Consider the following 54,574-nt stretch of genomic DNA (forward strand, 5'->3'; position numbering starts at 1 on the left):
CGGTCCCGATGGCTATTTTTTCCTCTACGACATGCAGGGCCGCAACCTGATGCACCCACGCCAGCCCGAGCTGGTGGGGCAGGATTTGTGGAGCATGCGTGACCCGCAGGGCGCTCTCACCATCCAGAAGCTGATCGCGGCGGCCCGGGCGGGCGGCGGGTCGGTGCGTTACCAGTGGAAGAAGCCCTCCTCGCAGCAACTGGCCCCCAAGCTTGGCTATGTGGTCGCCGTGCCGGAATGGAACTGGATGTTGGGCACGGGCATTTACCTCGACGACGTCGAGCGCACGCTGCGCCAGCTGGATGCGCGGGCGGAGACCGACATCCGGGAAACCATGGCGTGGATCGGCGTGATCGCCGCCATCAGCATCCTGCTGGTCGCCGCCAGCGGGCTCGCCCTCAACGTCAGCGAGCACCGCGAGGCCGACGCCAAGCTCCGGCAACTGGCGCAGCGCGTGGTGCAGTCGCAGGAGGAGGAACGCGCGCGCCTGTCTCGCGAACTGCATGACGGCATCAGCCAACTGCTGGTGTCGGTCAAGTTGCTGCTGGAGACCGCCGCCAACCGCCTGCGCATGGCGCCGGCAGAGGGCACCTCGGTTGCGCCCGTGCTTGGCACGGCGCTGGTCCGTCTGGACACCGTGTTCAATGAAGTGCGCAGGGTGGCTCGCAACCTGCGCCCCGCCCTGCTGGACGACCTCGGCCTGTTCGCCGCGCTTGAGCATCTCGCTCGCGAGATGCAGGAGGGCAGCGGGCTGCAGATCACGGTATCGCGTACCGGCAAGCCGCGCGAACTGGCCGACGAGCAGGCCACCGCGCTGTTCCGCATCGCCCAGGAGGCGCTTACCAATGTGGAGCGTCACGCGCATGCGCGCCATGTCACCCTGGTGCTGGCGTTCGACGCCAACGCTACCCGGCTGACGGTGCAGGATGACGGCGCCGGCTTCGACGTGGCGCGCATGCAGCATGATCCCAAGCGCGGCATTGGCCTGCGCAATCTGCGCGAACGCATTGCCGCGCTGGGCGGCGAGTTCGATATCGTCTCCGCGCCGGGCACGACCCGGCTGCACGCCGCGGTGCCGGTCGTGCCCGCCCCATCGCGGCAGGCCCCCCAAGACTTACCTGGAACTACACACTCATGAGCCATGCACCCGCCCGTGTCCTGCTGATCGACGACCATGCGCTGGTGCGCGACGGCATGCGCATGCGCCTGGGCCTGCAGCCCGAACTCGCGGTAGTGGGCGAAGCCGACGACGGCGAAGCCGCGCTGGCCTGGCTGGCGCACGCCGGCGCCGAGCGCATGCCGGACCTGGTCATCACCGATATCGGCATGCGGGGCATGGGCGGCATCGCGCTGGCTGCCGCTCTGCACGAGGACTATCCCGAACTGGCCGTGCTGATCGTGTCGATGCATGACAACCTCGAATACGTGCGCCAGGCGATCCGTGCCGGCGCGCGCGGCTATGTGCTCAAGGATGCGCCGGCCGACGAGCTGATGGCCGCCATTGCCGCGGTGCTGGCCGGACGCGTCTTCTACAGCGCGCGCATCGCCCGCAGCATGGCCGAGCAGACGCCTGCCGCCGGCCCGCTCGACGCGCTCACTCCGCGCGAGCGGGATATCTTCAACTGCATCGGCCAGGGGCAGGCCAACAAGGACATCGCCGCGGCGCTCGGCGTGTCGGTGCGCACCATCGAGACGCACCGGCTCAACCTGCGGCGCAAGCTCGGCATCGAAGGCCGCGCGGAACTGGTGAAATATGCCGTGGAGCATGGCGATGCGCAGGGCGGCAGCCCGGGCTGACGCTGCCGGCGGCGCCACAATGGAAAAAGCCCACCCCGTTGCCGGGGTGGGCTTCCTTTTGCCGGTGCCCGGGACGGACCCGGGTTGCCAGCCAGGTTGCCTGCTATTTAGGCAGACAGGCGCTTGGCCAGCGCGGCCTTGGCATCCACCAGGGCTTGCGGCAGGTTGTGCTTGAGTTGCGTGAACAGTTCCTCGTGCAGCGCCAGTTCCTGTTGCCAGGCGGCGTGATCGATGGAGGTGACCTGGTCGAACTGCTGCTTGGTGAAATCCAGGCCTTGCCAGTTCAGGTCCTCGTAGCGCGGCGAGGTACCGAACACGTGGTCACTGCCCTGGCCACGGCCTTCGACGCGGTCGATCATCCACGACAGCACGCGCATGTTCTCGCCGAAGCCCGGCCACACGAAGTTGCCGTCCGCGTCCTTGCGGAACCAGTTGACGCAGTAGATGCCCGGCAGCTTGGCGCCGCTGGCTTCCAGCTTCTTGCCCAGCGCCAGCCAGTGGCCGAAGTAGTCGCTCATGTTGTAGCCGCAGAACGGCAGCATGGCGAACGGGTCGCGGCGCACCACGCCTTGTTGGCCGGCAGCGGCGGCGGTGGTTTCCGAGCCCATGGTGGCGGCCATGTAGACGCCTTCGGTCCAGTTGCGGGCTTCGGTCACCAGCGGCACCGTGGTGGAGCGGCGGCCGCCGAAGATGAACGCGTCGATGGCGACGCCAGCCGGGTTGTCCCAGTTCTCGTCGATCGACGGGCACTGCACGGCCGGCGCGGTGAAACGGGCGTTCGGGTGCGCGGCCTTGGCGCCGGTTTCCTTGGCGATGGCCGGCGTCCAGTCCTTGCCCTGCCAGTCGATCAGGTGGGCCGGAGCTTCCTTGCTCATGCCTTCCCACCACACGTCGCCGTCGTCGGTCAGCGCGACATTGGTAAAGATGACGTTTTCCTTCAGGGTGGCCATCGCGTTGAAGTTGGTCTTCTCGCTGGTGCCCGGCGCCACGCCGAAATAGCCGGCTTCCGGGTTGATGGCGTACAGGCGGCCGTCCTGGCCCGGCTTGATCCAGGCGATATCGTCGCCGATGGTGGTGACCTTCCAGCCCTCGAAGCCCTTGGGCGGGATCAGCATGGCGAAGTTGGTCTTGCCGCAGGCCGACGGGAACGCCGCGGCCACATGGTATTTCTTGCCCTCGGGCGAGGTCACGCCGAGGATCAGCATATGCTCGGCCAGCCAGCCTTCATCGCGGCCCATGGTCGAAGCGATACGCAGTGCGAAACATTTCTTGCCCAGCAGCGCGTTGCCGCCGTAACCCGAGCCGTAGGACCAGATCTCGCGCGTTTCCGGGAAATGCACGATGTACTTGGTGGCGTTGCACGGCCACGCCACGTCCTTCTCGCCGGCAGCCAGCGGCTTGCCCACGGTATGCACGCACGGTACGAACTCGCCATCGGTGTCCAGCACGTCGAACACGGCGCGGCCCATGCGCGTCATGATGCGCATATTGACCGCAACATATGGCGAATCCGACAGTTCCACGCCGATGTGGGCGATCGGCGAGCCCAGCGGGCCCATCGAGAACGGCACCACATACAGGGTCCGGCCGCGCATGCAGCCATCGAACAGGCCGGCCAGCGTCTGGCGCATTTCCGCCGGGGCGGTCCAGTTGTTGGTGGCGCCGGCATCTTCCTTCTTCTGCGAGCAGATGAAGGTGCGGTCTTCCACACGCGCCACATCGGACGGATCGGACAGCGCCAGGAACGAGTTCTTGCGCTTGGCCGGGTTGAGGCGCTTCATGGTGCCGGCGGCGACCATCTGCTCGCACAGGCGGTCGTACTCTTCCTGCGAGCCGTCGCACCAGTGGATATTGTCGGGTTTGGCGAGGGCCGCGAACTCGGCAACCCAGGCAATCAGCTTCTGGTGCTTGACCCAGGCTGGAACGTTGAGTGCGGGCGTGCCCTGCATTGTGGGGTGGTTCATACTGCAACTCCAAAGCGTAGAGAGAATTCTTGCAAAGCCTGGCCCGCACTGCCACCGCCGGAAACGGCTGGCGGCGAGCCTCCTTGCCAGAGCAGACCGCGGCGGCTCGCCGCTGGTTCCGCGCCGGGCCGGTGGATCGTCACATCCCGTTACAACTCCACAGCGACCGGAACTGCGCAAAAGGTCGCGGCTGGCCCTGCGGCTGCGCTACAGTGGCGCTTCGCCCATGACAGGGGCCGGCAAGCATTGTCCGACGCGGTCCGGGTGGCGGGAGCGAGGCTCGACCGACAATCCGTTCCCGAATCGGAACCGGCAAGGATACCACTGCCGCACGCCGCTGTTTTTTGCTCCGCAGCAATGTTCGTGCGCGATTCCGGCCTTGTCGTTTTGTCCCGTTTCCCTGTCTGGCGGCGCACTTCCGTTGTTGTGCCGAATTGTTCTCGCCGTTCCCGCTGCGCCCCGCATCCACCGCGGTGTCGCGCGACAGGTGGTAAAAACTATAACGTTGATGGGTGCCCTGTTCTGTGGGTGGGCGCACCTTGCGATTGCCAAACCAGAGTTTCCGATGAAGATTGCCGTACTCGACGATTATCAGGATTCCGTGCGCAAGCTGTCTTGCTTCAGCCTGCTTGACGGCCATGACGTCAAGGTGTTCAACAACACCGTCAAGGGCGTCGGCCAGCTGGCCGCGCGCCTTTCGGACGTGGAGGCCGTGGTGCTGATTCGCGAACGTTCGCGCATCACCCGCCAACTGCTGGAAAAACTACCCAAACTCAAGATCATCAGCCAGACCGGCCGCATTGGCAGCCATGTGGATGTCGAAGCCTGTACCGAGCGCGGCGTGGCCGTGCTCGAAGGCGCGGGCTCGCCGGTGGCCCCGGCCGAACTCACCTGGGCCCTGATCATGGCGGCCCAGCGCCGCATTCCGCAGTACGTGGCCAGCCTCAAGCATGGCGCCTGGCAGCAGTCCGGGCTCAAGTCCACCACCATGCCGCCCAACTTCGGCCTGGGACAGGTGCTGCGCGGGCAGACGCTCGGGATCTGGGGCTACGGCAAGATTGGCAAGTTGCTGGCGGGCTATGGCCGCGCCTTCGGCATGAACGTACTGGTCTGGGGACGCGAGAACTCGCAGAAAAGCGCCCGCGAGGATGGCCTGGCCGTGGCGGAGTCGCAAGAGCAATTGTTTACCGAAAGCGATGTGTTGTCGCTGCATCTGCGCCTTAATGACGAGACGCGCGGACTGGTCAAGCTGGCAGACTTCTCCCGCATGAAGCCGACCGCGCTGTTCGTCAACACCAGCCGGGCCGAACTGGTGGAGGAAAACGCCCTGCTGACCGGTCTCAACCGCGGCCGCCCCGGCATGGCGGCGGTCGACGTGTTCGAGTCCGAACCCATCCTGCAGGGCCATGCCCTGCTGCGCATGGAAAACTGCATCTGCACGCCGCACCTGGGCTATGTCGAGCGCGAAAGCTACGAGATGTACTTCCGCATCGCGTTCCAGAACATCCTCGATGTGCTGTCCGGCAAGCACGACAGCATCGCCAACCCCAAGGCGCTGACGCCGGCGTTGTCGCGCTAGGCGCTAGGCGCCAGGTGCGGCTGAACCGCCTGCCGGATGGCCCAGCTTTACCGGGCACAACTGGTAAGGCCGCGCGTCCGCGCCGATGAAGGCATCATAGGTGCGGCAGCCTCCGGCCTGGAGCACCAGACCATAGCGCAGCAGGCCGGGGCTTTGCAGCGCCACTTCCGCCCGATCTTCGGCGGCAAGGTCGCTCAGGTCCTGCGGCAGCGGGGCCAGGGTGCAGGTGGCGCCTTCGCCGCCCGGCTGTGGCGCGGCCAGTTGTGCATGGACGCGCAGCCGGCCAAGTGCCGAACCCAGCATCTTGCAGAGGCTGCCATTGGCCGACACCCCGATTCCCGCCAGCGAATCGTTCATCCGCGCCACGCTCTGCGCACGCCAGTTCACATTTGCGGGCAGCAGCGCGTAGGCCTGGCCCGGCCGCTGGGCCAGCATGGCTTGCACGCGCCCGACATAGGCTGGCCCTTCCGGAAAGTTGGAGTTGAGCGCTGCAAATGTCACTGCAGCCGGAAATTGCGTTGCCAGCCATCCTTGGGCCACAGCCCCGCCAGTCAGGAAGACGGTGGTATTTGTGTCAAGCGGCACATCCGGGAGCGTGAGTCTGAAGGCCTGCCGTGCCCAGGATTCGTGGCCCCAGGTTTTCATGCCAGTCAGTGCGGCAAGCGCCACCATGGCGAGCGCAATGGCACCCGTGCGCCCGGCCGCACGGGCTGGCAGCAGGCGTTGCACCACCAGCCAGACGGCGAGGGGCGCCAGCAGCTCCATGGCGACGCAATAGCGGTAGATGCTGAACAAAGCCAGCCAGGTCAGGAATGCCGCTGCCACGAACGCCAGCACCAGGCGCGCTTGCGGCGCGAGCGGCGGCAAGTCAGCGCTGGCGGCGCCTGACGGCTTGCCGCGCCACGCCCGCCAGCCGGCGCGCACAGTCCAGCAGCAGACCAGCGCATACAACAGCGGCCACACGAACGGCCGCGTCGGCACCTCGCCCACGCGCTTGGCATCGGCGACGATGACGAAGGGAAACATCACGGCTTCCATCGCGCTGCGTGGCAGCCACCGCGTGTCCGCCACCGAGATCGGCGCCGCCAGCGTGTTGTGGAAAAACGCATTGAACTGCGGAAAGAGCGGATTGGCGAAATTCGACCACATCAGGGCGAACCAGTATCCCGCGGTCAGGGCGATCCCCGCCAGCACGCCCAGCCCGAACACCCAGGCCAGCCAGAGCCGGCGCGGCCAGCGCAGCGGCAGGCTCAGCATGGCAGCGCAAAGCGCTACCGCGTAGATGGCATTGGTCAGCTTCAGCCCGGTGGCTGCGCCCACCAGCACACCGGCTGCCGCGGCCAGAGCCCAGGCGGCATGGGCGCTCCCCAGGCGCTCCCAGCCGTGCAGCAGCACGGACAAGCCGGCCAATACGAGCAGTGCCGTGGCATTGTCGCCCATGGTGTTGCCCAATTCCGACAGGTAGCCCGGTCCCAGGCAGCCCGCCAACGCAAGCAACAAGGCCACTGCGCTGCCATGCCGCGTCTGTTCCTGGCCTGCCCCGGCCGGCACCAGTACCCGCCGGGCAATGCCAAACACCAGCACGAAGGCGAGCCCGTGCAGCACCCCCATCGCAAACCCCGCCAGGGGCGCGGGCCAGTACTGCGTCATCAGCCAGTACGGGATATCCAGCAGCGGGTTGAAGTAGCTCTGCATTTGCGCTGGCGCCAGGTCGGTGCCGATGCGGCCCTTCAGCAATGCGTACGGGTTGTACAGGTGATAGTTGAGCAAGTCCCAGTTGCGGTCCTGGCCCAGCGCGAGAGAAAACAGGCCGAAGGCGAGCGGTACCAGGATGCACGCCAGCAACGGGGCGCGCGGCTGCTGCAGCCGCATGAAGGTCCGGGACACAAGCGCGGCGAGGCGGGGGAAGACGGGCATGGTTGACGGGGTGGGCTGCCGCGCCAAGGGCGGCAGGGATTCAGGACTTCTTGCGGAATACCCAGTATTTGGCGGACAAGAAGTTGAAGACCAGGCCGCAACCCGTGCCGAAGGCAACCGCCAGCAACGGCGCCCAGGCGGCGGCGGGCAGGCGTGCGATCACGACACTGTAGGCGGCCAGGTTGATGACGCCGCCGGCGGACATCGCCACCAGATAGCGCCACCACTCGTGCCAGGCCGATTCTCCTGGCCGCGTCGGGAACGTAAGGCGGCGATTGATGCGCCAGGTGACGAAGACCGCGACCAGGAAGGACAGCAGGCGCCCCAGGTAGTGGCCGGCGCCCAGTGCCAGGGCGCCATATAGCACGCCGCTATCGACGACGAACCCGGTTGCCCCCGCCAGGGCGAACGTGAGCAGTTGCTTGCGAATCACGGTGCGGCAACTGGCTCGGCGGGCGGCGTGACCGGTGCCTGCGCGGTGACCGCCGGGGGGGCAAGCGGCGCGGGTAGGCTCAAGTAGGCGAGCCGTTTCATCTCCAGGCGGCCACGCGTAACCGTGTCGAGCACGATGCCGCAAGTGAGCAGGATGATGCCCAGCAGGACCAGGGCCACGCACACCAGCGCCGTTGGCAGGCGTGGCACCAGGCCCGTGCGTAGGTAGGTTTCGAACAGCGGCACAGCCAGGATCACTGACAGCAGTGAGCAACCCATGAAGCCGGTGGAGAAGAAAGCCAGCGGCTTCTCCGACTTGAACAGACGCAGGATGGTCATCAGGATGCGCCAGCCGTCCCGGTATGTATTGAGCTTGCTCTCCGAACCGGTCGGGCGCGAATAGTAGATGGTTTCCTGTTCCGCCACGGGCATGCGCTGCTCCAGCGCGTGCACCGCCAGTTCGGTCTCGATCTCGAAGCCGGACGAATGCGCCGGAAACGACTTCGCATAGCGGCGCGAGAAGATGCGGTAGCCCGACAGCATGTCCGTGAAGGTGCGGCCAAACAAGGTAGCGGCAAAACTGGTCAGCAGCACGTTGCCAAAGCGGTGGCCGAAGCGATAGGCCGCTTGCTCTTCGCTGACGCGCGCGCCGACCACCATGTCCAGGCCCTCGGCGCACAGGCGGTGGACCAGTTCCGGGGCGACGCTGGCGTCGTAGGTGCCATCGCCGTCCACCATGACATAGACGTCGGCATCGACATCGGCAAACATCCGGCGTACGACGTTGCCCTTGCCCTGCAGGGGTACCGAGCGTACCACTGCGCCAGCGGCGCGCGCCTGGGCGATCGTGTCGTCGCTGGAATTGTTGTCAAAGACGTACAACCCGGCATCCGGCAGGTATTGGCGGAACGATTGCACAACGCCGGCAATGGTCGCCGCTTCGTTGTAGCAGGGGATGATGACCGCCACGCGGGGCGGATTGAGTTCGGGCATACAGGGTGGGGAATTACAGCAGAAAGTGCCGGAGCGGCCGACGGCCAGGCGCTCGGGAAAGCCGATACGCTACCGACTGGCGCGGGATTAATCAAGTCGGATACCCGGCACCCGGTCGTTCCCCCTGCCGCGCCTGAGTGCGCTGCGCTCAACGCGAACGAAACAAAACCGCTACACTCGGGAGATTCCGCGCGGCCTCTGGCCGCGCTTTTCGTCCTTCCACCGTCTCCTACCTGCCCCGGTCGCCATGGATCCCAGGCTCTTGATGCTGTGCCTTGGCAATTTTGTCATCGGTACGGGCGCGATGATCGTCACCGGCATGCTGAATCACATCGCCGGCGACTTCCAGCTTGGCGCCGGCACCGCCGGGCAGCTGATCTCCGTGTTCGCGCTGGCCACCTGCGTGGGCGCGCCGCTGTTCGCCACGCTCGGCTCGCGCATCGACCGCCGCTTGCTGCTGGCGGGCTCGCTGCTGGTGTATGCCGTGATGCATGTGGCGGCGGCCTTTGCCCCAAGCTTCGCCAGCCTGATGGCGATCCGTTTCCTGACCGCGATCGGGGCTGCCATCTACACGCCGCAAACCGCCGCGACCCTGCCGCTATTGGTCAATGCGCAGACGCGCGGGCGTGCCATCAGCTTTGTATTCCTGGGGTGGAGCGTCGCCAGCGTGGTCGGCGTGCCACTGGGTACCTGGATCGCCAGCACGCTGGGATGGCGCTTCAGCATGGGGCTGGTGGGCCTGCTGGCGCTGGGCGCGGCGGTGGGCGTATGGCGTGCGCTGCCGCCCCGGCTCTACGTCGAACCGGTGGGGCGGGCAGCCTGGGGCGCGGTGCTGCGCCACACGCCGATGGTGCTGGTAGTGACCACTACCATGATCCAGTCGGCCGGCATGTTCACCCTGTTTACCTATATCGCGCCGCTGCTGCGCGACGTGCATGGCATCAGCGGCGGCGCGCTCAGCCTGATGTTCCTGGCCTACGGTGCCTGCGGTGTCAGCGGCAATGTGCTGGCGGCTTCGCGCATGGACCGGGTAACGCCCGCCCGCATTGTCCTGTTTGCCATGCTGACTTCGCTGGCGGCCATGCTGCTGTGGCCGCTGGCGACGCTGGGGCCGGTGGCGCTGGTGCTGATCTTCATGCTGTGGGGCGTGGGCGGCTTTGCCACCAACAGCGCGCAACAGGCGCGGCTGGTGGCTTTGGCGCCAGAGCGCGCTTCGGTATCGATCTCGCTCAACTCCTCCTCCATCTATCTCGGCCAGGCCCTGGGCGCCATGGGCGGCGCGGCGATCTACGCCACCGCCGGCGCCAATGCCCTGCACTGGGGCGCGGCGGCGCTGATGCTGCTGGCGGTGGTGGTTTCGCAACGGGCGAGTGCCTTGGGCTGCCTGTGGCGCAGCCGAAAAGCGGTGCAGCCGCAGGCCTGACGCAACCCGGCGCCTCCCGGCCGCCTGGCCGTGCGGCGCCGCACACGGGGCATCCGCCTGGCGCCGCCCTCCCCAGACTCGCCGCGCTAAGATGGGAGAAAAACGACCAGGGGAGACGTCATGAGCACACCCAACGGCATGCGCCTGCTCGCCATCAATGTCGGCAGGGCCCTGCCGCTCTTCGTGGCGGCGGCGGGTACCGAGGCGGTCGTGATGTCGGGCATCCGCAAGCACCCGCTCAGTACCCTGCTCCATCCGCTCGCGGTCGCGGTGCGCCCGCTCGGGCTGGCGGGTGACGAACAGGCCGACCTGAGCGTGCATGGCGGGCTGGATAAAGCGGTCTATGCCTACCCCGCCGAGCACTTCGCCTGGTGGAACGAGCGGCGCCGGGAAGCTCACCTCCCCGACGCCGCCAGGCCGCTCGCCTACGGTGCCATGGGCGAGAACCTGACCCTGGAAGGCGTGCTGGAGACCGATTTGTGGGTGGGGGACCACCTGCGGATCGGCGATGTGCTGCTCGAAGTGGAGTCCCCGCGCCGGCCCTGCTACAAATTGAATGCGGTGATGGGCTACCGGCACGCGGTCCAGCACATGGTGCAAAGCGGCTATTCGGGCATCTATCTCAGCGTGGTGACGCCGGGCCAGCTCCGGGCGGGCGAAGCGGTACGCATCGAGCCGGGACCGCGCGAAGTATCGATTGCCAGCATCAATGCCAGGCAACGCAATGGCCGCCAGAGCCAGCTTTTCTGATAATGTTTGACTCTCGATACAAGCAGGCATCCATCCCTGTAATACTTTGTAATGGCATGGATGGCAGGGGCACTAGCGGTCGAAGCCCCTGATCCTGTACTAGTAGCAGTTTTGTCGCGGCGCGGCACCGGACCCCAGAAGCCGGGCCGCCGGGGAGCGGGCGCATTCGTGCGCGCACTGTAAGAGAGTCCACACATGAAAACGAACGGGATCGACCAGGCCAAGGGCTTTGTCGACGGCAAGTGGAGTCCGGCCATGGGTACCGGGAAAGGACGTGTTTCACCATGGATGACCGGCGCGGTCCTGATCGCGCTGACCATAGGTGGATGGTTCGGCTGGCGCGCCTGGATGGCGCCCAAGCCGGCGGCCAAGGCGCCCCCCGTGGTGGTGGTCAGCACCGCCCTGGTGCAGCAGGGCGACGTGCCGCTGCGGGTCACGGCCAACGGCACGGTGAGCGCGCTCGCCACGGTGGAAATCCGCCCGCAGGTGTCGAGCACGGTGCGCACTGTCCATATCAAGGAAGGCCAGACCGTCAAGCCTGGCGACCTGCTCTTCACGCTGGATACCCGCATGGACGAGGCCAACCTCGCCAAGGCGCAGGCCCAGCTGATGCGTGACCAGGCCGACTTGTCCGATGCGCGCCGCACGCTGGCGCGCAGCAAGGAACTGCTGGAGCGCAACTTCATCTCCAAGAGCGCGGTGGATACCGCACAGGCCAAGGTCGACGGCTTCGAGGCCACCATCCGCGCCGACCAGGCCGCCATCGAGGCCAGTCGCGTGGCGGTCAGCTACGGCGCCATCCGCGCCACCATCGGCGGGCGCACCGGCGTGATCAACATGTTCCCCGGCTCGCTGGTGATGCCCAACAGCGCTCTGCCGATGGTCACCATCGCCCAGGTACAGCCTATTGCCGTCACCTTTACCTTGCCCGAGCGCCAGCTCGCCGCGCTGCGCGAGGCGCTGCACGCCGGCCCCGTCGCTGTCACCGCCCTGCCCAACGACGGCAGCAAGGTCCCGGTGACCGGCAAGATCAGCTTTGTCGACAACACGGTGGACCCGCAGTACGGCAGCATCCGCATCAAGGCGCAGTTCGATAATGAATTGCAGCGCTTGTGGCCGGGCACCTACGCCAACGTGGAGGCGGTGGTGCAGACGCTGAAGGATGCGCTCTCCGTGCCGCCGCAGGCGGTGGTGACCGGACCCGAGGGGCGCTTCGTCTACGCCGTGCAGCCAGACAGCCGCGTCAAGCCGATGCCGGTCAAGGTGCAGGTCTCGACCGCCAGCGCCGCCGTGATCGAAGGCGTGGCGCCAGGCACGCGCGTGGTGGTCGAAGGCGCGCAGAACCTGCGTGCCGGCAGCCTGGTGCGGGAAGCCACGCCAGCCGCCAAGGCAGGTGCCGCCAGCGCGGCGGCCGCCGACGCCAGGCATTGAGCCCGGGGCGCTGACATCATGACCCTGTCCGAGCTCTGTATCCGCCGTCCGGTGATGACGATCCTGCTATGCCTGGCAGTGATCGTCACCGGTATCGCGCTCTATCCCACCATCCCGATCGCGGCGCTGCCGTCATTCAATTCGCCGGTGATCCAGGTCACCGCCACGCTGCCAGGGGCCAGCCCCGAGACCATGGCGGCCTCGGTGGCGACCCAGTTGGAAAAGCAGTTCGCCACCATCCCCGGCGTGTCGGTGATCAGTTCGTCCAACACGCTCGGCAACTCCAGCATCACCATCGAGTTCAACAACGACCGCGACATCGATGCCGCGGCCGTGGACGTGCAGGCGGCGCTGTTCCGCGCGCAGCGCGCGCTGCCCATCGAGATGACGGTGCCGCCGTCGTACCGCAAGGTCAACCCTGCCGATGCGCCGGTGCTGCTGCTGGCGATCAACTCGCCGGCCATGAGCCTGGCCGAGCTGAATGCCTTCGGCGACAACCTGATCTCGCCCAGCCTGGCTACCCTGCCGGGTGTGGCGCAGGTGCAGGTGTTTGGCCAGAAGCGCTTTGCGGTGCGCGTGCGTGCCCACCCGGATGCCCTCGCCGCGCGCGGCCTCACGCTGGACGAACTGGCCACGGCGCTGAACCGCGCCAACGCCAACACGCCAGTCGGCACGCTGGACGGCGCGCGCCAGACGCTGACCATCCAGGCCAACCGCCAGCTCGCCAGCGCCGATGCCTTCCGCAACATCATCGTGGCCAGCCAGCCCAGCGGGGCGCTGGTGCGGCTGTCCGACGTGGCGGACGTGGAAGACAGCGTCGAAACCATCAAGACCGGCAGCTGGCTCAACAACGAACGCTCGATCGTGCTGGCCGTGCTGCGCCAGCCCGACGCCAATACGGTGGCGGTGGTGGACGCCATCAAGAACGCGCTGCCGCGCCTGATCCAGCAGATGCCGGACTCGGTCAACGTGAGCGTGGTCAACGACCGCTCGCAATCGATCCGCGAGTCCATCCACGATGTGCAGTTCACGCTGGCCCTCACCGTGGGGCTGGTGGTGATGGTGATCTTCCTGTTCCTGCGGCGCGCCGCCGCCACGCTGATCCCCACCGTGTCGCTGCCGATCTCGCTGATCGGCACGGTGGCGCTGATGAAGGCCTTCGGCTACAGCCTGGACAACGTCTCGCTGTTGGCCATCACGCTCGCCGTGGGCCTGGTGGTGGACGATGCCATCGTGATGCTGGAAAACATCGTGCGGCACATCGAGGAAGGCGTGCCTCCGCTCAAGGCCGCGCTGGTCGGCTCGCGCGAGATGGGCTTCACCATCCTGTCGATCTCGATCTCGCTGGTCGCGGTGTTCATCCCCATCTTCTTCATGCCGGGCGTGATCGGCTTGTTGTTCCATGAATTCGCCGCCGTGGTGTCGCTGTCGATCCTGGTCTCGGCGCTGGTGTCGCTGACGCTGATCCCGATGCTGTGCGCGCGCTTCCTGTCGGCCGAGAACGTGCCGATCGACGAGTCCCAGCACGCCTATGGCGACCATGCCGGCGCGGCCCATGCGCCAGCCATCAAGCAGAAGCAGACCATCGGCCTGCGCTCCACCCAGTGGTTCGAAAACCTGTTCGAATTCACGCTGCACCGCTACGCGCGCGGGCTCGACTGGTGCCTGGCGCACCGCAAGTCGGTGCTGGCGGTGGCCGGCCTGACCTTCGTGCTGACGGCCGTGCTGTTCGCGACCATTCCGAAGGGCTTTTTCCCGGAAGAAGACATCGGCCAGATCCAGGTCAACGCCGAAGGCCCGCAGGACATCTCCTTCGACGCCATGGCCGACCGCCTGCGCGATGCCGCGGAGCGCATGCGCAAGAACCCCGCGGTGCGCAGCATCGTGGTGTCGATCGGCGGCGGGCCCTCCCCCGCCATCAACACCGGCCGCATGTTCGTCGAGCTCAAGCCGCTCGGCGAGCGGCCCAAGATGGCAAAGGTAGTGGAGTCGCTGCGCAAGGATGTCTCCGGGATCGCCGGGCTGGCGGTTTACTTCTCGCCGGTGCAGAACCTGCGCCTGGGCGGGCGCCAGAGCAAGAGCCGCTACCAGTACACGCTGCAGAGCGTGAAGGCCGGCCAGCTGCAGGAGTACTCCGACAAGCTGATGGGCAAGATGCGCGCCGACCCGCTGTTCCGCGACGTCACCAGCGATTCGCAGCAGTCGGGCCTGGAAGCGCAGCTCTCCATCGACCGCGACAAGGCCAACGCGCTGGGCGTGCAGATCCAGGACGTGCGCCAGGCGCTGTATTCCGCCTTTGGCGAGCGCCAGGTTTCCACCATCTACACGCCGATCGACAACTACTACGTGATCCTGCAGGCGGCCGATATCGACCGTGCCGACGAGACCGCCTTCTCCAAGATCTACGTGCGCAGCAAGACCGGGCAGATGGTGCCGATCTCGGCCTTCGCCACCACCGAGCGCCGGGTCGGGCCGATCGCCGTGAACCACCAGGGCCAGTTGCCCTCCGTGACGGTGTCGTTCAACCTTGCGCCGGGCGCGGCGCTGGGCAATGCCTCGTCCAGGATCGATGCCTACAAGCAGGAGATCGCCATGCCCACCGCGATCTTCACGAGCTGGGGCGGCGACGCTGCGGTGTTCCAGTCCTCGCAGGCGACCCAGGTGCTGCTGCTGGTGGCGGCCATCGCGGTGATCTACACGTTGCTGGGCGTGCTGTATGAAAGCTACATCCATCCGCTGACCATCCTGGCAGGCCTGCCGTCGGCGGCGGTGGGCGCGCTGCTCACGCTGTTCATCTTCAACGTGGAGTTGTCGCTGATCGCCACCATCGGCGTGCTGATGCTGATCGGCATCGTCAAGAAGAACGCCATCATGATGATCGACTTCGCGCTGGCGGCGCAGCGCGAACAGGGCATGGCCCCGGCGCGCGCGATCCGGCAGGCCTGCCTGCTGCGCTTCCGCCCGATCATGATGACCACCCTGGCGGCCATCATGGGCGCCCTGCCGCTGGCTCTGGGCCTGGGCGCCGGCGCCGAACTGCGCCAGCCGCTGGGTTTGGCGGTGGTGGGCGGCCTGCTGTTCTCGCAGGTGATCACGCTGTTCATCACGCCGGTGATCTACCTCGCGCTGGATCGCTTCTCGGGCACCGGCCCGCTGCAGATCGATGCGGAGGGTAATCGGTTGCCGGCCCTGGTGGGCGGGGAAGTGGCGCCGCAGCGCTGAGCCTTCCTTTCTCCTTGGCCCCGCCGTCGCGGGGCCAAGGGATTTCGTGCGCATCCGCCGCCCAGCGGCGGTGCGGTATGCAAGATCGACCACGAACCCGAGAGAGAGAGTAAAGCTCGGCGTCCGCCGCGAAGCTTTGCTTCACCAAGACAGTGACCTTCGGCTGTGTTAAGGGCCACTAGTCAGTGGCGATGGCGGTCGATTCCAGCCGCGTGATATCAATAACTCGCTCGGCCATGGCAATCGTTTCTGGGCGATGTGCAATGGTGATGCGCGTTACCGGCAAGTTGCAAATCGCGTCATTGACTTGCCGTTCTCGCGCCACGTCCAAATGACTAGTGGCCTCGTCCAGGACAAGGACGCGTGGCTGGCGATACAGCGCGCGTGCCAAAAGGAGTCGCTGCCGCTGGCCGCCAGATAGGGTATTGCCCATGTCGCCGTTGAGCGTATGGTATCCCATTGGCATCGCAAGAATTTCATCATGTATGGCCGCAGATTCAGCTGCAGCTTGGACGCGATCCATGTCGATCTCGTCGTCAAACCCCGCGATGTTTTCCTTCAAGCTCGCTGAGAACAGCTGATCGTCCTGCATCACCGCACCTACGTGGCGCCGCCAGTTTGCAAGCCCGACGTGAGAAAGTGGATGGCCTCCCACGCGCACGGTGCCCTCCGTCGGCTCCAGAAGGCCAAGAATGATTTTGGCCAGCGTCGTCTTCCCGCATCCAGTCGGGCCAATGATCACCACGTGCTCACCAGATCGAATGGTGAGAGTGATATTCCTTAGAACCCAATCGGCACCCTCGGCGTAGCGAAAGCTCACACTATCGAGATAAATATCGGGGACCAGCCAGCCATCAGTATCGAATCGCTCAGGCATTGCACCAGTCGTCTTCTCGGGTTCGGCCATTACGATGTCAGACAGTCGCTCCACGTGCAAGCGAAGCATTCTTACCGACATCATATTGTCGATAAATCTCTGCATCCTCGACGAGAACTCGTCCTTATAGGTTATAAAGGCCATCAACATTCCCACGGTTAGTCCGCCTTGAATGGTCATGTAAGCACCCGCGCCAAGCACAGTGACAGTTTCCATACCAAACAACAATCCGTAACTCGCTCCGAAGCTCAATGTCATCCTGTTTGCCTGCATTCGCTTATTGACTGCTCGAACAACGAGATTTGACCAGCGGGAGGCTCTTTGCTCTTCCAGACCAGCAATTTTTATGGCCTGCATGGCTCGCAAACTCTCCAGGAAATGGGTTTGCGCAACCGCCTCATGTGTCATTGCCTCATCGCTAACCCGGTGAAACGCGTCGTGGGCTAATAGACGGATCGCGGCATAGCCTGCAATCGTGGCTACGACGACGGCTGCCAACGTTGGACTATAGATCGCCATCACTATGGCAGTCACAGTACCGAACAGGCCATCCAGTAGTATGTCGACGAATTTTCCAGTCACGGTTTGCTGGATGCTTTGTGCGGACTGAAAGCGCGAGAGTACGTCTCCCGTGTGTCGAACCTCGAACCATTTCGTCGGTAATCGAAGCAAATGCCCAACCACACGCGACGCCCATTGAATGCCGAGTTGGTGCATAGCAATGATTCCGAGCCAGCCACGTGTCCATTCGAGCACGACCCGCATTAGCGTTACCATCACGAAGCCCGTGATGACTACCCATATCAGTTCAGTATCTCCAGAGACAACGGGGCCGTCGATAAGCCATTGAGTGAAAAGAGGTAGTACCAAAGCCAGTACTTGTAATGCTGCTGCCAGTATAAAGAGCTGCGACAGACTACGCCTAAGACCCAAGATAGGGCCCATCAGGTCTCGCCAGTTTATCGGCGGCTTCGGCTTAATTTGTTGAAAGGCCGTGGTGGGCCACATTTCCAATGCCACTCCGGTGAAGTGCTGACTAGCCTCTGCCTGGGCCATTGAGCGCTCTCCGCGCGCTGGGTCATGTACCGTGATCCTGTTGCCAGAGACCCTCATCAGGACCACGAAATGCGTGAGATCCCAGTGAAGTATGCATGGCAGAGAGAGCCTTGAAAGTCCGTCGAGTTCAAGGCGAACCGGTCTTGCGCCTAGCCCCAAAAGACCTCCCAATCGAATCAGATCGCGCAGATACGTGCCACGGATGGAAACAGAAAATCGAGCTCGAAGTTCGCTCATCGAGAACTCATGCTTGTGGTGAGCCGCTATGTAGCCCAGGCAGGCTAGCCCGCACTCTGCTGCAGTAGTTTGCAGATAGGTATTCACTTGGTTGAAATTTTTGTGATGGATGGCAACACGCGATCAATCACCCATGCCTGAACAGCCGCCGTATCGTTGAGATCGCCGTCGAAGGTGAACTTCGGCACATAAGGTTCATTGTCTGCGCGTTTACGGTTCTTCCAAACCTTGAGTGGAACCCACATCTTCGCCGTGCTTGGAAGCGATACGTGCGCTATGTCCGAATACCGCGTATCCGCGCTGGTCACGCTCCCAACGTGAACCGCTCCGGGAATGCTTAACACCATCTCCACAAAGTCCAGGCAAGCGCTCGCACAGTTCGGGCCTGTGACCAGCACAAGCTTGCCATCAAAGGGACTGCCATGCTCAGTCAGTTCATCGAGCGGTACATCCATTTGCTCGACGAACGCCTGGCCGAGTGATGCGGCTTCATTCATGCGGGACAGGAGAGTGTCCAGGAGTCTGTAAGTCAGGCTTGCCGGGCCTTCCGCCTGGCTGAACGCAGTCTTGTATGCCTCAAGCGCTTCGCGGGCGGTCGCAGAAACGCGCCAGTACGCCTTGGACTCTACTTGTTCAGATGAGGGTTTCCGCCCTACGGCATCCTTGAATAGCGCCGATAGGATTCGGTAGCCCACCAAAGTTTTTCCGCCGTTATTGCCTCGAATGTCAAGCACCACAGCATCGGCTTCTCCCAGAGCCCGGACCCTGTTCAACAGTCTTTCGAACGATGCAATGTCTTTGCTACTCGACAAGGTGAAATCCGTAGCATGAATCCAGTGGATGCCCTGCCGTGGTTGCTTGATACCTTGGCGTGGCATCGCTGGCCTGGTCATCGCTTGAAACTCCTCCGTGAAGAGCTGCGACTTCAGCAAGAACTGGCGAATTTTCCCTGAGGGGGATCGAACCTCGCAGTGTTTCAACCGCAAAGGTTCCCACAGCGTTTCGTAGTGCGGCTCACTGGTCAGATGCAGCGCAAGACGAGACAGCGAGCCCTCCAGGTCCACGCGTCTATCCACGAACGGAGCGACTTTTTCCACCAGCAAATCGTCAATGCGCTGGCCGTCGCAGGAAAGCAGTTCATCGCCTATTTGGGGCACGTCGACGGGCCAGTCCGAGGCCCGCGCCGCAACGCGGTACTTGCCATTGCGGCGCTGCACGATCCATCCCGCCCAGCGAGGGGACTCACCAACTTGGCCTTCCTTCCATACGACCAGATGTCCATCCCTATAGCCCGCGATGTAGAAGCGTAGCGCCGCCAACGCCTTGCCCTCGGAATTCGCACGGAGGGCGAGCGCCGTCGCTTCGTCGTACCCTTGCTTAAACCACTGTTGAAAGCCGTGATCCGTCGGGTCCAGAACGCCGGGATGTGCCTCCCGGATGATTTCGTGCGCGCGCGTGATGTCTTGAATGGCGCTCTTGCTCCAGTTGATGTCCGTGGACGAGTGTTCCTTCTCTTTGGCACCAAGATTCGTCGCCGTGTCCGCGTGACACGACAAGATCCAAAAAAAGGACGACAGCAGAATCACAAGCGGGCGGACCACTAACAAACTCCTTTCACTGTGGCGGATTCCCGCTCCTTCATAGATGCTGAGCTCACCAGAGACTCRAGAGAGAAGGGTTGATGGGGCGTGACTCTCGCCTTGTTCAGTTTCTCCATGAAAAGGGCAAGTTGCCTGGGATCATTCACCAGTCTCTCAATGACTTTGCCGGCCGCCGCAATCCCTTGAGTCACATCGCATCCAGGTTTTAAGGTTCTTCGCAGTTCTTCGTGTTCGCGAAGGGCATGTTGGCAAAGCCACGAAACAAAGTGCAACACGTTTGCCGTGTACATGCCGATCGCAACGTGGAACGTCTCGCCAATAGGTATGGCATCGTGCCACCAGCCTCGGGGAAGATAGAGCAGGTCGCCCGCCTCCAGGATTCCGTCGAAGACGGGTTCAGCTGGACAATCGGCCTTGTGTTCCTTGCTGGTTTGACCCGGGAGTGGCAATGGAAAAGTTGGCTTATATACCTTCCACCGTTTACGGCCTATGAGTTGGATGGCCATGACGTCGTGTGTATCCCAATGGGGCCCGAAACTGCCCCGTCCGGAAAAGGCCAGGTAACCATTCGCCAGCGTCTCGGCGTTCGAAAATTCGCCGACCTCCGCACACAGATGTCGGACTCGCTCAAGGCGGGCGTCAATACGATTGAGTACGATCGTCGCGCCGCTGGACAGCAAGCCTTGAACCACACTGGTGTTGAGCCGTTTCCCCGCAAGACCTCCGATCGAACAGTCTTCCACATAGCGTGACTCGGAGACCAGGCCATTGTGATGCACCCGGACATGGGGTGGCACGGGATCGATGTAATAGAGCGCTGCGTTGAGGTCAGACCAACTCAAGAGCGAAGGCGCAACCGCGGCTCGTACGACGTACATCTTGCGATCAGCAAAGTCGGAAATAAATTCCTCTTTGGCAATATTGAAATTGATGTGCTTTTTCATGAAATCAGTGCGACAGGAATGAACTTTTCATGGTTGTTGCGCTGGGGAAAACGTTCTGCGGGACAACGCAAGTCGCGAGAATCACCGGTTTCATAGCCTCGCATCCATTGGCCCATGAGTGGCCTGTCGAGCCGAATGCTGCCATCGTCGGTCAGATTTCCAACCGTGTTGTGCGCCTCGGACAGTGCGACCGTACACTTCTGTACACGGCCGTCCGCGCGAATCACGAACGAATTCGGCCGGCTCGCGTAACAGACCTCCCCGACCGTTGTCTTAGACGGCTCGGCGGAAGGCATGTCGCGGTACAACAGGCTTCGCATTTCACCCAGTAGCTTGGCCCGCTCCGCTTTGTTCAACGCCGCGATGCTCGCGCTGTTAGGGCCACCCAGATTTTCAATGGGCTTGAGCAGCACGGAGAACCGCGGGTCGTGGAGGAATTCTTCGCGCAACATTACCGCAAGCGCTTTCACGGATTGTGCGTTCTCTGGTGTCAGGTGCACCCGAAGCAGTACCGATACGCCCAGCTCGCTATCCCGGAGCCTCTTCAGGTTGGTCCAGATCCGATCAAATGTACCCGTGCCGGAGGTCAGCTTTCTGGTTCTGTCGTGTGCATCTCCCATGCCATCCAGGGAAATTTGATAACCCCTCTGCCCCAAGCCGAACAGCTTTTGAACCGTCTGCATGTCCAGCAGATAGCCATTGGTTGTCAAAGCACCGCCAAATCCCACACCGTGGTCCAGACACAGCTTTTGGGCGAACGCACTGAGTTCATAAACAATGTTCTTGGCAGCCAGCGGCTCACCGCCAAACCATTGAAAACTGAGGTATTTGAGGCCTTCCATACGATTGATCATGAATCGCTTCAAGGCTGCCTGCACCCTGGGACTCATCTTCCCGATGGAGAAATCCTCATAACAGTAGGTGCAACGAAAGTTGCACTGTTCCGTCGGCATAAGTGTGAGTTCAAGGCATCTAGGGTCGAGGGTCGACCAGAGCAACTGATTGTTGGTCTGAAACATAATGTCCTGCAACTTTAATCTGACTCATCCATTTATACAGCCGACGGCCAGAGCGTTAAAAAAGTCGGTCGGAGACCGACACTCGAAGTCTGCGGCTAGTGGCTCTGTTTAACCCTCTTCATCGCCGTCCTCTCCACATTTTTTGTTGGGTTGAGGAGGAGGTCGTTCTTGGCAATAGCCGGCATTGGATTTAGGTGGGCAATAGCCAATGTTTATTTGTCCGATGGTAAAGCCTCCGCTTACAAGATCGAGCTCCTCATCTATAATGAGTTCGGTCACTTCGTAGCGGCCGAACTCATCGAATTGCATGTTTTCAATCGCCATGGGTAACGTGGTCGACTTATTCATTGGTTTTCCTTCCATGACCGTCCGTTCTAGGGCGGGACGAGTTCGCCTGCGGAGCAGGACGCTCCGTTATGCGGATTAGAGCCCGCGGAAACAGCGGACAAATCCACTGTCCATTGATAACTACAGATATCTGCTGCTTACACTCGCGACTGGGGCAAGAACCCAGTCAATAAGGCGCCGCTTCTCTTGTTCAATGTCCGCGTCGAGCAGGGTTCCTGGCAACAGATCAATCTGCCGCCCATGGGCTTGGATGCTTTGACTGTCAAGCCTGACGATGATGCGATACATGGCCTCCTTGTCAGGTAGCCCCGACATCGCCGCGACCTCTTCAGACTGCAGGGGACTGCTGGCAACCTCAACGACAGTGCCACGTTGCAGTCCGAATCTTTGATAGGGATAGGGTTGATACCGCAATCGGACTGACTGGCCGACTTGTACGAATCCGAAAGCTTTTGAGGTCGCGAACAAGTGCGCTACCAATGGCACGCCTTCCGGGATAATCACCGCAAGCGTTTGCGTGGAGACGGTCTCTCCAGGTTCTGCATTAATGGCTGTGGCCCTGCCCGTCATCGGTGCCGTGATAGCGAAGACGTCGCGGGATTGCACGTCAGTGGTCTCCTGAGAGAGCATCGCCAGATCCCGACTAATTTCAGCAATCTGAGCTGCCGTCTTGAGAGAGACCTGGTCCAGCTCACTTTTCAATGTTGCGAGGGTTCTTGAAAGCTGGGAGCGCGTTCGCTGCATCGAGAGAAATTGCGCTTGAAGAGCGGCTGCCTGATCTTCCTTCTCCTGCAATGCCACCTGAGATATGTAGTTCGATTTCGCCAGTGTTCTGTGTTTCTCGATAGATAACTCTGATGCGGTCAATCGTTTCGCGTGGAGGTCCAGTTCCTGCTTGTTGTGCCGCAGCTCGTCCATGACGTTCTCAGACTGTGCGCGGAGTCCACGCTCCGCCGTCACACCAAGTTCGTGCGCAGCTTCGCGCTGCCGCATCAGGCTTGCCCGGCGCTCACTGAGCGAAGCCGTACGTAATTCGGAGATCTTCGTATTTTCCTGCTGTCCGACATGCCTTCGTTCATCGGCAAGAACAAAGAGAACGGCACCTTGTTTCACAATTTCCCCCTCGCGAACGTGACGCTCAGAAACAATGCCGCCGGTGGGGGCAAGGATTCTAATCGCACCCCCCTCAGGAACTAGGACGCCGGTAGCAGCAGTACGAGGCCTGTAGCTACCAAAGAATAGGTACAGCAAAATCGCCAGAGACATCGCGGCAGCCAGCCCAACAAGCAGCCAACTATGGCTTGACTGCGCCAAGAGAATCGGCCCGTGTTCCTGTTGGTCGTGCCTTTGCAATACCTCTCGCCGAAAAATACTTCGTCGAGCCTTCTCGTTCATAGAGCCCTCCTTTTTGTTGTGACGACACAAGTGGACTGCCCCGAGAATCGTGGAAAAATCGGGCCAATGCTCGTGTTGAGCACCTTCGCGCGCAACAAACGCTAGAGCCCACGGAGGCGCCCATCCGCTATTGCGAGCATCCAGACGACAAGATTGCTGGGTAGTGCCCTTATTTGTAGAAAAGCAAATAGTCACCAGCCAGCAGAAATTTCCCAAAGTTACTGGCGATTTTTCTGACTCGCGCCGATGAACCCGCCTCGCGCTGTAACGGCAAAAAATGAGGATGAGCTACGCCTCGCTCCGTCAATTGGACCCGGCTGTAGCGAGGGTAGCGGGCGGCTGCGGTGGCTGAGGAATGGGTGTTGGCGGACAGTGGCTCCCAGCGAGTTGCTACCGTTCGTCGGCACCATGCGCCCTCTCCCAGGAAGGGGGGCTTTACTTCTTGCTCAAAGTTGAGAATAATTCGCATTCTCAAGTTGATCAGGCTCGCTTTGCACCTGCGCCAACACTACGCCAGCCAGCCGTTCTGACCCGGTGTCCGCCAGCCAGCGTTTCGTTTTCTTTTGGGGAAAATCCATGAAACGCCGCTGTCTGGCGCGCTTGCGCGCCTCCGTACGAGTCACGCCCATCGCCATCTGCGCCACCCTCGGTGGTCCGGCGCTGGCCGCTGAACCGGCCGTCGATCCGGTCCGCCCGCTGGGCGAGGTGGTGGTCACCGCCACCCGCACCGAGGAACGCGCCGATGCCGTCGCTTCCACCATCACCGTCATCGAGGGCAGCCGCATCGAGCGCGCCCAGCCGGTCGACGAGACCGGCCTGTTTGCCGACGAACCCGATATCGACGTACCGCGCGACCGGCGCCGCTTTGGCGCCGGCAGCATCAATATCCGCGGCATCGAGGCTAACCGCGTGCTGCTGATGGTCGACGGCGTGCGCCTGCCGGACTATTACAACGGCGGCGGCCCCTCCAACCTGTCCAGCGCCACCCGGGACGCGCCCGAGTTCTCCTTCCTCAAGCGGGTCGAGGTGCTGCGCGGGCCGGCCTCCAGCCTGTACGGCTCGGACGCCATCGGCGGCGTGGTCTCGTACGTCACCAAGGATCCCGAGGACCTGATGCGCGGCCGCGCGGTGGGCGGCGAGGCGGGCCTGTCGTGGAACGGCATCGACCGCGGTTTCGGCCAGACCGCCGGCGTGGCGGGCGGCAACGAGACCATCAAGGGCTTGTTCATGTATGCGCACCGCAAGGGGCACGAGGTGGAAAACATGGGCGGCAACGGTTCCACCTCGACCGGCCGCACCAAGCCCAATCCGCAGAACAGCGAGACCAACGCCTGGCTCGGCAAGATCGTGCTCGATCCTGCCGCCGGCCACCGCTTCAGGCTGACCTACGAGCATCGTGACAGCGACACCTTTACCGATATCCTGCGCCTGTCCACCGCGCTGCCGCGCGTGACCGCCGCCAGCGGCACCGAGGACCTGTCGCGCAACCGCGTCAGCCTGGACTACGAGTGGAAGCCGGGCAGCCACGTGATCGACCGCCTCGGCGCCACCGTGTTCTATCAGGAGAGCGAGTCCAACACCGTGACCAACCAGGTGCGCAGCAGGACCAGCTCCGGTTGCTCAGGCTCCACGGCGGGCAGCAGCCTGTGCGACGTGAACCTGCTGTTCGGCTTCCGACAGCAGCAGACCGGCTTCAACCTGCAGGCCGACAAGTCGTTCAACACGGGCTTCGTAGGCCACCGGCTGATCACCGGCGTGGATTTCCTGCGCACGCAGACCAGCGAGATGCGCGATGGCACCGCCTACAACCGCACCACCGGCGTGGTGTCGAAATCGCTGGCCGGCGACAACTTCCCGATCCACGATTTCCCCAAGGGCGAGACCCGCCAGACCGGCATCTTCGTGCAGGATGAACTGCAGTTCGCCGGCGGCCGCTTCACGCTCACGCCCGGCCTGCGCTTCGACCATTACGCGCTCGGGCCGGACGAAGACAAGCTCTACAACAGCGTCGCCGCCAAGCCCGCCATCAGCAAGAGCGATTGGGCGGTCTCGCCCAAGCTGTCCGCGCTGTGGCAAGCCACCGACCGCATCAATGTGTGGGCCCAGTACGTTTTCGGCTACCGCGCGCCGAACTACCAGGAAATCAACGGCAGCTTCCGCAACACCATCCAGGGCTACGGCGCCGCGCCCAATGGCGATCTGAATCCGGAGAAGAGCCGCTCCTTCGAGATCGGTGCGCGCTACACCGACGAGCGCGTGCAGTCCAGCGTCGCGGTATTCGACAACCGCTACAAGGACTTTATCGAACAGGTGGCGCTGAACTGCCCGTCCGACCCCGCCTGTCTCGCCGGCCTGCGAGCCACGTACCAGTACCGCAACCAGAGCAGCGTGCGCATCTACGGCGCCGAGTGGCGCGGCAGCTACCGCTTCCTGCCGCAGTGGCGCGTCGACAGCGCCGTGGCCTATGCGCACGGCAACAACGAACAGACCGGCCAGCCGCTCAACAGCGTCTCGCCGCTGCGCGCCAGCGCCGCACTGACCTGGGAACGCGGCAGCGACAGCCAGGGCCAGGGCGCTAGCCTGCGCTGGCGTGGAGCGCGCCCGGTGACGCGCACCGACGACACGTCCTTCACCTACTTCAAGCCGGGCGGCTATGGTGTGGTCGATCTGCAGGGCTGGTGGCGCTTCAACCGCTACGCCAGCCTGGTGCTGTCGGTGAACAACGTGTTCGACAAGAAATACTGGCTGTGGGGCGATGTGCGCCAGGGCAGCGTGGCCGCCAGCGAGCCGGGCCTGGATTTCTATACGCAGCCCGGGCGTACCTTCGCCGCCAGCGTGAAGCTGTCGTTCTGACCTGAGGCGATTCGACCCGACATGTCCCCACAAAACAAAACCAAGATGCGGCTGATCCGCGCGCTGTGCCTGCTGTGGCTTGCCCTTCTGGCGCTCGGCATGCAGCAGGCGCGGGCCACGCCGAAGATTGCCGTGCTGACCACCTCGCCGGTGCCGGCGGGCAAGTTCGAGCCCCTGCAGGCGATGGCGCGCGCGCACGGCATGACGCTCGATGCGCGCTATCTCGAACGGATGAGCGCGCAGGATGTGGCGCCATTCATCGACGGCGCGGGATTGCTGATCCTCGATGCGCCGCGCGATCACATTGTCACCGAGATGCTGGCGAAGCTGGGGCCGCAATGGACCAATGCGCGCGTGCCGCGCCTGCTGATCGCCACCGACCGCTTCGAGGCGCACGGCCTCGACAATGCGCTGGGTGCGAAGCTGCATGCGTACTATGTCAACGGTGGCCGCGCCAACTTCGACGCCATGATGCGCACGCTGGCCGCGCAGCAGTTCAAGCTGCGCGCGGACGGCGCGATTCCCGCGCCGGTGGTGTTTCCAAAAGCCGCTTACTACCATCCGCGCCTGGCCAGCGTGGTGACCGAATCGCCGGACGAGGCGCTCGGCGCATCCGGCCACGCTGGCACGCCGGTGATCGGCGTCGCCATCCACCAGGCCTATGTCTCCGGCCTGGACAGCGCCTTTATCGACGACCTGATCGCGAGCATCGAAGCGCGTGGCGCGCGCGCGCTCGTCTTCTACAGCCCGGTGATGGATGCGGACGGCGTGCTGCGCATGGCCGCGCCCGGCGGCAAGCGCATTGTCGATGTGCTGGTCAACGGCCAGATCATGCTCAATGCGGCGGGCCGCAAGGCGGAGTTTGAAACGCTAGGCATCCCGGTGCTGCAGGTCATACCCTACCGCAAGGGCGATGCGCAGGACTGGGAGCGCGATCCGCACGGCATCAGCCTCACCGATACACCCTTCTACCTGGTGCAGCCCGAACTGGCCGGCGTCAGCGATCCCATGCTGGCCGCCGCCACTTCGCACAAGGACGGCAGCATCGTCAGCCTGCCGGCGCAGCTCGATGCCGTGGCCGACAAGGCACTGGCGCTCACACGTCTGCAGCGCACGCCCAATGCCGGGAAGCGCGTGGCGATCCTGTTCTACAACTATCCCGCTGGCGAAAAGAACCTGTCGGCATCCTTCCTCAACCTGCCGCGCAGCCTGTCTTCCACCCTGGCCGCGCTGCATGCCGCGGGCTACCGCACCGAGGCCGCCGGCGAACTCGCGCTGCAGCGCGATCTTGGCGCGTTGCTCGCGCCCTTCTACCGCGAAGGCCAGCTCGGCGCGCTGCTCGATGCGGACCGCGCCGCGTGGATGCCGATGGCGCAATACCGCCGCTGGTACGACGCGCAGCCCGCCGCGTTCCGCGCCGAGGTCAGCGCGCGCTGGGGCGAGCCCGAAGCCTCGTCGATGGCGATCAGGCGCAACGGCGTGGCCGGCTTCGCCATCCCGCGCCTGCAGCTCGGCAACGTGGCGCTGATGCCGGTGCCGCCACGCGGCGAGCGCGACGAAGCCGCCGAGAAGGCGCTTTATCACTCCACCAAGACGCCGCTCAACCATTTCTACATGGCGGCCTACCTGTGGGCGCGCGAAGGGCGCGAGGCGCTGGTGCACTACGGCACCCACGGGACGCAGGAATGGACGCCGGGCAAGGAGCGCGGCCTGTCCGTGACCGACCAGCCCTACATGGTGCTCGGCAGCGTGCCCGTGATCTATCCCTACATCGTCGACGACGTCGGCGAGGCGTTGCAGGCCAAGCGCCGGGGCCGCGCCACCATCGTCAGCCACCAGACGCCGCCGTTCAAGCCGGCCGGCCTGCACACCGACCTGTCGGCGCYGCATGATCAGTTGCACAACTACCTGCAGCAGGACAACGGCGCGGTGAAGGACACACTGCGCGAGGACATCCTCAAGCGCAGCGCGCGCATGCATCTGTTCGACGACATGGGCTGGCCGCAGGCGCGTGCGAGCGCGCAGTTCACCGAGTACCTGGATGCGTTGCACACGCACCTGCACGAACTCGCGGGCGCATTGCAGCCTTATGGGCTGCACACGTTCGGCCAGTCGCAGGATCCCGGGCTGCGGTTGTACACGGTGATGGCCATGCTTGGCCAGTCCTGGCTCAAGCGCGTGTTTCCCGATGAGCCCGAGGAACTCTTCGCGCTCGATTACAAGCAGCTGGCGCGGTCGGAACCCTACGCCATGTTGCACCGCTACGTCATCGACGGCGCGCCGTTGACGGGCCTTTCCGACGCCAGGCAGCGTGAAGACATGCGGCGCGCACGCACGCTCTACGCCAGCCTCGATGCCGCGCCTGAGAGCGAAGCCATTCTCACCGCGCTGGCGGGCCGCTACGTGCTGGCCGGCACAGGCGGCGATCCGGTGCGCAATCCCGATGCGCTGCCGACCGGCCGCAACCTGTATGGCTTCGATCCTTCCAAGGTGCCCAGCCGGGAAGCATGGCAGGCCGGACAAGCAGCGGCGCAAGCCATGATTGCCGACTGGCGCAAGCGTCACGGCAAGTGGCCCGCCAAGCTGGCCTTCTCGTTGTGGAGCGTGGAGACCATGCGCCATCAGGGCATGCTCGAAGCGCAGGCGCTGGCGGCCATGGGCATCCGCCCGAAGTGGGACGGCGGTGGCCGCGTGGTCGGGGTGGAAGCGATTCCCGCCGCGGAGCTCAAGCATCCGCGCGTGGACGTGGTGCTGTCCGCCACCGGCCTGTACCGCGATCACTTTCCCAACCTGATCAAGTGGCTGGCCGAAGCGGTCAAGCTGGCCGCCGCGCAACCCGAGCCCGACAACGCGGTGGCCGCGAGCACGCGCGCGGTGCGCGAGCGCCTGGCGCAACTCAAGGCGGCGGAGATGAATCCCGAGCGCATCGAGTCGCTGGCGCTGACGCGCATCTTTGCCAGCGAGTCGGGCAACTACGGCACCGGTCTCAACGACGCTACGCTCGCCAGCGACAGCTTCGGCAGCGGCAAGCAAGCGGACGCCAAGCTCGCCAATCTCTATCTCTCGCGCATGCAGTACGGCTACGGGCCCGACGAAAAAACCTGGGGCGAGAAGCTGCCGCAGCTCAACCTCTACGCCGAGAACCTCAAGGGCGTGGAAGGCGCGCTGCTGGCGCGCAGCTCCAACCTGTATGGCATGCTGACCACCGACGATCCCTTCCAGTATCTCGGCGGCATCGGCCTGGCCGTGCGCCATCTGACGGGCAAGGCGCCGGAGCTGCTGATCTCCAATTTGCGCGATGCGAACAGTGCGCGCACGGAAACGGCGGCTTCCTTCCTCGCCACCGAACTGCGCACGCGCTATTTCCATCCGGGCTGGATCGAAGGCATGAAGGCCGAAGGCTATAGCGGCGCGCTCAACATGCTCGACACCGTCAACAACTTCTGGGGTTGGACCGCGGTCGCGCCGGAGATCGTGCGCGACGACCAGTGGACCGAGTTCGCCGAGGTCTACGTCAAGGACAAGCACAAACTCGGCCTTGATGAATGGTTCGAGAAGCATGCGCCGCAGGCCCAGGCCCAGGTGATCGAGCGCATGCTGGAAGCCGCGCGCAAGGGCTACTGGAAAGCCGACCCCGAGATGCTCAAGACGCTGGCCGACCGCTGGCAGACGCTCTCGCAGCGGCACGATATCCGCAGCGGCAACCGCAGCTTCAACCGCTACGTGCAACAGCAGGCCACGGCCCCCGGCGCGGCGGGCTATGGCACGCAAGCTCCCGCGGCACCGCCGGCGGGCGCACCGAAGGCCGCGGCTGCGCAGGCTGCCCCGCAGCCGCCGCAGCCTGAAGCGAAAACGCAGCCCGAGCCAAAGCCCGCGCCGCCATCGCAATCCGTACCCGTGCAAGGCATGCAACTGGTGGAGCGCAAGCCGCCCGCCGCGGCGCTCGTGCCGGTGCTGTCGTGGCTCGCCGCCGGCATCGCGCTGGCCGGGGCCGTGCTCGGCGGCGCCCTCAGCGCGCGGCGCCGCGCCAGCGCCGCACCACTCTTCCGGAATCCAACAAAACCCTACTGAGGCATCATGACCCCTACCCTGCTTGAAACCCTGATGTACGACGTCGGCCAGTTGTTCCTGTACCCGACGCTTGCCCTGATCGGGCTGCTCTTCCTCTACGCCTTCTGGGCGCTCGGCGAGTTCGCCATGCAAGGCTGGCAGCGCCGCCGCAACACGATCGAAACCGGCCGCGGCTACGTGCTGGTGGCGTATGCGCTGCGCCATCGCGTGAAGGACCCGGACACACTCGACGTGACCGCGCATCGGTTGCTGGAGTGGCCGCGCATCGCCACGCGCGTGGCGCCCATGCTGGGGCTTGTAGCCACCATGATCCCGATGGGGCCGGCGTTGAAAGGCTTGTCGGGCGGCAACCTCGCCAACGTGGGCGAGAACCTCACCATCGCTTTCTCTGCCGTGATCCTCGCGCTGATCGCCGCCAGCATCACGTTCTGGGTGGTCAATGTGCGGCGCCGCTGGCTGGCCGAGGAACTGGTGTGGCTGGGCAAGCACCAGCCGCAGTGGGAGGTCGACGCATGAAGTTCCTGGAAGAAAGCGAAGCCGACGATCCCATCCTGTCGGTGGTCAACCTGATCGACGTGTTCCTGGTGGTGATCGCCGCATTGCTGGTGGCGATCGCGCAGAACCCGATGAACCCGTTCACGCATGCGGACGTCACCGTCATCACCAATCCCGGCAAGCCGAATATGGAGATCGTCTCAAAGCAGGGCGAGAAGGTCGTGCGCTACCAGGCGAGCGGACAAGTCGGCAGCGGGGATGGCACCAAGGCCGGCGTTGCCTATCGGCTGAAGGACGGCTCGATGGTCTATGTGCCGGAAGCGGCAACTGGGCAATAATAGGCAGGTCCGCGGCATGCCCGCGGACCATAGGCAAAAAACCGCAGAAACCAGGATTACCGCCGCCATGCAGACTCGCTCACGCCTTGCCATTGCCCGCGCCGCCGGCGTGGCGCTCGCCGCCGCTTTGCTTGCCGCGCTCGCCGGCTGCGCGGGTACGCCACCGGCCGCCGTGGCTGGCGACGTCGCGCACCAGTTCACCGGTAAGACCTACGTGCTGCTGGGCGAGGTCCACGACAACGCCGATGGCCAGAAGCGGCGCTTGCTTGCCTTGTCGAGCGCGCTCGAAGCGGGTTGGCGCCCGGCCATCGCAATGGAGCAGTTCGACCGCGAACGCCAGCCCGATATCGACCGCGCCCGCCGCGAGCGCCCTGGTGACGCGGCGTATGTGGTGGCGCAGGCGGGCGGCAAGAACTGGCAGTGGGAGCTTTACACGCCGGTGGTGGCCCTGGCCTTGCGCTATGACCTGCCGCTGGTGGCGGCCAACCTGTCGCGGGCGGATGCGGGGCGCATCGTGCGCGGCGGGCTCGATGGCGTATTCGATGCAGCCGAGCGCAAGCGCCTCGGCCTTGCCGCGCCCTTGCCCCAAGACATCGTGACGGAACAGACCGCGGTGCTCGACCGCGGCCATTGCGGCAATTTCCCCAAGGCCATGCTGCCGGGCATGCTCGATGCCCAGGCCGCGCGCGATGCGGTGATGGCGGCCGCGATGCGCGAATACGCCGAACGCGGCGCGGTGCTGATCGCCGGCAACGGCCATGTGCGGCGCGACGTGGGCGCGCCGCGCTGGCTCGCCGCCGAGCCGGGCAGTATCTACAGCGTGGGCTACCTGGAGCAGGCCAGCGGCCAGGAGGCCGGCGCCTACGACCGCGTGGTGCTGGTGCCCGCGCACAAGCGGGCCGATCCCTGCGCTGGCGCCAAGCCGGCGACGGGAGCCGCGCCGGCTTGAGTCCGGGGGCCGCTTAGCCGAACAGTTCCTCGGCCACGGTCGGATGCAACTGCACCGTGGTCTGCAGGTGCGACAGCCTCACTCCCAGCCGCAGCGCCACGGCGAACGCCTGCACGATTTCCGGCGCGGCGTTGTCCATCATGTGCGCGCCCAGCACGCGGCCGCTGCGCGTATTCACCACCAGCTTGACCATGGACGCCTGCTCGCTGCCGGCGAAGCGGTTCTCCAGCGAGACGAAGCGGCGCACCACGGTGTGGATGCGCTCCGGCTTGCCCGCCTCCTCAATGGCGGCCTGCTCGCTCAGGCCCACGCTGCCGATGGCCGGCTCGCAGAACACCGCGGTAGGCACCAGGTCGAAATCCGATCGGTCGCCGCGGCGGCCGAACAGGCGGTCCGCCAGCCAGCGGCCCTGCGCGCTGGCCACCGGTGTCAGGTGCGGGCCGTCGATGGTATCGCCGATGGCGTGGATCGCGCGGACCTTGGTGCGGAACGAGCGGTCCACCTGGATGCCGCCCTGTTCGGCTTTCTGCACGCCAAGCGCCTCCAGGCCGAGCCCGTCCCAATGCGGGTCGCGCCCGATGGCAGCCAGCGCTGCCTGCGCGCGCACGGTCTGGATGCGGTCCCTGCCGCCGGCGCCAGTGTTGCCAGTGTTGCCATTGCCGCCATTGCCATGCTGCCGGTAGCACACATCGATGGCACCGTTGGCCTGGTTCAGCAGCGTTACCTCGGTATTGAAATGCAGCCGCACGCCCTTGGCGGCGAGCGCCTCGGCCAGTGCCTCGGCAACTTCATGGTCGAAGCGCGGCAGCAGGCGTTCCCCGCGCACCAGCATCTCCACCTTGACGCCGTAGCGCGACAGGATCGAGGCCTGTTCCACCGCCACGTAGCCGCCTCCGATCACCACCAGCGAAGCCGGCAGGCTTTGCCAGGTGAAGATGTCGTCGGAGGTGCAGGCGAGTTCGCCGCCTGGCACCGGCAAGGCACGCGGCCGCGCGCCGGTGGCGATCAGGATGCGTTTCGCCTGGATGACCTCCGCGCCCACCTGTACCTGGTCCGGCGCGATCACCGTGGCATCGCCGCGCAGCAGTTCCACGCCGGCTTCCTGCAGGTGGTGCGTATAGGCCACGTGCAGCCGCGCCATCTCCGCATTGACACGCACGATGGCATCGCTCCAGTCCTCCTTGCCGCCGGTGTGCGACAGGCAGCCCGACAGGACGGCGGCCAGGCTGGCGCCATATGAGAGCATTTTCTTGGGGACGCAGCCGCGATTGATGCAGGTGCCGCCGATGGCATCCCGCTCCACCAGCACCACGCGCGCGCCGTGCGAGGCCGCGCGCCGCGAAGCCGCCACTCCGCCCGAGCCTGCGCCGATTACCACGAAGTCCGCTTCGCGCTGCGCGCCGGCGCGGCGCTTGCCGCGGCGGGGAACGTGCTCCACCACTTGCTCGGATGTCGCCCTGCGCGCGCTGCGGCGCTCGGTCGTGGGTCTTGCCTGGCGTTTCGTCATCAATGCCTCCTGTTGCGGCGCGAAGGCCGCATTGCACATCGTGATGACGGAGCCGCTAGGGCGGCCGTCGCGCTGGTTGAACGCTACGCGGCGGTGCCAAGCTCCGTCTTCAGGACAGACGGCCATTCGCGCAGAAAGGTCTCCCCATCGCGCTGGCCGAGATCGTAGGCACCGGTCATCGCGCCGGGCTGGGTGTAGTCCCAGCTCGAGATCGGTACCCGTTGCGAAGGTTGCAGGTAGAGCCGGCGCTGCGCGCCGTGTTGCAGAACAAAGCGCCGTGGACGCGGATAGAGCCGCGTCACCAGCACCAGTACGTCGCCGGGCGTTGCGTCGAGCGCGTCGACCGGCACGTTGTCGACCATGCCGCCATCGAGCACGGGCCGGCCGTCGCGCCGGAGCACCGGCGTGAAGGGTGGCGTCGAGGAAGATTGCAGCAACAGGTCGGCCAGTTGCTCGGGCGAGCCGCAGTCCTGCGCGCGCACGAACTCCGGATGGAAGCCCAGCTTGCGGCCCAGCCGCGGGTGCAGCGTCTTGAGCCAGTGCTTCTCGATGTTGTAGGCCACCAGGCCAGCCATGACCGCCAGCCGCGGACCGCTCCAGCGCGGGATATGGGCCACGCCGATGCGGATTTCCGGCGCCGCCTGCAAGCGCGCCAGGCGGCCCTCGCCGAAGATGCTCAGCAGGGCGGTGCGGTAGATGCCGTAGTGCGGGAACACGCGCTGCCTGTTCAGCAGGTTGCCCCAGTAGGCATTGCGCCGGTTGCCGGCAAGCACCTCGCGGTAGTACGCCATCACCTCGCGGGAATCGTGCGTGTAGACCATGCAGGCCGTGGCGGCGCCGGCGGAAATTCCCGTGATCACGCGCGGGCGCAGGCCCAGCTCGGGCGCCACCCTATCCCACCAGCCCGCCTGCCACCAGCAGCGGTTGCCGCCGCCGGCGAACACCACCTGGTCGAACGGAGAGGCTGCCGCGGCGGGCTGGACGGAAGCAGGAACTACGCTGCGGGGCTCATACATGGATTGCATGCAATTCAGTGATGGCGCCGCTCACAGCAGCGCATAAGTGGTGGTGGCCTGCACGGCCAGCTTGCCGTCGGTGCCGGTCAGCTCGATTTCGCCGAACACCACGGTCTTGCCCAGGCGCAGCACGTTGGCGCGCACCAGCACGTCGCCGTCGATCACCGGGCGCATGAAGTTGGTTGTCAGCGTGACGGTGGTCATGGGGCGGAAGCCGCCCGCCGCGCTGGCGACCGCCACGATCATGGCGGTATCGGCGGCGGCCATCAGCACCTGGCCGCACACCACGCCACCCGCATGGCGAAACGATTCGTCGAAAGGCAGGCGCAGTGTTACGCCCTGCGCATCAACGGCTTCGGCACGCAGGCCGAGTTGGCGCACCCACGGCGCCAGTACGCGTTGCAAGATGCCGTCGATATCGGCAAGCGTCAGGCTGGATTCCGGCTTGGGTCTTGGCATTGACTCTGGCATGGCACTCCCGTTTGTCTGGGGTGGGGCCGGGCCAGGTTGCTATTCCGTCTCCTCCGGCGCGGCGCGATGTTTGAGCCAATGATACAGGGGGCCGGTGCACAGCACCACGAACGCCATCCGGATCACGTGGAAGGCCGTCACCAGCGGCACGCCCAGTTCCAGCACCTTGGCGGTGATGCACATCTCCGCGATGCCGCCGGGCGTGGTGCCGAGAATGGCGGTGGCTGGATGCACGCCAGACAGCGCCGACAAGGCCCAGCCGAACAGCGCGGAGAGCACCAGTGCGACCAGCGTGTACAGCGCCACGCCGGTGAGAAAGCGCGGCGCCGTGTGGAGGAAGTCGCGCGAGAAGCGCGCCCCCAGCGAGACGCCGATCAGCAACTGGCCGGCGCGGCTCATCCAGGTGGGGATGGCCGACAGTTCCACGCCCGAGGCGGTCAGCACCGCTGCCGCCAGCAGCGTGCCGATCACGAAGGGATTGGGCAGGTTGAAGCGCTTGAGCACCAGCGCTGCGCTGACGGTGATCGCGATCAGCCCGAGCAGCCCCAGGTAGTCCACCGTGCGCGGACCGGGGATATAGGGATCGAGCCCATGGATGCCGCCGTACTGGAACAGCGCGGGCACCGCCACCACCACCATTAGCACGCGCAGCGAATGCGCGGCGGCCACCTGGTCGATGCGCGCGCCGTTGCGCTCGGCCAGGTTTGCCATCTCCGAGGCGCCGCCGATGGCGGTGGAGAAGTACGCCGTCTTGAACGCCACGCCCGTGCTCCTGCGCAGCAGGAACGCGCCCCCGCAGCCGAGCACCAGCGCGAACAGCGAACCCGCCACGATATACGGCAGGAAATCCAGCAGACGTTCCACCACGTCGGACGTGAAGTACAGCCCGAGCGAAGTCCCGATGGCCCACTGCCCGGCATTGCGCGCCTGCGTGGGCGCGCGCAGGTCGGCGCCGCGCATGCGCGCGGTGGCCACCGCCAGCAACGGCCCGATCATCCATGGCAGGGGCGTGTGAAGCAGCGTGCAGAGCAGCGCGGCGGCCAGGCCGAGCAGCAGCGTCAGCAGGACCGGACGCCAGCGGTGAAGAAGAGAAGGCATGTCGCAGCGGCCTGGCGCGCGGGCGCCGGCGCGGTGTTCTTGTGATGAAGCGGAATGTAGGGACAACAGCGCCGATGCGATGGCCTGCCACGGCGCCACAAACGAAAAGGCCCGGCACCCTGGAGTGCCGGGCCTTGCCCGCATTTTGCGCCAATCAACCGGTGGCGTCAGCCACTTTGCCGCGCGCCGAGCGCCGGGACAGCCAGCCCAGGATGCGCGGGATCAGCACCACCGCCACCGTCATGGCCAGGATGGTGGCCGAGATCGGCTGGGTCACGAAGATCGACCAGTCGCCCTGGCTGATCGACAATGCATTGCGCAACTGCTTCTCCGCGATCGGTCCCAGGATCATGCCCACGATCACCGGCGCGGTGGGGAAGTCGAAGCGGCGCATGGCCATGCCCAGCACGCCGATCACAAACAGCAGCAGCAGGTCGAACCACGACTGGCGGATGCCGTAGGCGCCCAGGCCCGCGAAGATCAGGATGCCGCCGTACAGCAGCGGCGTGGGAATGCGCAGCATGCGCACCCACAGGCCGATGGCCGGCAGGTTCAGCACCAGCAGCATCACGTTGCCGATGTAGAGCGAAGCCAGCAGGCCCCACACCAGGTCGCCCGAGGTCTGGAACAGCATCGGGCCCGGCTGCAGGTTGTAGTTCTGGAACGCCGCCAGCAGGATCGCGGTGGTGTTCGAGGTCGGGATGCCCAGCGTGAGCAGCGGTGCCAGCGTGGCAGTCACCGCGGCGTTGTTGGCGGCCTCGGGGCCGGCCACGCCTTCGATCGCGCCTACCGTGCCGAACTCGCCCTTGTGCTTGGACAGCTTTTTCTCGGTGGCGTACGACAGGAAGGTCGGGATCTCAGCGCCGCCAGCCGGGATCAGGCCGAACGGGAAGCCGATGATGGTGCCGCGGATCCATGCCGGCACCGAGCGCTTCCAATCCGATTTGGTCATCATGATCGAGCTGAGCCTGTTGAAGCTGCCGTCCGGCTGCGGGAAGAAGGCATTGAACAGCGCCTCGCCCACCGCGAACAGGCCCACCGCGACCACCACGATATCGATGCCATCGTACAGTTCCTGCACGTTCATCGAGTAACGGGTCTGGCCCGACAGCGAATCCATGCCGATCAGGCCGATGCCCAGGCCAAGGAACAGGCTGGTCATGCCGCGCAGCAACGACGAACCCAGCACCGCCGACACCGTGGTGAAGGCCAGCAGCATGATCATGAAGTATTCGCCGGGACCGAACTGCAGCGCCACGTCGGCCGCCACCGGCGCGAACATCGACAGCAGCACCGTGCCGATCGTGCCCGCCACGAAGGAGCCGATGGCCGCGGTGGCCAGCGCCGGGCCGGCGCGGCCGCTCTTGGCCATCAGGTTGCCTTCCATCGCCGTGACCATGGTCGACGACTCGCCCGGCGTGTTCATCAGGATGGAGGTGGTGGAGCCGCCGTACATGGCGCCGTAGTAGATGCCGGCGAACATGATCAGCGCCGCGGTGGGTTCCACCTTGGCGGTCAGCGGCAGCAGCATCGCCACGGTCAGTGCCGGGCCGATGCCCGGCAGCACGCCGATGGCGGTGCCCAGGAAGCAGCCGACCAGGGCCCACATCAGGTTGATTGGCGTGATGGCGATGGCAAAGCCATGCATCAGCAGGTTGAGAGTATCCATGGATCAGCTCCGGTCAGAACCCGGCGACGGGCAGCAGCGGCAAATTGATGCCGAGCAGGAATTCAAACAGTGCCCACATCGGCAACGTAATGCACAGGCCAATCAGGCCATCGCGCAGGAAGCGCTTGCTGCCATAGCCGCGTGCCACGCAGATCATCAGCAGGGTCGACGCCAGCACGAATCCAAGCGTGCCGATCAGCGCCATATTGGCCACCAGCCCGGCAGCCACCCACAGGAAGCCACGGAAGTTATGCGGTGCGGAGGGCAGCTCGGCGTCTTCCTCGGGCATATTGCGAAAGCCGCCGCGAATGCCCTGCCAGGTCAGCGCCGCGCCGCACACGGCCAGGCCGATGGCGACCAGCGTCGGCATGAAGCGCGGCGACAGGCCGGCATAGCCTTCGTCGCCGGAGATGCCAGACAGGCCGACGAAATAGAAAACGGAGAGCAGCAATACGGCTATGCCGATCGCCAGGTGCGAGGGTTTCATGATGTGAAGTGGCTCCTTCATGCGGCGCCTGCGGTCGTGTTGGCCGACCCTTGGCTTGCCGCGGTTTGTCGTCCCCGCTTAAGGCGGGGGCCCGGCGATTTGTAGTTTGGTCTTTTGGGTATCGCAGGTGGACACCGGACCCCCGCCAGCTGCATGCGCACCGGGCGTTATGGTGCGCCGCAGGCAGGGCCGACAGGTAAAACGTTCGAACAGTGAAGCGGTGAAGCGGTGAAGCAATGAAGCGGTAAGACCGGGCTGCTTACTTCGCCACGCCCAGTTCACGCAGCGTGCCACCCAGGCGGGCCGACTCGCTGTCCACGAACTTGCCGAACTCGTCGCCGGTCAGCAGGAACGGGGTCCAGTCGTTCTTGGCCAGGGTTTCCTTCCACAGCGGCGTCTCGGTTGCCTTCACCACCGCATCCACCAGCGCCTTGCGTTGCTCGGCGGTGATGCCGGGCGCGCCGTACACGCCGCGCCAGTTGTAGATCTCCACATTGATGCCCTGCTCTTTCAGGGTCGGGATATCGGCGGTGCGCTCCTTGGAGGTCACGGCCAGCGCGCGCATCTTGCCGCTCTTGATAAAGGGCAGGAACTCGGACACGCCGGCAATGCCGACCGTCACGTGGCCGCCCAGGATCGAGGCCGAGGCTTCGCCGCCGCCCTGGAACGGCACGTAGTTGATCTTCTTCGGATCCACGCCGCTTTCCTTGGCCACCAGCCCCGCGAGGATGTGGTCGATCGAACCCTTGGAGCCGCCGCCCCAGCTGACGCTGCCCGGGTTGGCCTTGAGCTGCGTGGTGAGGTCCTTGATGGACTTCAGCGGCGAGCTGGCCGGCACCGTGATCACCATGGTGTCGGCGAACAGGCGAGCGATCGGGGTTGCGTTCTTCAGCGTGACCGGCGGCTTGTTGGTTTCGATCGCGCCCACCATCACCGCGCCGGTGACGATCATCGCGTTCGGGTTGCCCTTGTCGGTATTGACGAACTGCGTCAGGCCGATGGTGCCGCCCGCGCCGCCCTTGTTGTCGTAGGAGGCCGTCTTGGCCACGCCGGCGGCAACGAGCGCCGCGCCCAGCGAGCGGCCGGTCTGGTCGAAGCCGCCGCCCGGGTTGGCGCCGATCATGAACTTCACGCTGTCGAGCGCGAACGCGGGCGCGGCAGCCACGCTGGCGGTGATCGCGGCCGAAGCCATGACGACGTGGGCAAAGCGATGAATCGAACGACGCATTACGGTCTCCTGTTCTTTTTCAGAGGATTGCCGGTGAACGGTTGCCGGCGATGCTGGCGAGGACCGACCCGGAGGTGTCCGGCTGGCGGTGAAGCTGGCTGTCGGGGGCGGGAGAGTCGTGCGGTGCGCCGGCGCTGCCTGCGTTGGGCGGCCGGCTTGGCGTTGTCTCCTGTCCCCGGCAGCGCTTGCATGCCGGACTTGTTCTTTGGTTTTCTGACTTGGTCTGGCCCGTACGGCGACCATGGCGCGATTCTAGGGGGTGGAAACTGTCAAAAGGCTGTCAATTTGTCAGGGAATGGGGTGGGGTTTACGTGGGGGTGGATGTATGGACATTTGGTTCTTTTGGACTTTCTGGTCTTTCTGGCGCCGTCTCACTCCCCGATCGGCAGCGCCAGCACCGCCCGAACCCCTTTGCCCTGCACCGCGACTCCCAGCTCCACCGTGCCACCGAACCGCGCGGCCATCTCGCGGGAAATCGCCAGCCCCAGGCCGGAGCCCGGTTCGACATTCCCGACCCGCCGGTAGAACCGCGCAAATACCTTTTCGCGCTCCTCGACGGGAATGCCCGGCCCATCGTCCTCCACCACCAGGCAGGCGCTATCCGCGAAACGCGCGGCGGAAAGCGTGATCCTGCTGCCGCGCGGCGAATACTGGATCGCGTTGTGGACAAGATTGGCAAATGCCTCGCGCAGCAGCGCGGCATCGGCCCGTACCGGCAGCACCAGCCCCTGCGGCCGCTCCCAGCCAAAGTCCTGCTGCTTGCCGCGCGCCAGCGGCAAGTAGTCCAGCGCCACCTGCTCTGCCACGGCCACGGCATCGATCAGGTCCGGCGGCTCGGCGTCGCCAGGTGTGTCGCTGCCCGGGTGTTGCCGTACGCGCGCCAGCGCCAGCAGCTGGTTGGTCAGGCGCGCGGCCTGCTCCAGCTGCGTGACGATGCCGCCTACCGCCTCCCCGGCGGCATCCCGCGCGTGAGCGGGATCGGCGCCGGCGGAAAGCTGGCGCTGGGCAAACTCGGCTTGCGTCTTGAGGATGGCCAGCGGCGTGCGCAACTGGTGGGCCGCGTCGGCAATGAACTGCGCCTGGGCCTGCGTCATCGCGTCGGAGCGCGAGACATGCAGGTTGACGGCGTCCACCAGGGGGCGGACTTCCATCGGCACGTGGTCGAAGGCCAGCGGCGTCAGGTCGCCGGCGGAACGTGCCTGCACATCGTCGCGCACGCGTGCCAGCGGGCGCAGCACATAGGTGATGCCGGCCACGAGGATGCCGGCGCTGACCAGGATCAGCAGCACGCCGCGCGCCAGCGCGCCGCGCCACACGGTGGCGATGAGTTCGAAGCGCGGCTCGGCGGTTTCCGCCACCTGCACGATGACGCGCATATGCGCGTTGGGCCGGTACACCGGATGCGCAAGCACGGCAATGCGCACCGGATCGCCGCGATAGTCGGCATCGTAGAAATGCGGCTGGTTGCTGGCGATCCCACCCTTGGGCAGCGGCAGGTCATCGTAGCCGGTGACGGTTTCGATCCGGCCATTGCGTTCCAGCGATACGCGGTAGAAGACGTGGGTCTGGGCCGCGGTCTCGAACATCTCCATGGCGGCGTCCGGCAGTGCTATCTGCACGCTTTCGCCGGCCATGCCGATGGCGTTGTCGATGGCGCGCACGGAGCCGTAGAGCGAGCGGTCGTAGGCGGCGTTGGCGGCGTCGCGCAGCGTGCCGTAGGTCAGCCAGGTGTCGAGCGCCATCATTGCCGCCAGCGCGGGCACCAGCAGCAACAGCAACTGGCGGCGCAGGCTGCCCTGCAGCCAGCGCCGCAGCCAGTGCCGTGGCAGGCGGCGCAGCATCAGGGCTGACCTTCCGGTTCCAGCAGGTAGCCGAAGCCGCGCAGCGTGACGATGGTCACGCCGTGGCCGGAGAGCTTCTTGCGCAGCCGGTACACCAGCACTTCGATGGCGTCCGGGCTGACGTCGGCATCGAGTGAGAACACCTTGTCGAGCAGCTGCGCCTTGGTGAGCGGCTGGCCGCTCTTGGCCAGCAGCGCGCCCAGCAAGGTCGACTCGCGCGGCGTCAGCGCCAGCGGCGCGCCGGCCAGCGTGAAGCTGCGGGTCTCGCCGTCGAATACCAGCGTGCCGCATTGCAGGCGCGGGTGGGCTCGCCCCCGGCTGCGCCGGATCAGCGCCAGGATGCGGGCTTCGAGTTCGGCAATGGCGAAGGGCTTGGGCAGGTAGTCGTCGGCGCCGAGGTTGAGGCCGCGCACGCGCTCGTCGAGCGTGTCCTGCGCGGTCAGGATCAGCACCGGCGTTCGGTCGTCGCGCCCACGCATGGACTTGAGCACGGCCAGGCCGTCCTTGCCGGGCAGGCGGAGATCCAGCACCACCACATCGTATTCCTCGGCCATCAGCCGCGCCTCGGCCTGCAGGCCGTCGGCCACGTGCTCGATCACGAAGCCGCCCTGCTCCAGTGCGCGCGCCACCCAGCGCGCCAGTTCAATCTCGTCTTCCACCAGCAACAAGCGCACGGCGGTCCTCCCCTGCTCGATAGGCGTCCGTTTCAACAAATACGTTTCGCGGCGCTGCCAAGCCTGGCAACGCCGCGCCCGCCGCGGGGACACGCCGCGGGCGCCTATAATACCTCCGCCCCGGGCCGCGCGCGGCGAGCGTGCCATGGCCCTTTCCAGCCACCGATGTCAGCACCGATGGTTCCTGCCTTGCGCAAGCTGCCCCCTTTCCTGTCCCCGTACCTGTCCCCTCACCTGTCCCAGCTGCCCGTACAGCCGCCGGCTTCGCCTTCGCTCCCGGCGGCGTCCGCTGTCGCCGGTATGCCGGCAAGCTGGAAGCGGCGCCGCGTGCTGGCCGGCGCCGCCGCGCTGGGTGCCGGGCTAAGCGGCGGCGCGCGCGCCCAGGCCGGCCCGCCGGTGCCGGCCGGCTACCCGGCGGGCTATGCCGAGATCATTGCGCGGGCGCTGCAAGAGGGCATGGTCAATGTGCATGCTTCCACCGACGTGGAGATCGCGCGGCCGCTGGTGGCAGCGTTCGAGGCGCGTTACCCCGGCCTCAAGGTGCGCTACCAGGATCTGAATACGCTGGAGCTGAACGATCGTTTCCTGACGGAGAGCGCGCGCCTGGGCGCGGGGCAGGCGGCCGGACCGGACTATGCCGACGTGCTGTGGAGCACGGCGATGGACCTGCAGATCAAGCTGGTCAACGATGGCCATGCCCTGCGCTACGCCTCGCCGGAGCGCGCCGGCCTGCCGGCCTGGGCGGCATGGCGCGACGAAGCCTGGGGCACTACCTTCGAGCCCGCCGTGATCGTCTACAACCGCCGCCATTTCGCCGGCATGCAAGTGCCGAAAAGCCGCACCGGCCTGGCGCGCCTGCTGCAGGAGAACACGCCGCGCTGGCGCCAGCGGGTAGTGACCTACGATGTGGAAAAGTCAGGAGTGGGTTATCTGCTGGCGCAGCAGGACGCACGCATGGGCGACGAGTTCTGGTATCTGGCCCAGGCCCTGGGCCGCTGCGGCGTGCAGTTGTCGGCATCGACCGCGAGCATGATCGAGCGCATCGCTTCCGGTGAATTCGTGATGGGTTACAACCTGCTCGGCTCCTACGCGCTCTCGCTGATGGAGCGCGGCGCCGAAATCGATGTGATTGCCCCGCGTGACTACACGCTGGTCATGTCGCGCGTGGCGTTTGTCGCGCGCCGCGCGCCGCATCCCAACGCGGCGCGGCTATGGCTGGATTTCCTGCTCTCGCGCGCTGGCCAGACCCTGCTCGGGCAGACTGCCTCGCAGCTCTACACGATCCGTACCGATACCGACAGCGAGCACACCGCCGCGGCGCTGGCCGAGCGGCTGGGCTACGCGCTCAAGCCGATCAGCGTGGGCCCCGGCCTGCTGGCGGCGCAGGATACGCTGCGCAAACGGACCTTCCTGGCGCGCTGGCGCGACGCCGTGCGCGGCTGAGCGGCCGCTTGCGATGGCCGCTTACGATTTCCGGGCTAGCTTCTGCGCGCTCAGAGCGGTCTGCGCTTTCTGTGCTTCCTGGCACATTGAGTCCACTTCCGCCTTGAGCTCCGGGACAGGGCGCGGCACATAGCCTTTGCGCAGGGCCGGCGACAGCCTGAGGGTGTCGATGAAGGCGTCGGACACGCGCTCGGCATTGGTCTCGAGATCGAAATCGTCGGGCGCGAACAGCCAGTGCGACAGCATGCCGCCGATGGAGGCGTGGAACACATTGACGGCCAGGTCCAGGTCCAGGTCGGCCGGCAACTGCCCGCGCTCCACGGCCATGCGCAGATGCTCCCGCATCTTCACCGTGCCTTCCTGGTGCGACTGGCGCTGCCGCTCGAAGATGGCGCCGTTGTCCTCCACCATTTCGCACTTGTGGAACACGATCTCGAACACGCGCCGCCATTGCGGGTTTTCCACGGTCTGGCGCAGCACAAAGGCGCAGATGTCGCGAATGCTGCCCAGCGGGTCTTCCTGGCTCGCAATGCGTTCCGGCTCGCACAGTGCTTCGAGCGGCAGGTGGACGCGGTCGGACATGGCGGCGAAAACGTCGCTCTTGTTCTTGAAATGCCAGTAGATGGCGCCGCGCGTCACGCCGGCTGCTTCGGCGATATCGGCTAGCGAGGGACGGGCAACGCCGCGGGCGTGAAAGACGGCCTCGGCCGCGTCGAGAATGCGATGGCGTGTTTCAAGCGCCTCTTCCTTGGTGCGTCTGACCATGATGTTCTCTGATGCCGGCCACGAAGGACCGGTCTGGTTCTGTCTCCCTGAATGCAGGGGTGGGGTCCGCCTGTGCACGTGCGCGCCGTGCCGGTACATGAGGACCGGTGTGCGGGGTGCTTATCGCCGCATTGCAACAAGTTCTTACATACATGCTTGAATGTATATATAATACGCGTTCGCCTGACTTTCGGCCAGTCTATCGGCCGAACGGCACCGCAGCGCCCTCCTTCATTTCGCGGTGCCATGTCGGCATGTCGTTACTAATTGGCAACCGTTCGTCGCAAGCGTCACGCCAGCGTTGCCAATTGTGGCTAGCATCAAACTTTTTGCCCGCTTTCCGGCGCTTTGCAGGACGGCGGGCCGCGCCGTATCCGGACACGACACCGGGAACTCATGCGGCCGATCTCAAATTGCCATCATGGGGTTATCGATGAGGAAGTCCCAACGTATCACTTGCGTTGCCGCCGCTGTTCTGTCGGCGCTCGCGCTCTCCGCCTGTGGCGACAAGAAGCCGCAGGGCGGCGCCATGCCGCCGCCGGAAGTGGGTGTCGTCACCGTCACGCCCACCACCGTTTCCGTCATCAACGAACTGCCTGGCCGCCTGGAAGGCGTGCGTACCGCCGAAGTGCGGGCGCGGGTCGCAGGTATCGTGCTGTCCCGCAACTATAGCGAGGGCGGCGAGGTGAAGGCTGGCCAGCTGCTGTTCAAGATCGACCCTGCGCCCTACCAGGCCCAACTCGAGTCGGCCAAGGCCAGCCTTGCCCGTGCCGAGGCCAATGCCGTGGCGGCGCGCCAGAAGGCCGAGCGCTACAAGCCACTGGTCGCCGTCAATGCGGTGAGCAAGCAGGAATATGACGAAGCCGTGGCCGCCGCCGGCCAGGCCACCGCCGACATCGCCTCGGCCAAGGCCGCCGTCTCCACCGCCCAGATCAATCTCGGCTACACGGCCGTGACCGCGCCCATCAGTGGCCGCGTGGGCCGTGCGCTGGTGACCGAAGGCGCGCTGGTAGGCAGCGGCGAAGCCACCAAGCTGACCACGGTCGAGCAAGTGGACCCGATCTGGGTCACCTTCACCCAGCCCGCCAGCGAAGTGATGAAGCTGCGCCGCTCCATCGAGAGCGGCCAGGTCAAGGGCGTCGACGGCGGCGCGCGCGTCCATCTGTTTATCGAGGATGGCCGCGAGTACGCGCAAACCGGCAAGCTGCTGTTCTCGGACATGACGGTCGACCCGACCACCGGCGCCATCACGCTGCGCGCGCAATTCCCCAATCCCAAGCGGGAACTGCTGTCGGGCACCTTCGTGCGCGTCAAGATCGAGCAGGGCGTGGACGAGAACGCGCTGACCGTGCCGCAGCGCGCGCTGATCCGCACCGGCCAGGGCGCATCGGTGCTGGTGGTCGGCGGCGACGGCAACGTGGCTTCGGTGCCGGTCAAGGCACCCCAGGCGATCGGCGAGAACTGGATCGTCACCGAAGGCCTCAAGGGTGGCGAGAAGGTGATCGTCGAGGGCTTGCAGAAGGTCAAGGTCGGCGCGCCCGCCAAGGCGGTGCCGTTTGTCTCGAAGACCGCCGCCGCTTCGGCGCCTGCCGCGCAGCCTGCCGCCGGCGGCGCTTCTGCTCCAGCCGCGGTGACCGCTGACAAGACCGACGCCAAGCAGGGCTAATCACAGCGCAAAACGAAGGGAGCCAGTTTTATGGCCAAGTTTTTTATTGACCGGCCGGTGTTCGCGTGGGTGCTCGCGCTGATCATCGTGCTGGGGGGCCTGCTGTCGGTCGTGCAACTGCCGATCGCCCAGTACCCCAACATCGCGCCGCCGACGATCTCGGTGACGGCGACCTATCCGGGCGCATCCGCCAAGACGCTTGAAGACTCGGTCACTTCGGTGATCGAGCAAGAGCTCAACGGCATTCCCGGGTTGCTTTACTACAACTCCACCAGCGAAGCCACCGGCCTGTCGACGATCACGATCGCCTTCCAGCCGGGCTCCAACATCGACCTGAACTCGGTCGAGGTGCAGAACCGCCTCAAGCGCGTGGAAGCGCGCCTGCCGGCGGAGGTGCGCCAGCAGGGCGTGCGCGTGGACAAGGCCGGGAACAACTACATGATGTTCCTGACGGTCTCGTCCAAGTCCGGGCAGGCCGATGCCATCCAGCTGGGTAACTACGTCTCGGCCAGCCTGATCGATTCGATCCGTCGCGTGCCGGGCGTCGGCCAGGCCGACCTGTTCGGTACCGAGTACGCCATGCGCATCTGGGTGGACCCGGCCAAGCTGACCGGCTACAACCTGACGCCGCAAGACGTGACCGCTGCCATCTCGGAGCAGAACGTGCAGGTCGCCGTGGGTGAGCTTGGCGGCACGCCGTCGCCCCAGGGCACGGAGCTCAACGCCACTGTCACCACGGAAAGCCGTCTCAGCACGCCGGAGCAGTTCGCCAACATCCTGTTGCGCACGAACCCGGACGGCTCCTCGGTGCGCGTCAAGGACGTCGGTCGCGTCGAGCTCGGCGGTGCCGATTACTCCACGCTGGCCCGTACCAACGGCAAGCCGTCGGCGGCCATCGCCATCAAGCTGGCCCCGAGCGGCAATGCGCTGGCCACCGCCACCGCGGTGCGCGCCAAGATGGAAGAGCTGTCCAAGTTCTTCCCTGCCGACTACCAGTACTCGGTGCCTTACGACACCTCGGCCTTCGTCAAGATCTCGATCGAGGAAGTGATCAAGACCCTGGTCGAAGCCGTGGTGCTGGTGTTCCTGGTGATGTACCTGTTCCTGCAGAACATGCGCGCCACCATCATCCCCACGGTGGTGGTGCCGGTGGCCCTGTTGGGCACCACGGGCATGCTGCTGGCATTCGGCTTCTCCATCAACGTGCTGACGATGTTCGGCATGGTGCTGGCGATCGGTATCCTGGTGGACGATGCGATCGTGGTGGTGGAAAACGTCGAGCGGATCATGAGCGAGGAAGGACTCTCGCCACGTGACGCCACGCGCAAGGCCATGGGCCAGATCACCGGCGCCATCGTCGGCATCACGCTGGTGCTGACCGCCGTGTTCATCCCGATGGCGTTCTTCTCGGGTTCGGTGGGTAACATCTATCGCCAGTTCTCGCTGTCGCTGATCTCGTCGATCGCGTTCTCGGCGCTGCTGGCGCTGACGCTCACCCCGGCGCTGTGCGCGACGCTGCTCAAGCCGGTCGAGGCCGGGCATCATCACGAGAAGAAGGGTTTCTTCGGCTGGTTCAACCGCACCTTCGCGCGCGCCGCCACTGGCTACCAGGGCACGGTGGCACGCATCCTGAAGCGTGGCGGCCGCTACCTGATCATCTACGCCCTCATCATCGTCGGCATGGTGGTGCTGTTCAAGCGCCTGCCTTCGTCCTTCCTCCCCGAGGAAGACCAGGGCTACATGATCACGGTSGTGCAGCTSCCSMASGGYGCCACGCAGGAGCGCACCATCGGCGTGCTCAAGCAGATCGAGGACTACTACCTGCAGAAGGAATCCAAGGTGGTGGACCAGATGATCACCGTGGCGGGCTTCTCCTTCTTCGGCCGCGGCCAGAACGGCGGTATCGCGTTCGTGCGCCTGAAGGACTGGAAGGAGCGCACGGGTGCCAACGAGACCGCGCAGGCATTGGTTGGCCGGGCGTTCGGTGCGCTGTCCTTCATCAAGGACGCCATCATCTTCCCGCTGAACCCGCCGGCAATTTCCGAGCTCGGTAACTCCTCGGGCTTCGACTTCCGCCTGCAGGACCGCACCGGCCAGGGTCACACCAAGCTGATGGAAGCACGCAACATGATGCTCGGCATGGCCGCGAAGAATCCTGCGCTGGTGGGTGTACGCCCCGAAGGCCAGGAAGACGCGCCGCAGCTGCAGATCGACATCGACCGCGAGAAGGCGCGCACGCTGGGCGTTTCGGTTGCCAACATCAACTCGACGCTGGCCATCGCGTTCGGCTCCGCCTACGTGAACGACTTCATCTACGAAGGCCGAGTGCGCAAGGTGATTGCCCAGGCCGAAGGCAGCGACCGCAAGCTGCCCGACGACCTGACCAAGCTGCGCGTGAAGAACAAGAATGGCGACATGGTTGCGTTCGCCGCCTTTGCCACTTCCAAGTGGATCATGGGCTCGCCGCGCCTGGAGCGTTACAACGGCCTGCCGGCAGTGAAGATCGCTGGCCAGGCGGCACCGGGGCGCAGTACCGGCGAAGCCATGAAAATCATGGAAGAGAACTTCGCCAAGCTGCCGCCGGGCTTCGGCTTCGAGTGGTCCGGCCAGTCCTATGAGGAGCGCCTGGCCGGTTCGCAGGAACCGATGCTGTACACGCTGTCGCTGATCATTGTGTTCCTGTGCCTGGCCGCGCTCTATGAGAGCTGGTCGATCCCGGTCGCGGTGCTGCTGGTGGTGCCGCTGGGCGTGCTCGGCGCGCTGCTGGGCGTGACCCTGCGCGGCATGCCCAACGACGTGTACTTCAAGGTGGGCCTGATCGCGACCATCGGCTTGTCGGCGAAGAACGCCATCCTGATCGTGGAATTCGCCAAGGATCTGCAGGCGCAGGGCCGCAGCGTCATCGACGCTACGCTTGAAGCCGTGCACTTGCGGTTCCGCCCGATCCTGATGACTTCGATGGCCTTTATCCTGGGCGTGCTGCCGCTGGCGATCGCCACCGGCGCGGGCTCGGGTGGCCAGCGCGCCATCGGTACCAGCGTGATCGGCGGCATGATCACCGCCACGGTGCTGGCGATTTTCCTGGTGCCGGTGTTCTTCGTGGTGATCCGCAGCCGTTTCAAGGGCAGCAAGCGCGAGCATATGCTGGACCAGCAGCGGCTCGAACCCAAAGAGGGAATCTGACAATGACAAAGACACTGACCACGCTGTTGCTGGTGGCGGGCGTCCTCTCGGGTTGCACACTGGCACCCGTTTATGAGCGCCCGGCCCCGCCGGTGGCCACGCACTATCCGGACGCGCCGGAAGGGTACGCGGCCGCCGAGGTGAAGACCGGCGAAAGCCGCCATGCGAGCGAGATCGGCTGGCGCGAGTTCTTCCGCGATCCGCGCCTGCAAACGCTGATCGCCACCTCGCTGGAAAACAACCGCGACCTGCGTACCGCCGCGCTGCGCATCGAGGAAGCGCGCGCGCTGTACCAGGTGCAGCGCTCCGACCTGCTGCCGACCGTCAACGCTACGGCCGGCTGGACGCGCCAGGGGTTCGCGCGCGCGCAGTCGGCCACGGGCAATTCCTATATCGTCGACTACTACCAGGCGGGCGGGTCGATCGCTTCGTACGAGCTCGATTTCTTTGGCCGCGTGCGCAGCCTTTCCAATGCCGCGCTGTCGCAGTTCTTCGCCACCGAGGAGGCGCGCCGTTCCGCGCAGATCTCGCTGGTCTCGGAAGTTGCCAAGGCCTACCTGTCCGAGCGTTCCTTTGCCGAGCAGTATGAACTGGCGCAGAACACGCTGAAGACACGCGAGTACACACTGAACCTGGCCAAGCAGCGCTTCGAAGCGGGCGCCACGTCGGCGCTGGACCTGCGCGACAACGAATCGCTGGTGGCGCAGGCCCGCGTCTCCGCGGCGCAGCTGGCACGCCAGCGCGCGCAGGCGCAGAACGCGCTCGAAGTGCTGGTGGGCAAGCCGCTGGGCACCATCGAGAACCTGCCCGAAGCGATGCGCCTGTCGGACGAACGCATCATCAGCGACATCCCGGCAGGGCTGCCGTCGGACCTGCTCGAGCAGCGTCCCGATATCCGCCAGGCCGAGCAGCAGTTGCTTTCAGCAAACGCCAATATCGGCGCTGCACGCGCGGCCTTTTTCCCGCGCATCACGTTGACTGCCAATGCTGGCGCGATCAGCCCGGTCTTCTCGAACCTGTTCGACTCAGGCACCGGCGCGTGGTCGTTCGCGCCGCAACTGGTACTGCCGATCTTCGATTACGGTCGCAACCTGTCCAACCTGGACCTGACCAAGACACGCAAGAATATCCAGATCGCCAACTACGAGAAGACCATCCAGACGGCCTTCGCGGAAGTGGCGGATGCACTGGTGGCGCGCGGCACGCTGGAAGATCAGGTCACAAGCCAGGCGCAGGTGCGCGACGCCGAGGCGGCGCGCTTCGAGTTGTCGACGCGTCGCTTCCGCAGCGGCATTTCCAGCCAGCTCGACCAGCTCGACGCGCAGCGCCAGCTGTTCACCGCCGAGCAGAACCTGATCCAGGCGCGGCAACTGCGCCTGAACAACGCCATCGACCTGTACCGGTCGCTTGGCGGCGGCCTGAGCGAGACCGGTCCGGTGGCTTCGGCCGACGGCATCAAGCCAGCAGTGACGACGCAGTAAGACAGACAGTTTTTCGTCCTGCCATCCGGCGCGTGCTTGCCGGATGGCCTCAAAGCGAAGCGCCTTTGGTGCTTCGCTTTTTTTCTTCCTGGGTTCCCTGCATGCGTTCTGGCGCGCCAGTGCAATTCCGGATCCACGGCGAACCATGATGCATGCCAATCGCTGCGAGCGCCCACGCTGCCGGTGCGGAGAATTTTCGAATCGCGGAGCGTGCGCTAGGATAGTGCTGGCGCGGCCTGGACAATATCTTGCCGCGCGCACTTCTCTCCAACCCGCTACCCGAAGGAAGCCGTCCATGGAAGTCCGCTCGCTTGGTGTCGACGATGTCGAACTGGTCTGCCGCCATCGCGAGGAAATGTTCCGCGAGGCCGGCCGCGACAATGACATTCTCCAGACCATGACGCGGCAGTTCCGGCCGTGGCTGGAGCCGCGCCTGCGCGATGGCAGCTATTTTGGATTCGTGCTGGAGGATCAGGGCCTGCCCGTGGCCGGCATCGGCCTGATGGGGATCGACTGGCCGCCGCATCCGTCCCATCCCACGCAGGACAAGCGCGGGTACGTGCTGAACGTGTATGTGGACAAGACGCACCGCAAGCAGGGGCTGGGGCGCAGGCTGATGCAACTGGCCGAGGATGAATTCGCCAGGCGCGAGATCCAGTTCGCCATCCTGCACGCAACGGAGATGGGCCGCTCCTTGTATGTGGCGCTGGGCTGGCATGCGACCAGCGAGATGGCCAAGGCCGTTCGCGCGTAGCGCGCTAGCCGTTCCAGCGCAACACCAGGGTATCGTCCGCTGCGCGGATCACATGCGCGCCGTGCTTGCCGCCTTCCCGGTCGAGCGTGGCGTGCAGCCATGCCACGCCCTCCTCCGGCGCGCGGTGCAGGCGGAAATGGCGGATCTGCATCGGCACGGCGGACAGCGCGCGCAATGCGCCGGTCGCGGCGTCCACTAGCGGGACGTACATCAATACCAGGTCAGGCCGGTATGTCTGGTGGCCGCCGATGCCTTCGTAGTCGTTGAGGAAGTCTCCGCAGCCATAGAGAACCAGGCGCTCGCGGTACACCTCGATGCCTTTCACATGATGTGACGAATGTCCGTACACGATGTCGGCGCCGCCAGCATCGATCAGCCGGTGCGCGAAGGCCCGCTCCTGATGCGAAATATCGAACCCCCAATTGCCACCCCAATGCAGCGACACCACCAGGATGTCGCCCGCGCACCGTAACGCCGCTGTCTGGCAGGCAACCCGATCGGCGGCGCGCGCCGAGATGTCCGGCAGGAAACTTACGCCGGCGCGGCCTGCTGCCGCGGCCCAGTCCGCCGGCACGCCGCTGGTCGCGGTGGCATAGGCAAACACGAGAACCCTTCCTCCTCGCGCGAGCCGGATCACGGCGGGCGCGGCGGCCTGCGTCTCGTCGCGTCCGGCGCCCGCCGTAAGCAAGCCGGCGCCGTGCAAGACAGCCAGGGTTTCGTCGAGCCCGGCGCATCCCCAGTCCAGCACGTGGTTGTTCGCGAGCACGCAGCAATCCAGCCGCGCGCTGGTGAGGCACGGCACATTGGCGGGGTGCATGCGGTAGTGGATGCCCTTGCCCGGCTGCGCATCCTCGCAGGTGGTGACCGCGGTTTCCAGGTTGACGATGCGCGCATCCGGCTGGAAGTGATCGAGCAGCGCGAGCGCGTCGCCCCAGGGATAGGCATGGTCAACGGGCCGCTGCATCGGGCCTGTCGCGCGCTCCGCCAGCTCGACATAGCCGATTGCCGAACGTACCCCGCGCTCGTACAGGCGCGGCCTGCCCGGATGCGGCAGGATCTGGTCGATGCCGCGGCCGGTCATCACGTCGCCGCACAGGAACAAGCGCACGCAGGCACGGTTGCCGGCCGGAGCCGCGTTGCCGGAGGTTGTCCCGCTGACGTCATTCATCGTGCACTTCCGTCTTCCAGGCTGGCGCGGATACGCGATTACCCGCTTGCGAGATCGCAGCCATTCCCATTTTGCGCTGGTGCGCGGGAAAATGCGCCGGCAGCAGATGTGCATCCAGGCAGGCAAAAGGGGGCGTGCCAGCGGTGTTTCAATGCCTAGAATGAAGCAGGCCGGCACCGACGGCCGGGCCCCGCGCCCCGACGATCTCCAGGAGACAACGATGACTGTCACCAATGCCCTGTCGGGTACCAATGTCCATGAAATCGCAGACGGGATCTATCGGATCAATACCCCGGTCACCATCGACGGCGGTCCCGGCGGCTTCTCTTTCAACCAGTACCTGATCCTTGATGACGAGCCGCTGTTGTTCCACACAGGGCCGCGCAAGATGTTCCCGCTGGTGCGCGAAGCCCTGGCCAGCGTGATGGCGCCAGACCGGCTGCGCCATATTTCCTTTTCGCACGTGGAGGCCGACGAATGCGGCTCGATCAATGACTGGCTGGCCGCGGCGCCCCACGCATCGCCGCTGTGCGGCAGCATTGCGGCGATGGTGTCCATCAACGACCTGGCCGACCGGCCCGCGCAGGGCCTGGCGGACGGGCAAGCCGTAGCGCTTGGCCGCCATACCGTGCGCTGGCTCGATACGCCGCATCTGCCGCATGCCTGGGAGTGCGGGTTCCTGATGGAAGAGCGCACCGGCACGCTGCTCTGCGGCGACTTGTTCACCCAGGGCGGTTCCGGCCTTCCCCCTCTCACCGACGCCGATATCCTGGGGCCCAGCGAAGCGTTCCGGCGCGGCATGGATTATTTCTCACACACGCCGAACGCAGGCACCATGCTTGAGCGCATGGCGCTGCTCGAGCCCACGACCCTGGCCTGCATGCACGGCAGTGCCTGGCGGGGCGATGGCGCCGGCTTGTTGCGCGCGCTTGCACAGGCGTTGGCGCACTGATGACCGGCCGGCGCGGAAGGGGTCACGTCTGCGGCGTGTCCTTGAACGCGGCCAGCCGTTCCGCGGCGGCGCTGAACGACGCGAGCGCCGGGTACGTGCGCGCATCGACGGATTCCGGCAGCATCATCCGCGTGAAGCTCCACGCCACGGCGGTGGTCACGTCGGCTTGCGTGAGCAAGCGCTCGTCCGCTGGAAGCGCCGCGCCCGCCAGTTCCACTTCCAGTGCCGAGTACGCCGCGAGCAACTGGCCTTGCACGCGCCCGATCCACGGTTCATGCTGCTTGTCCGCCGGCCGCAGGTTCCGCTCGTAGACGATCTGCACCGTCTTCTCGCAGGCGGCCAGTGCCAGCCCGGTCAAGCGCAGCGCGTGCTGGCGCCGGCCGGGATCCGCTGGCATCAGGCTGCGCCTGGCCAGCGTTTCGGCGTAGTCGAGGATCAGGCCGGACTCCATCAGCACCACGCCGTTGTCGCAAACCAGCGTGGGCGCCTTCACCACGGGATTGATCGCGTGGAATTCCGCGAACGTGCTGAACACCGAGACCGGCTTGTGTTCGAACGGCAAATCCAGCAGGCGCAGCGAGATGGCGACGCGGCGCACATAGGGGGAATCGAGCATGCCTACGAGTTGCATATTGTCTCCGCAAGAGAATGGGGCCCTGCATCGAGCCGGGCGTGTTCCAGCATAATCGGGGCATGCCATTGCGATACATGGGAAGGCATTGGAAAACAGCGCGGCGTACCGATGAGTCATCGGCGGCGCGCGCCGGGCGTCAAGGGAGCGCTGGATGGAGCTGGACAAGAAGGACCGACTGATCCTCGAAGCCTTGCAGGCCGACGCGCGCCAGAGCCTGGCGGCGCTCGGCAAGCGCATCGGGCTGTCGCAGCCTGCCATGAGCGAGCGGGTGCGCAAGCTGGAGGACGCGGGGGTGATCGAGGGATATGGGGCGAGGGTGAACTTGCGGGCGGTGGGGCTTGGCCTGCAGGCAATCATCCATATCGAGACCACGCATGCTTATATCCAGAAGTATGTGAGGCTCTTTGAGAGTATGCCGGAGGTGTTGAGTGCCGATCGTGTGACCGGAGAGCATTGCTTTATTGTGCGTTGCGCGATTGGCGATCCTAGCGGGCTGGAGCGTGTGGTGGATGCGCTGGCGGTGCATGGGGCGGTGACTACGTCGTTGGTGTTGTCGAGTCCGGTGCGGAAGGTGGTGACGATTGGGGGGCAAGTGAGGTGAATTTGGCTGCTTAACTTCAAAGGCTTAAAACCCTAAAGTCAAAGGCAGTTTCACCACCCCTTCGGGGCGGCGACCTACTTTCTTGTCTTGCCAAGAAAGTAGGCAAAGAAGGCGCGCCGGATGGGGCGACCCCCTCCTCGTCGGCAGACAAAAAGAGCGGCCGGGGGCCAAACTCACATCGCCTTAAGGCGATGCTCAAACATGGCCCCCTCTTTTCCGCTCTTTTTGCCTGCCGACGAGAACGC

Annotated in this window: 42 protein-coding genes (1 of these 42 running past the window's edge); 19 read left to right on the plus strand and 23 right to left on the minus strand. The window is 65.2% G+C overall.

Annotation, left to right across the window (positions count from 1 at the left end):
• Together AC1DT6_RS18475 and AC1DT6_RS18480 are read left to right on the plus strand one after the other, a co-directional pair.
• Positions 1-1,138 carry the 3' portion of a cache domain-containing protein gene (locus AC1DT6_RS18475; protein ID WP_441634303.1) on the plus strand. It extends 269 nt beyond the left edge of the window, so 1,138 of the gene's 1,407 nt are visible here — the last part of the coding sequence; the start codon falls outside the window, past its left edge; the stop codon is at positions 1,136-1,138.
• Positions 1,135-1,797: a response regulator gene (locus AC1DT6_RS18480; protein WP_035865578.1), complete on the plus strand. Its 663-nt coding sequence runs from the start codon at positions 1,135-1,137 to the stop codon at positions 1,795-1,797. Before AC1DT6_RS18475 ends, AC1DT6_RS18480 begins: the two co-directional genes overlap by 4 nt.
• A gap of 107 nt (positions 1,798-1,904) precedes the next feature.
• Here AC1DT6_RS18480 and AC1DT6_RS18485 read toward each other — a convergent pair whose 3' ends face one another.
• On the minus strand, positions 1,905-3,761 hold the full coding sequence (locus tag AC1DT6_RS18485) for a phosphoenolpyruvate carboxykinase (GTP) (protein WP_441634305.1): 1,857 nt from the start codon (positions 3,759-3,761) through the stop codon (positions 1,905-1,907).
• Between the two features lie 565 nt (positions 3,762-4,326).
• Here AC1DT6_RS18485 and AC1DT6_RS18490 point away from each other — a divergent pair.
• Positions 4,327-5,340, plus strand: coding sequence for a D-2-hydroxyacid dehydrogenase family protein (locus AC1DT6_RS18490; protein ID WP_035865572.1), 1,014 nt, complete (start codon positions 4,327-4,329; stop codon positions 5,338-5,340).
• Positions 5,341-5,343: 3 nt separating this feature from the next.
• On the opposite strand, the gene AC1DT6_RS18495 is transcribed toward AC1DT6_RS18490, so the two are convergent.
• Genes AC1DT6_RS18495 through AC1DT6_RS18505 form a run of 3 tightly spaced genes read right to left on the minus strand, consistent with a single transcriptional unit; the run spans position 5,344 to position 8,682 of the window.
• A complete protein-coding gene (locus AC1DT6_RS18495) occupies positions 5,344-7,257 on the minus strand; it encodes a hypothetical protein (RefSeq protein ID WP_441634307.1) in 1,914 nt (637 codons plus the stop codon).
• A gap of 40 nt (positions 7,258-7,297) precedes the next feature.
• Positions 7,298-7,690 carry a GtrA family protein gene (locus AC1DT6_RS18500; RefSeq protein ID WP_441634309.1) on the minus strand — a complete coding sequence of 131 codons (393 nt, stop codon included), beginning with the start codon at positions 7,688-7,690 and terminating at the stop codon, positions 7,298-7,300.
• Entirely contained in the window at positions 7,687-8,682 is a 996-nt protein-coding gene (locus AC1DT6_RS18505; protein WP_428178334.1) for a glycosyltransferase, read from the minus strand. The genes AC1DT6_RS18500 and AC1DT6_RS18505 overlap by 4 nt, the downstream gene beginning before the upstream one ends.
• 247 nt (positions 8,683-8,929) lie before the next feature.
• On the opposite strand from AC1DT6_RS18505, the gene AC1DT6_RS18510 reads away from it, so the two are divergent.
• From AC1DT6_RS18510 to AC1DT6_RS18525, 4 genes are all read left to right on the plus strand, one after another.
• Positions 8,930-10,105, plus strand: coding sequence for an MFS transporter (locus tag AC1DT6_RS18510; protein ID WP_441634311.1), 1,176 nt, complete (start codon positions 8,930-8,932; stop codon positions 10,103-10,105).
• Positions 10,106-10,225: 120 nt separating this feature from the next.
• Complete coding sequence (locus AC1DT6_RS18515; protein WP_441634313.1) at positions 10,226-10,855, plus strand: MOSC domain-containing protein; 630 nt, start codon at positions 10,226-10,228, stop codon at positions 10,853-10,855.
• A 195-nt stretch (positions 10,856-11,050) separates the two neighbouring features.
• Complete coding sequence (locus AC1DT6_RS18520; protein ID WP_477103010.1) at positions 11,051-12,286, plus strand: efflux RND transporter periplasmic adaptor subunit; 1,236 nt, start codon at positions 11,051-11,053, stop codon at positions 12,284-12,286.
• An 18-nt stretch (positions 12,287-12,304) separates the two neighbouring features.
• On the plus strand, positions 12,305-15,508 hold the full coding sequence (locus AC1DT6_RS18525) for an efflux RND transporter permease subunit (RefSeq protein ID WP_441634317.1): 3,204 nt from the start codon (positions 12,305-12,307) through the stop codon (positions 15,506-15,508).
• A 178-nt stretch (positions 15,509-15,686) separates the two neighbouring features.
• On the opposite strand, the gene AC1DT6_RS18530 is transcribed toward AC1DT6_RS18525, so the two are convergent.
• The 7 genes from AC1DT6_RS18530 to AC1DT6_RS18560 form a co-directional block, all read right to left on the minus strand.
• Positions 15,687-17,765, minus strand: coding sequence for a peptidase domain-containing ABC transporter (locus AC1DT6_RS18530; protein ID WP_441634319.1), 2,079 nt, complete (start codon positions 17,763-17,765; stop codon positions 15,687-15,689).
• Positions 17,762-19,279, minus strand: a complete 1,518-nt coding sequence (locus AC1DT6_RS18535; RefSeq protein ID WP_441634321.1) for a S41 family peptidase — start codon at positions 19,277-19,279, stop codon at positions 17,762-17,764. The genes AC1DT6_RS18530 and AC1DT6_RS18535 overlap by 4 nt, the downstream gene beginning before the upstream one ends.
• A complete protein-coding gene (locus AC1DT6_RS18540; protein ID WP_441634323.1) occupies positions 19,279-20,223 on the minus strand; it encodes a cupin domain-containing protein in 945 nt (314 codons plus the stop codon). Before AC1DT6_RS18540 ends, AC1DT6_RS18535 begins: the two co-directional genes overlap by 1 nt.
• Positions 20,220-21,242 carry a radical SAM protein gene (locus tag AC1DT6_RS18545; RefSeq protein ID WP_441634325.1) on the minus strand — a complete coding sequence of 341 codons (1,023 nt, stop codon included), beginning with the start codon at positions 21,240-21,242 and terminating at the stop codon, positions 20,220-20,222. The genes AC1DT6_RS18540 and AC1DT6_RS18545 overlap by 4 nt, the downstream gene beginning before the upstream one ends.
• A 108-nt stretch (positions 21,243-21,350) precedes the next feature.
• A complete protein-coding gene (locus AC1DT6_RS18550; protein ID WP_441634327.1) occupies positions 21,351-21,590 on the minus strand; it encodes a hypothetical protein in 240 nt (79 codons plus the stop codon).
• Between the two features lie 120 nt (positions 21,591-21,710).
• Entirely contained in the window at positions 21,711-22,985 is a 1,275-nt protein-coding gene (locus tag AC1DT6_RS18555) for a beta-barrel domain-containing protein (protein ID WP_441634329.1), read from the minus strand.
• 446 nt (positions 22,986-23,431) lie between these two features.
• Positions 23,432-23,563, minus strand: coding sequence for a hypothetical protein (locus AC1DT6_RS18560; protein WP_441634330.1), 132 nt, complete (start codon positions 23,561-23,563; stop codon positions 23,432-23,434).
• On the opposite strand from AC1DT6_RS18560, the gene AC1DT6_RS18565 reads away from it, so the two are divergent.
• From AC1DT6_RS18565 to AC1DT6_RS18585, 5 genes are all read left to right on the plus strand, one after another.
• Complete coding sequence (locus AC1DT6_RS18565) at positions 23,562-25,838, plus strand: TonB-dependent hemoglobin/transferrin/lactoferrin family receptor (RefSeq protein ID WP_441634332.1); 2,277 nt, start codon at positions 23,562-23,564, stop codon at positions 25,836-25,838. The two genes, AC1DT6_RS18560 and AC1DT6_RS18565, sit on opposite strands and share 2 nt — an antisense overlap.
• Positions 25,839-25,859: 21 nt before the next feature.
• Positions 25,860-29,909: a cobaltochelatase subunit CobN gene (gene cobN, locus AC1DT6_RS18570; RefSeq protein ID WP_477114801.1), complete on the plus strand. Its 4,050-nt coding sequence runs from the start codon at positions 25,860-25,862 to the stop codon at positions 29,907-29,909.
• Between the two features lie 6 nt (positions 29,910-29,915).
• Entirely contained in the window at positions 29,916-30,425 is a 510-nt protein-coding gene (locus AC1DT6_RS18575) for a MotA/TolQ/ExbB proton channel family protein (RefSeq protein WP_035865554.1), read from the plus strand.
• Complete coding sequence (locus AC1DT6_RS18580; protein WP_477103012.1) at positions 30,422-30,742, plus strand: DUF2149 domain-containing protein; 321 nt, start codon at positions 30,422-30,424, stop codon at positions 30,740-30,742. The genes AC1DT6_RS18575 and AC1DT6_RS18580 overlap by 4 nt, the downstream gene beginning before the upstream one ends.
• A gap of 67 nt (positions 30,743-30,809) precedes the next feature.
• Positions 30,810-31,691: a ChaN family lipoprotein gene (locus AC1DT6_RS18585; protein WP_441636775.1), complete on the plus strand. Its 882-nt coding sequence runs from the start codon at positions 30,810-30,812 to the stop codon at positions 31,689-31,691.
• A gap of 13 nt (positions 31,692-31,704) precedes the next feature.
• Here the strand turns inward: AC1DT6_RS18585 and AC1DT6_RS18590 are convergent, their stop codons facing one another.
• The 9 genes from AC1DT6_RS18590 to AC1DT6_RS18630 form a co-directional block, all read right to left on the minus strand.
• Positions 31,705-33,198: an FAD-dependent oxidoreductase gene (locus AC1DT6_RS18590; RefSeq protein WP_441636773.1), complete on the minus strand. Its 1,494-nt coding sequence runs from the start codon at positions 33,196-33,198 to the stop codon at positions 31,705-31,707.
• A gap of 83 nt (positions 33,199-33,281) precedes the next feature.
• A complete protein-coding gene (locus AC1DT6_RS18595) occupies positions 33,282-34,214 on the minus strand; it encodes a patatin-like phospholipase family protein (RefSeq protein ID WP_441636771.1) in 933 nt (310 codons plus the stop codon).
• Positions 34,215-34,244: 30 nt separating this feature from the next.
• Positions 34,245-34,673: a PaaI family thioesterase gene (locus tag AC1DT6_RS18600; RefSeq protein WP_441636769.1), complete on the minus strand. Its 429-nt coding sequence runs from the start codon at positions 34,671-34,673 to the stop codon at positions 34,245-34,247.
• A 51-nt stretch (positions 34,674-34,724) separates the two neighbouring features.
• On the minus strand, positions 34,725-35,783 hold the full coding sequence (locus AC1DT6_RS18605) for an AbrB family transcriptional regulator (RefSeq protein ID WP_477114802.1): 1,059 nt from the start codon (positions 35,781-35,783) through the stop codon (positions 34,725-34,727).
• 154 nt (positions 35,784-35,937) lie between these two features.
• Entirely contained in the window at positions 35,938-37,452 is a 1,515-nt protein-coding gene (locus tag AC1DT6_RS18610) for a tripartite tricarboxylate transporter permease (RefSeq protein WP_441636765.1), read from the minus strand.
• Between the two features lie 13 nt (positions 37,453-37,465).
• Positions 37,466-37,939: a tripartite tricarboxylate transporter TctB family protein gene (locus AC1DT6_RS18615; protein ID WP_035865703.1), complete on the minus strand. Its 474-nt coding sequence runs from the start codon at positions 37,937-37,939 to the stop codon at positions 37,466-37,468.
• 259 nt (positions 37,940-38,198) lie between these two features.
• Positions 38,199-39,167: a Bug family tripartite tricarboxylate transporter substrate binding protein gene (locus AC1DT6_RS18620; RefSeq protein WP_441636762.1), complete on the minus strand. Its 969-nt coding sequence runs from the start codon at positions 39,165-39,167 to the stop codon at positions 38,199-38,201.
• A gap of 371 nt (positions 39,168-39,538) precedes the next feature.
• Entirely contained in the window at positions 39,539-41,008 is a 1,470-nt protein-coding gene (locus AC1DT6_RS18625; protein WP_477103013.1) for a sensor histidine kinase, read from the minus strand.
• On the minus strand, positions 41,008-41,682 hold the full coding sequence (locus AC1DT6_RS18630; protein ID WP_035865540.1) for a response regulator: 675 nt from the start codon (positions 41,680-41,682) through the stop codon (positions 41,008-41,010). The genes AC1DT6_RS18625 and AC1DT6_RS18630 overlap by 1 nt, the downstream gene beginning before the upstream one ends.
• A gap of 300 nt (positions 41,683-41,982) precedes the next feature.
• Here AC1DT6_RS18630 and AC1DT6_RS18635 point away from each other — a divergent pair, with 300 nt between their 5' ends.
• On the plus strand, positions 41,983-43,125 hold the full coding sequence (locus AC1DT6_RS18635) for an ABC transporter substrate-binding protein (protein ID WP_477103014.1): 1,143 nt from the start codon (positions 41,983-41,985) through the stop codon (positions 43,123-43,125).
• Positions 43,126-43,146: 21 nt separating this feature from the next.
• Here AC1DT6_RS18635 and AC1DT6_RS18640 read toward each other — a convergent pair whose 3' ends face one another.
• Positions 43,147-43,890: a TetR family transcriptional regulator gene (locus AC1DT6_RS18640; protein ID WP_477114803.1), complete on the minus strand. Its 744-nt coding sequence runs from the start codon at positions 43,888-43,890 to the stop codon at positions 43,147-43,149.
• A gap of 433 nt (positions 43,891-44,323) precedes the next feature.
• Here AC1DT6_RS18640 and AC1DT6_RS18645 point away from each other — a divergent pair, with 433 nt between their 5' ends.
• From AC1DT6_RS18645 to AC1DT6_RS18660, 4 genes are all read left to right on the plus strand, one after another.
• Positions 44,324-45,556 carry an efflux RND transporter periplasmic adaptor subunit gene (locus AC1DT6_RS18645; protein WP_045241947.1) on the plus strand — a complete coding sequence of 411 codons (1,233 nt, stop codon included), beginning with the start codon at positions 44,324-44,326 and terminating at the stop codon, positions 45,554-45,556.
• A gap of 30 nt (positions 45,557-45,586) precedes the next feature.
• A complete protein-coding gene (locus tag AC1DT6_RS18650) occupies positions 45,587-48,739 on the plus strand; it encodes an efflux RND transporter permease subunit (protein WP_477114804.1) in 3,153 nt (1,050 codons plus the stop codon).
• Between the two features lie 2 nt (positions 48,740-48,741).
• On the plus strand, positions 48,742-50,220 hold the full coding sequence (locus AC1DT6_RS18655) for an efflux transporter outer membrane subunit (RefSeq protein ID WP_477114805.1): 1,479 nt from the start codon (positions 48,742-48,744) through the stop codon (positions 50,218-50,220).
• Between the two features lie 295 nt (positions 50,221-50,515).
• A complete protein-coding gene (locus tag AC1DT6_RS18660) occupies positions 50,516-50,974 on the plus strand; it encodes a GNAT family N-acetyltransferase (RefSeq protein WP_441636735.1) in 459 nt (152 codons plus the stop codon).
• 4 nt (positions 50,975-50,978) lie between these two features.
• Here the strand turns inward: AC1DT6_RS18660 and AC1DT6_RS18665 are convergent, their stop codons facing one another.
• Complete coding sequence (locus AC1DT6_RS18665) at positions 50,979-52,142, minus strand: CapA family protein (protein ID WP_441636733.1); 1,164 nt, start codon at positions 52,140-52,142, stop codon at positions 50,979-50,981.
• Positions 52,143-52,362: 220 nt separating this feature from the next.
• On the opposite strand from AC1DT6_RS18665, the gene AC1DT6_RS18670 reads away from it, so the two are divergent.
• The gene (locus AC1DT6_RS18670; protein WP_477114806.1) at positions 52,363-53,094 is read left to right on the plus strand and encodes an oxygen-binding di-iron domain-containing protein; all 732 of its coding nucleotides are present in this window, start codon (positions 52,363-52,365) and stop codon (positions 53,092-53,094) included.
• Positions 53,095-53,116: 22 nt separating this feature from the next.
• On the opposite strand, the gene AC1DT6_RS18675 is transcribed toward AC1DT6_RS18670, so the two are convergent.
• Positions 53,117-53,725, minus strand: a complete 609-nt coding sequence (locus AC1DT6_RS18675) for a glutathione S-transferase (protein ID WP_477114807.1) — start codon at positions 53,723-53,725, stop codon at positions 53,117-53,119.
• 154 nt (positions 53,726-53,879) lie between these two features.
• On the opposite strand from AC1DT6_RS18675, the gene AC1DT6_RS18680 reads away from it, so the two are divergent.
• Entirely contained in the window at positions 53,880-54,329 is a 450-nt protein-coding gene (locus AC1DT6_RS18680; RefSeq protein WP_441636727.1) for an Lrp/AsnC family transcriptional regulator, read from the plus strand.
• The last annotated feature ends 245 nt before the right edge of the window (positions 54,330-54,574 follow it).

The sequence above is a fragment of the Cupriavidus sp. 01L45 genome, assembly GCF_056399885.1.

Bases quoted from the DNA above. Each gene is read 5' to 3' on its own strand.
- AC1DT6_RS18480 (WP_035865578.1), top strand. From the start codon at position 1,135: ATGAGCCATGCACCCGCCCGTGTCCTGCTGATCGACGACCATGCGCTG.
- AC1DT6_RS18485 (WP_441634305.1), bottom strand. From the start codon at position 3,761: ATGAACCACCCCACAATGCAGGGCACGCCCGCACTCAACGTTCCAGCC.
- AC1DT6_RS18490 (WP_035865572.1), top strand. From the start codon at position 4,327: ATGAAGATTGCCGTACTCGACGATTATCAGGATTCCGTGCGCAAGCTG.
- AC1DT6_RS18495 (WP_441634307.1), bottom strand. From the start codon at position 7,257: ATGCCCGTCTTCCCCCGCCTCGCCGCGCTTGTGTCCCGGACCTTCATG.
- AC1DT6_RS18505 (WP_428178334.1), bottom strand. From the start codon at position 8,682: ATGCCCGAACTCAATCCGCCCCGCGTGGCGGTCATCATCCCCTGCTAC.
- AC1DT6_RS18510 (WP_441634311.1), top strand. From the start codon at position 8,930: ATGGATCCCAGGCTCTTGATGCTGTGCCTTGGCAATTTTGTCATCGGT.
- AC1DT6_RS18515 (WP_441634313.1), top strand. From the start codon at position 10,226: ATGAGCACACCCAACGGCATGCGCCTGCTCGCCATCAATGTCGGCAGG.
- AC1DT6_RS18520 (WP_477103010.1), top strand. From the start codon at position 11,051: ATGAAAACGAACGGGATCGACCAGGCCAAGGGCTTTGTCGACGGCAAG.
- AC1DT6_RS18525 (WP_441634317.1), top strand. From the start codon at position 12,305: ATGACCCTGTCCGAGCTCTGTATCCGCCGTCCGGTGATGACGATCCTG.
- AC1DT6_RS18545 (WP_441634325.1), bottom strand. From the start codon at position 21,242: ATGTTTCAGACCAACAATCAGTTGCTCTGGTCGACCCTCGACCCTAGA.
- AC1DT6_RS18550 (WP_441634327.1), bottom strand. From the start codon at position 21,590: ATGAATAAGTCGACCACGTTACCCATGGCGATTGAAAACATGCAATTC.
- AC1DT6_RS18555 (WP_441634329.1), bottom strand. From the start codon at position 22,985: ATGAACGAGAAGGCTCGACGAAGTATTTTTCGGCGAGAGGTATTGCAA.
- AC1DT6_RS18565 (WP_441634332.1), top strand. From the start codon at position 23,562: ATGAAACGCCGCTGTCTGGCGCGCTTGCGCGCCTCCGTACGAGTCACG.
- AC1DT6_RS18560 (WP_441634330.1), bottom strand. From the start codon at position 23,563: ATGGATTTTCCCCAAAAGAAAACGAAACGCTGGCTGGCGGACACCGGG.
- AC1DT6_RS18575 (WP_035865554.1), top strand. From the start codon at position 29,916: ATGACCCCTACCCTGCTTGAAACCCTGATGTACGACGTCGGCCAGTTG.
- AC1DT6_RS18580 (WP_477103012.1), top strand. From the start codon at position 30,422: ATGAAGTTCCTGGAAGAAAGCGAAGCCGACGATCCCATCCTGTCGGTG.
- AC1DT6_RS18585 (WP_441636775.1), top strand. From the start codon at position 30,810: ATGCAGACTCGCTCACGCCTTGCCATTGCCCGCGCCGCCGGCGTGGCG.
- AC1DT6_RS18590 (WP_441636773.1), bottom strand. From the start codon at position 33,198: ATGACGAAACGCCAGGCAAGACCCACGACCGAGCGCCGCAGCGCGCGC.
- AC1DT6_RS18595 (WP_441636771.1), bottom strand. From the start codon at position 34,214: ATGTATGAGCCCCGCAGCGTAGTTCCTGCTTCCGTCCAGCCCGCCGCG.
- AC1DT6_RS18600 (WP_441636769.1), bottom strand. From the start codon at position 34,673: ATGCCAAGACCCAAGCCGGAATCCAGCCTGACGCTTGCCGATATCGAC.
- AC1DT6_RS18605 (WP_477114802.1), bottom strand. From the start codon at position 35,783: ATGCCTTCTCTTCTTCACCGCTGGCGTCCGGTCCTGCTGACGCTGCTG.
- AC1DT6_RS18610 (WP_441636765.1), bottom strand. From the start codon at position 37,452: ATGGATACTCTCAACCTGCTGATGCATGGCTTTGCCATCGCCATCACG.
- AC1DT6_RS18615 (WP_035865703.1), bottom strand. From the start codon at position 37,939: ATGAAACCCTCGCACCTGGCGATCGGCATAGCCGTATTGCTGCTCTCC.
- AC1DT6_RS18620 (WP_441636762.1), bottom strand. From the start codon at position 39,167: ATGCGTCGTTCGATTCATCGCTTTGCCCACGTCGTCATGGCTTCGGCC.
- AC1DT6_RS18625 (WP_477103013.1), bottom strand. From the start codon at position 41,008: ATGCTGCGCCGCCTGCCACGGCACTGGCTGCGGCGCTGGCTGCAGGGC.
- AC1DT6_RS18635 (WP_477103014.1), top strand. From the start codon at position 41,983: ATGCCGGCAAGCTGGAAGCGGCGCCGCGTGCTGGCCGGCGCCGCCGCG.
- AC1DT6_RS18640 (WP_477114803.1), bottom strand. From the start codon at position 43,890: ATGGTCAGACGCACCAAGGAAGAGGCGCTTGAAACACGCCATCGCATT.
- AC1DT6_RS18645 (WP_045241947.1), top strand. From the start codon at position 44,324: ATGAGGAAGTCCCAACGTATCACTTGCGTTGCCGCCGCTGTTCTGTCG.
- AC1DT6_RS18655 (WP_477114805.1), top strand. From the start codon at position 48,742: ATGACAAAGACACTGACCACGCTGTTGCTGGTGGCGGGCGTCCTCTCG.
- AC1DT6_RS18660 (WP_441636735.1), top strand. From the start codon at position 50,516: ATGGAAGTCCGCTCGCTTGGTGTCGACGATGTCGAACTGGTCTGCCGC.
- AC1DT6_RS18665 (WP_441636733.1), bottom strand. From the start codon at position 52,142: ATGAATGACGTCAGCGGGACAACCTCCGGCAACGCGGCTCCGGCCGGC.
- AC1DT6_RS18670 (WP_477114806.1), top strand. From the start codon at position 52,363: ATGACTGTCACCAATGCCCTGTCGGGTACCAATGTCCATGAAATCGCA.
- AC1DT6_RS18675 (WP_477114807.1), bottom strand. From the start codon at position 53,725: ATGCAACTCGTAGGCATGCTCGATTCCCCCTATGTGCGCCGCGTCGCC.
- AC1DT6_RS18680 (WP_441636727.1), top strand. From the start codon at position 53,880: ATGGAGCTGGACAAGAAGGACCGACTGATCCTCGAAGCCTTGCAGGCC.